Below are 57,223 nucleotides of genomic sequence, written 5' to 3' on the forward strand. Positions count from 1 at the left end.
ACAAAAGACGGATCGCCCTGCACGCGCTGACGCGCTACAAAATCGCGAGCGCATCCTGGCGGTTGCACTGGCGGAATTGACCGTTTCCGCACATGTGCCACTGAGCACGATCGCCAGGAAGGCGGGCGTCGGGCAAGGGACTTTTTATCGTCATTTCCCGACGCGGGAGACATTGGTGATGGAGGTTTATCGCTACGAGATGTGGCAGGTCGCAAACTTCGCAGAGCACCTGCTCCAGACGCGCCCGCCTGACCAGGCATTGCGGGAGTGGATGAAGCGCCTTGCCGAATATGCGATGACCAAGGCTGGCCTGGCCAACGCAATGCGAGAGGTGTCGTTCATGCGGGACTGTTCGGGAAAGGCGGGCTATGCCCCTGTAGTCGCTGCCGCCCAATTGCTGCTAGATGCAAATGAGAAAGCTGGAACCATCCGGGCTGGCGTCACCACTGACGACTTCTTCCTGGCAAGTGCTGGCATCTGGCAGATCGATTTCAATGACGAGTGGCAGCCGCGACTTGCCTGGCTCATAGACTTCGTGATGGCGGGACTACGCGCGGGCGCGCCGACACGGCCTGTTTCTCAGTAGCCGTTACCTGCGGAACGTTTGCGCCTCATCTCGGCCCACTCGATTAACGCTTGCATCGACGGCCCGAGCGCATATCCCATATCGCAAAGTTCATACTCTACCTTCGGCGGCACTTGTGGATACACCGTTCGCCGCAGGATGCCGTCTTTCTCCAGCTGCTTGAGCTGCTGAATCAGCATTTTCTGGTTGATGCCGTCAATCAGCTTCTCCAGATCGGAGAATCGCAGCGGGCCTTTTGCGGCAAACAGCTGGCAAATGATGACGATCTTCCACTTGCCCTCCAGAACCCGGAGGGCCTCTGTCGTCGCCTCGGCCCATTCAAGCCGCTTTTTGGGATCTTCGCAGTTCCATTCACGCTCTTGAGACACAAACACCTCGGTATGCTACTTACTTTTTAGTCGGTACTTACCATTACCACATAAGCCAGCTAAAGTGGGTGCTGGATGCGACATTGAGGATACAGCTATGAAAATCGGGATCGTCGGAACAGGAAACATTGGCGCTTCCCTGGCCCGGAAGTTAAGCGCGGCAGGCCATGAAGTCCGCGTCGCGAACTCTCGTGGCGTGGATGGTGTTCGAGAGTTCGCCGACGAGATCGGCGCGCAAGCCGTGGATGTTCGCGGCGCGGTCGATGGCGCGGAAGTCATCATCGTTTCGATTCCGCTGCCCGCCATACAGGCGCTTCCTGCAGATTTGTTTGGTTCTGTAGCGGCTGACGCGATCGTCGTCGACACTGGCAACTACTATCCGGACATGCGCGACCCGCACATTCCAGAAATCGACGAAGGAATGCCCGAAAGCGTCTGGGTATCCAGACAGATCGGGCGCCCTGTCATCAAGGCATTCAACAACGTGCTGGCCTACACGCTCGCAGAGTTGGGCCAGCCGGAGGAGACGCCTGGCCGCCTCGCCGTCGCTGTGGCGGGGGATGACCTGCGCTCCAAGGTAATCGTGATGGAGCTTGTGAATCAGATGGGCTTCGATCCGGTCGATGCCGGCTTGCTCGCGGAATCCTGGCGCCAGCAGCCATCAACCCCCACGTATTGCTGCGACTACGATGCGGATGCCACGCGCAAGGCGCTGGCTGCGGCGGCTCCTGGGATTGCGCCCAGGATACGCGACCGGTTGCCGGAGGTTTTCGCCAGCCTCGGCCCCAGTCCCACCCACGCCGATATTGTCGCTGCAAACCGTGCAACCAACATCGTTGTAGGCAAACAGGCGTCCTGAGCGGGCTAGTTGTCATAGAGCACAATATTGGCGAAGGGCCGCGGAAACACGGCGAGCAAAAAGATCGCCGGCGTGCATGTCGCGAATGGCCACGTTTGCAGCCCGTAGACGGCTTATGTGTTCGCTGCTGAACGCCCACGCATCCCTGAAATCGAGCATGGCGCGATCAAGACGATCGATAGGTGCAGCATTGTAGCCAGATGGATAAGTGCTTTGGTTTGCATGAATCGGCGTCACGCGACGAACGACGGGATCTCATCGTAACGATAACGCAAGGTACTTGGGCGCCCGAGCGGAATGGCCGCTTTCGGGAATATCGAGGGACCGTTACGGGTCGTTCACGGTCGGCCCGGAAACCGGTGACCGTCATGGAGCGCAGGGGAATGGTCATCAAAACGCAGATGCACTATGCCATTGGCGGAACCGCCCTCGCGCAGCACACGCATTGCTGTCTCGCGCCAGGATCCTGTCGCTTGTGAGACAGCCCTCGTTTTGGCGCCCTCTCCTGCGTTACTTGGTTCGTCATCTGTTTTCGGCGAAGGCGCGTCATTGCGGCCTGAGGTGCAGATCGTTGCTCACGGATCGCACCCCCGGCACGCCGCGCGTCACGGCAAGCGCTTTCTGGATCTGTACCTCCGAATCCACGTATCCCGACAACTGCACAACGCCCCGATACGTCGCGACGCTCATCGGCAACGCTCTCAACCCCGGTTCCGCGACGAGCGCCCGGTGCACCCTGATGGCAAGCGCAGCGTCGTCAGTGGCGATCTCCCGCGGCGCGGTCGCGGACGGCGTCGCCGTCGACTTACAGCCGATGGTGAAAACGAACGCGGGCAACGCGAGCGCCGCGACGATCAGCAACCGGCTTTTGATGTATGGCGCGTTTCGCATGTCGGTCATGACATTAAATTGGTGCATCAGGCAGGGACCGCGCCATGAAGGGGATCTAAACGCACAACGCATAGCGGGCACTTTCCGTCGATATACAACGTCAACGAAGTGGTTTTCATGGCCTCTTCCCTCTGCGGATGATTCCGTTGTTTCTGCCAGAAAGGAAAGTAGATCGGTGCGAATCCGCCGTCAAACGTTATTTCTCTCTAAAGCGTCAACCGCGGTGCAATCCGCGTAGCGGAGCACATCGACGCATAAATTGGGAGCGTGGTATACGAGCGCGCCAACGACGTCACTTTTCTAGCGGCAAGTCCATTCGACGCACTTCTGCTCGGAAGAATTGGCCAGGGTGGACGATATCAGCCCACACCGGCCATCCGAGACCAAAGAGAATGAACGGCCGAACGTCGCATTGTTCAAGTAGGCGATAGAGACGGGCAGATACTCTCTATCGCCGCGTGGTCACGCTGTCTTAGCCGGACAAACCAGATAAAAGAGCATCCCACACAGCAATAGGAAGGCTGAAAGGATATACATACCCACCTGAATGCCAGAATAACCGATGATCAATGACCCCAATACGCCGGACAAACTACCACAGGAATTGATCAGCGCAAGCCCCGCTGCGGCCGCCGAACCAGACAGGACTCGACCGGGCAACGTCCAGTAGATCGGCATCAAGGAAAGAATCCCAGATGCGGCCATCGTCAGCATCGCAAGTGAGAACCAGAACTGATCATGAAAGAGGGTTGCCAGAAAAAGACCGGTGGAAGCCAGTAAAACAGGAACCATTCCATGCACGCGCATCCGACCAGACCTTTCAGCTTTCTTGGCGTTGAAAAACATGCAGAATGCAGCGGCGCCGAAAGGAATGGCGGTGTAGAGCCCAACGTGAAAGCTGTTATCGATGCCGGAGTTCCTGAAAAGTGTCGGCATCCAGAAAGTCAAGCCGTAAAATCCGGTGTTGAATAAAACCATGACTACAATCAGCGCATAGACTTTGCCGGATTTAAACGCATCCGCAACGCGATGCGACTTGTGCGCGGCCTCGCGGGCAACGTTGGTCTCGATGATTCTCTTTTCACTGTCGGTGAGCCACTTGACTTCGCTCGGTTTATTCCTGAGCAGCAGTAGAATGACCACGCCGAGAACAACCGAAGGCAGACCTTCAAGGATAAACAGCCACTGCCATCCCTTGATTCCCACCACGCCGTTCATGGATTCAAGAATCGCCCCTGAGATCGGTGCACCAAGCACAACTGCGATCGGCAACGCCATCAGGAACAGTGAATACATCCCGCTTTGACGCTTCGAAGGCAGCCACGTATTCGTGTAATACATCACACCGGGAACAAATCCAGCCTCGCAGACGCCCAACAAGAAGCGAAGCGAATAAAAGACCGGTTCACTCCTGGAAAATATCATCAACATGGACACGATTCCCCACGTGATCATGATCCGTGCGATCCACGCTCGCGCGCCGACCTTTTGCAAAACGAGGTTGCTGGGGATTTCGAACAGCATGTACCCCCAGAAGAAAACGCTGGCGCCGACAGCAAAAGACGCATTGGTCAAACCAAAATCAGCCGCCATCTGAAGTTTGGCAAAACTGATATTTACTCTATCGAGGTACGACAGAATAAATCCGATAAAAAACAACGGTACAATCCGGAGGATGACCTTCTTATAAAGGGCATCCTCCTCTTCAATACTTATGCTCGAACTCATGTCGAGGGTGAGATCTGCTTTCATGGTTGTCTCCTCCGATGAAAACAACGGATATAGCGGCGCGGCAGTGGTCGAATTAATCAACTGGTATGGGCGTCAGGAGAAATGACCGCGGCGTACGACCAAAGAATCACCGCAGTATATTTGTGCGGGCCACGGGCCATCGGTATTCACGAGTCCGTGGACGTTCCTACCTTTGCCGCCGCCAGAGCCAACACCTCAGACCAAACGGTGTCATCCACGACGATTCCGTTTTCGCGTTGCTCGTTTCGCGTCCTGAGGGCGCTTTGTCCCGGGTAGAGCACCTCTCGGCTATCCTCAGCCAGTTCCGAGCTATTGACGTAGTCCGCAACGCTATCTGCGACCTGGTTCGTAAAAGCTTCGCCTCCAAGCTTTCGCGGATCGATCAGAATGAAAATCTGCGAGCAGCCTGTGCAGCTACCCTCTTGAATCTTGTCGATTTCGTTTGTTGCCAAACCCTCGGAGAGGACCGCAGCAAGCACATCGAGGATGATCGCGAAGCCGGAGCCCTTCCAATACCCCATCGGCAGGATTCGCATCGAAGCCTCGATCGGACCGGGTTTGACCGTGAGGTTGCCATGGCTGTCGAAACCCGCCGGGAAAGACATGTCTTTTCCCTTGAGTCGGGTGACTTGGAGCTTGCCGTAGGAGTACTGGGACATTGCCATGTCGAGGACAATATTTCCCTTAGCTCGCGGCACGGCCATCACGAAGGGGTTATTCCCAACCCGCGTATCCTTGCCTCCCCAGGCGGGCATGCAAGACTCGGTGTTCGTCCAGCTAATCGCGATGTAGCCGCGATCCGCCGCTCGCCAACCGTAGGCGCCACCCCGCATCCAATGCGTCGTGTTCCGCAGCGCGACGATTCCCACCCCCTGCTGCTCCGCAATCTCCATCGCACGGTCGGTGGCAAAAAGTGCGTTCAGAACCCCAGGCCCACGGTTGCCATCGTAGACCTCAATCGCGCTCAGACTTTTAACCAGCGAGGGCTTCCCTTCGAGATTGATCCACCCCTTGTTCACGTAGTCCACAAATCGAGCGACACGATTGACGCCATGAGAGTTGACTCCATCACAGGTCGACTCGGTATGGATGCGAGCACACGTCTGTGCGTCCTGCTCATTCATACCGGCGTTCAGAAACGCTGACGTGATCACCTTCTGCATCTCCGCCAAAGGAATGCGGCTCATATTGCTTGTCTCCAGTGTTGCTCGGTGCAACTTGCATTCGAACGTAGGTAGGCGCGCAACGACGCTAGACGTCCGCGGGAGCGGTCCAACGGGATCTCCGCACAAATGGCGCACCGCGTCCGGTCACCCGTTCGAGCTACCATACCAGAATGGTGAATCGCGGCAAGGGTTTTGTGTGGCCTGCGTACGGGGTCGTTCGACGGCGTCCCTCTGTCAGTCACAGAAGTTGCAGCCGCCCTACCGCCCCGCACTCCGCATGGCGCTTAGGGTTGCCGACCGGCGTCAGATCGAAAAACTGCGGCTGATCTCACGAAAAGTCCTCTCGCGGTTGTTCTCGAATTCGGGAAAGTCCTTACGTCGAGACAACGGCGGACAAGCTCAAAACCCCTTGCACAAACAGCTTTTACAGAGAGGAATCCCAGTTTCGATTATTGTCAGGCTTGTATGGTAAGGATGCGTATGATGGGCAGCCGGCTCGTACATTGCAGCGAAAGTCGAGATGACGAAGATGCGCGAACTCGTCGCTGCTATGCACTGGCTGATCGGTCTCGCTGCGGTCGCCATTGCGTATGCGGTCGTCGCCGAGCCTTCGGCGTTCGGGCTCGCGCCTCCGCGCGTCACGCAGACGGCCCGCTTGGGCAGTGCGGCAAATGAGCGGCGAGAATGAAATAGCTGCTGCGCGCAGGAAAGACGGCAACCGGCTTCGCCAAGACGCTGCAAATCACTTGCGTATGCAGCGGGTAAGCACGCTCAGGCGAATCGGCCTTGCTCACCAAGCTCCACGAGCGTATCAACGACGTGCCGTACTTTTGGTCGCAAATGCGCCACCTTCGGCCAGACAGCATGCACGTCGATGAGTTCGTTTGAGATGTCATCGAGCACGGAGCGAAGCGCCCCTGTCTCCAGGTGCGGCCTCAACAATGACATCGGCATTTGGCAGAGCCCTAAGCCAGCAAGAGCCGCCTCGACGATGGAGTCGCCATCACTTATCTGATGAGTTCCTGGAGGTGAGAAGCGCTTCGCTTCACCGCCGATGCGTACTCGCCACGACAAAGGCTGTCCACGTCTATAGCCGACGATACACGAATGTCTATCGACGTCTTCAAGCTGGCCAGGTGTGCCTCGCTGCTCGAGATATTCGGGCGACGCCGCAATCGCCATCCTTTGCCTGGTAAGGCGACGTGCGACGAGGCCGCTTGAGCTTTGAAGTTCTCCGAAGCGGACTACAAGGTCGACGCCTTCCTCAATTGGATCGATGAGATGGTCCGAAAACGTCATCGTGAGCTGCAGGTCGGGATGCTTCCGCGCGATGTCCAGCAAGATTGGAACGAGTATGCGGCGCCCAAACGCTGCTGGCATGTCGATGCGAAGCCGACCGACCGGACGATGGAGTTCCGGCCCGAGCGCGGTTTCTGCCGTGGAAATTTCGTCGAGGGCGGAGGCGCACGCGGCGAAGTAGGCTTCGCCATCGGCTGTGAGGGAAATGCTCCGGGTAGTGCGATGGAAGAGTTGAGCGCCCAGGCGCTCCTCCAGCTTCGCAATCGCCTTTCCAACAGCGGACTTTGTCAGACCGAGCTGCTCGGCGGCGTCCGTGAAACTGCGTGACCGTGCCGCCGTGACGAAGATAACAATGCCACTAAAGCTGTCGACCTGCGCCATATCCACCCCTATTGAAGAGTTTGACTCTTCATATAGGGCGGTGAGCTTTCCATTGTCAACCCGGCATGACCCATAGACCGCGCAATGCGGCGGGGATTGTTCAGATTCTCACCGCGCAGCCCGAATTCGCTGCCTCGATGGCAGCGTTCGCGATGCGCAGCGCGCGGATACCGTCCCTGGGCGTTGCCGGCATCGGACCGTTCTGTCCGAGAGCCATCAGGAAATGGTCGAGTTCGACCCTGTAAGAGTCCGCATGTCGCTCAAGGAAGAAATTGAGGAGCGGCTCGCGGGCCTCCGTCCTTTCGCTCGTCCAACGGCGCAGGCTGGATGGGCGATGGTTTTCATTCAAAACCATTCCCTTTGAACCGAAGACTTCAAGACGTTGGTCGAAGCCGTACACAGCCTGACGCGAACCGTTTATATGACACTGCTTGCCCGACCCCGTACGAAGTAACACCATCACGCTGTCATAGTCCGGGAGCTCTTCCAGGCCGGGGTCGACCAGTCGATTGCCCATCGCCATCACCTCGACCGGGTCCTCGCCGAGCAGCCAGCGAGCCGTGTCGAAATCGTGGATGGTCATGTCACGGAAAATGCCGCCGCTGTGCCGAAGATATTCGCGCGGTGCAAGCCCTGGATCGCGGCTGGTGATGATGACCTGGCGGACGTCACCGACTTCACCTTCATCGATAGCCTGCTTCAGGCGCATCGCGTCGGGGTCAAATCGACGATTGAATGCCAGCATCACGCGGCCATTGAGGCGCTCGATTTCCTCGACAGCCGCCAGAGCGCGGTCAATATCGAGGTCGATGGGCTTCTCGCAGAGCACGGGCTTACCCAGCCGGACCGCTTGCAATGTCAGGTCAATGTGGGTGTCGGTCGGTGTTCCGACAATAATGGCATCGACGTCCTCGCGGTCAACCACTGACTTGCAATCGAGCGACGCATCGCAGCCGAGGTCAGCGGCGAGCGCCTCGACGGCCTCTTTGTACGGGTCTGCAACGACGACGAGCTTCACCCGGCGGTCTGCTGCGACATTAGCAGCGTGGATTTTTCCGATGCGGCCAGCGCCGAGAACGGCAATTCGTAGCATTTGAGTCTCCAGTCATTCGTCGACGCATCGAGGTGCGCCGACTGTTCAATGTTGCTTACAGAAGCCTAGGACGTCCGTCGTCGGCCTGTACTTACTCTTGTCTCTACCGGCGCCTGTGCCTCAAACCAACGATCGTTCGGGCCAGCCCCAGCACCGTCGGAGAGCTGTCGGCTAAGACGCAGGATGTCATCGAGGCCAAAGTCCTGGACGTCGGGAAGCCGGTCGCCGCGCGCTGCGGCCACAGCTATCGCAATGCGTAATCCATTCAAGCGCTCGCGCATCAACAATTCCAGTGCTTCGACGAGAAACGCTCGCTCTCTTGGCGACACGTTAGAAGCGAGGAAGCGGTCATAAGCCGACATGCGCTGGTCCTCTGGACAATGTCTCTGTGAAATCCGTTCGCGACCCGGCCCGCTCAAATGAGGCTGCGGATACTGCCACCATCGACACCCCACACCGCCGACGTGACGAACGACGCGAGGTCTGAAGCCATGAATACGATCACATTGGCTACTTCATCAGGCTGCCCCAGTCGGTTGAGCGGCAGGTGGCGCAATGACAGTTCGTGCTCGACAGCGTCCTTGGGCGCCATACCATGGAACTTTCCCATCGTGTCAGCGAAGCCGCCTTCTTTCGTCCAGAACGGCGTCCAGACCGGTCCCGGTGCAACGGCGTTCACGCGGATCTTTGGCGCCTCGGCCCGGGCAAGGCCTTTCGTTAAGGCAAGCACCGCGGCCTTCGATGCGGAATAGTCAATCGGGACAGGCTCAGGCTGCCGCGCCAGGTCCGACGCGTTGTTGATGATGACCGCCTTCTCACGGTTTCGGAGCACGGGCAGCAGGTAGCGACATGTCCGCACGTAACTCATGAAGTTGAGATTCATCGTGAAATCCCAGTCCTCGTCCGAGAGCTCGTCGAACGTGCGGACCTTACCGGCGCCGACGTTGTTCACCAGCACGTCGACCTGGCCGTTGTATGACTTCAGGGCTGCATCGACACCGCTTTTCACCCCTTCGGCCGTGGACAGGTCCGCCTGTGCAATCGACACTTTCACGCCGAGCGCTCTGAGTTCCAACTCGGCTTCGTTCAACGCGCTAATGTCGATGTCGATGAGGCAAAGCCGCGCGCCTTCGCGTGCAAAACCCAGTGCTGTGGCCCGTCCGATGCCTTGCGCACCGCCCGTGATGAGCACGATCTTCCCGTCCAGTCCTGTCCGCATGATGTCTCCACTCAGATGTTATGTTCGGTGCGAACTCCAGAAATTGAGAGCTTCGCCATCCGGTTTGCCCTCTTCGAGGACGAACGCTTCCCGCTCCTGGCATACCGCGAGGAGCGCCTTGACCCAAAATAAAGCAATCGTGTTAGCGGTTGTCTACCCGCTTGATGAATGGCCTGATATCGACCGACGCCCAGATTCCTGCCTTGTTGAACGGGTCCGTATCGACAAACTTCCGGATCTCTTCGATGCCATCGGCTTCGTAGAGAAAGAAACTTCCAATCATCGTTTGCCCGTCCGATTTCGTCAGCGGACCGGAAATCAGTGTCTTCACCGGCGCGGTCTGCAGGTACGCTTTGTGGGCGTCATAGATTTCAAGGCGACGCTCGACCATGTTCGAATGGTCGAGGCAATAGACGGTGAAATGCATTGTTGTCTCCCTGCTTCGGTGCGTGGGTCAGGCCGAGGCCGCACGGGGTGCGACGCCGTCAAAAGCATTCTGCAAAAGCTTGAGAAGCGCGTCGTGCTGAATCGGACGCGGATTCCAATAGGGGTTTGAGCTGGCAATGTCCGCGGCCTTCGATACATCCTCAGGCGACATGCCGATGTCTTTGAGCGCCAGCGGTGCACCGCAGCGCTTCGCGAGTTCATAGACACCGATGGCGGCGTCCTCCGAACCCAGCGCACGTGCAATCCGTTCCATCGCTTCCGGTGCAGCATGCCGGTTGTAGGCGAGCGCGTGTGGCAGGACGATAGTGTGCGTCTGCGCGTGAGGAAGATTAAAGCTTCCGCCGAGCGTGTGACACAACTTGTGATGAAGGGCCATGCCAACGCTGCCTAACACCGTTCCGCAGAGCCAGGCGCCATATTGAGCGTCGGCACGAGCCTCAACGTCGTGCGGGTCGGCGACGATCGCGGGCAAGGCACGCGCGAAAGCGGCGATGCCTTCTTCCGCCATCAGACTGGTCACGGGGTTTGCATCGCGCGAATACAACGCTTCCGCCGCATGGGCGATCGCGTTGATCCCACTGGTGACCGATAGCGCGATCGGGAGTGACATGGTCAGGTCGGCATCGTAAATCACGATCTTCGGTAGAACCCGCGGGTCTGTACCGGTCTTCTTCAAGCCGGCGTCGGTGATGCCGTAGATGGGTGTCATCTCACTGCCGGCGTACGTTGTCGGCACGGCAATAATCGGAAGGCCCGACGCCAGCGCGATGGCCTTGCCCAGGCCAATCGTCGAGCCGCCACCAACAGCAATCGCACAGTCTGCGTCCAGTTCGCGAGCCAGCGCACGAGCTTCCTTCGCCAACTCGAGCGGCACATGCATGACCGCCCGGTCGAATACTCCTGCGGCACGTGCACCGAGGCGGGTCGCCACGGCTTCGCCCGTTTCCTTCTGTTCGGGGCTGCACAGAATGAGAGCCCGCTCCGACTTCAACTCGAGCATTTCCCGCTCAAGGTGCTGCAGGCTACCGGGGCCAAACACGACTCGCCCGGCCCGCGCCTGATATACAAACTCACGCTTTTGCATGAAGAAACTCCGCTTTAGGCTCGGCGCTCACACCAGCGTCTGCCAGGTAATCAACCTGGAATCGCGCGGTGCGCAGATCCCCGAGCTCGTTGCGCACGCGCAGGTGTTCCGGATGCGACGCGTACGCCTCCAAGGCTTCCTGCGAGTCGAATTCGGTGACAAGAACCGCGTCGCATGCGTAGTCGACCCGGCTATGGTCGAGTCCGACTTCAAGGTGACTCATTCCCGGAATCCGGCCCCGCAATCCTTCGAAGCCCGTTTTCACTCGGTTGGAAGCGGCCAGACGCTCGGCCGGCGTGTCGCCCCGAACACGCCACATGACGATATGCCGAATCATGCATGTACCTCCGACGGGTTGAGCACGAAGTCATATTCAAGCGAGTACCACGGGACAGAGATGTCTCGGCCATCGGGTGCGACGCCCGGTTCGTGTCGCTTCCACTCCGAGATGAGCGACGAGCGCACACCGAATACAACGTCCGAATCGAGGTACTGGTCGCCGTCCCGGAACACGTGAGTGATGAGTGTCTGGTAACCGGGCGCTTCAATCATGAAATGCAGATGCGCGGGACGCCACGGATGACGGCCGACCGCCGAGAGCATGCGGCCCACGGGCCCATCATGGGGAATGGGATACGCCTCAGCCAGAATAGAGCGGAAGTTGAAGAATCCTTCGGCGTCCGTTCTCAATCGGCCTCGCGCGCTATGGACCACGTTGCCAGCTTCATCCTGGTTCTGCACGTCATAGAAGCCGTCTTCGTCCGATTGCCAAACATCGAGCTGCGCGTTTCCGACGGCTTCGCCGCCTGCACCACGCACCTGGCCGCTTACATAGCAAGGCGCGCCTTTGGCTCCGTTCGAGATGTCGTCGCCGTTACTGTAGAACGGAGCGCCCTCGACGTAGAAAGGCCCGAAAACCGTCGCTTCCGTGCAGTTCGCGGGTTTGCGATTGTTCTGGGACGTGACCAGCATCGAGAGCCCCAGCGTATCGGACAGAAGGATGAACTCCTGTCGCTTGTCGTCAGTGATATGACCGACTTCCGTCAGAAACTTGACTGCCTTGAACCACTCGTCCTCGGTAAGGTGGACATCGCGGGCAAAGGCGTGGAGATGCTGAACCAGGCTCGTCATCACCGTCCTCAGTCTCGGGTTCCCGCAGTTCGCGAATGAGGCAATGACGGCTTGTGTGATGGTGTCTTCGTTGATGTTGCGCATCGTGCGTGTCTCCGTTGTGCGCTCAGGCGTCTCAGAACGAAAGGTAAAGGGTCGCTTGGGTAAATAAAATGCCCAGAAGTGAAATGACATTTCCTCCTGAAGGAAAAATACGTTCGCATGCGTGGGAGAGCGCGAACTACCGAACACCAGGCCCTCCCGTTTTGCGTCGAATTGTAGAATTTTCCTCTACAAATCGAGGACTTCCGGTCGGTTTATCAATCGCCTCGCCTCCGGCATATTTGGCCTCGCCGAATTGGAAGAATCGCACCTGATTCTTCCAGTAGAACTCGAAGAGGGTGACGATGGACCGCTGGTCGCAACTGCAGCTATTTGTGCTGACCGCTGACTTGGGTAGCCTGTCGAAGGCCGCCGAACAACTGGACATGTCAAATGCCGCAGCAAGTCGAACGCTCAGCTCTCTCGAAGAGCGTCTCGGTGCGAGGCTCATAGAACGAACTACGCGGCGCATGTGGCTTACTGACGCCGGCCGCGAGTACCACCGCCGATGCACGGCTGTGATTTCCGAGTTGGCCGAAGCTGACTCGATTGCTTCTGAGGAGGCGCTCAGTCCAAGAGGCGTGCTCCGGGTGACCAGTTCTGTTTCTTTCGCGATGATGCACATTGCGCCGGCGCTTCCTGAGTTTGTCACGTGCTACCCCAATCTCTCGGTTCAGATTGTCGCGGCGAATCAATACCAGAACTTCATCGAGGCTGGGATAGATATCGCCATACGTACGAAAGAGCATGAAGGAGATTCGGGCATCACGATTCGACGTCTGGCCGAGACGAGACGAGTGATGGCAGCATCGCCAGCCTATCTCGCGGCCCACGGACGTCCTGAGAATCCAGAGGAGCTCCAGCAGCACAACATGCTTGTCTACAATCTCGCCGTCGACCCCTATCTGCTTCATCTGCGTCGAGGAAAGGAAGAACGCAATATCCCGATTGAGAGCGCTCTGGACTCAAACGAAGGTCAGGTCATCGTCGCCGCAGGGCGAGCAGGTTTGGGCATCGTCGTTCAGCCTCTCTACATCATTCACGATGACATCGTGTCCGGGCGTCTTATCCCAGTGCTTGGGGACTGGCAGTTGCCACGGCTGACCATCAACCTGGCTTACCAAAGCCGGCGATATCAGCCCGCGAAAATTCGAGTGTTCACCGAGTTCCTGATTGAGCGCGTGAAGAGCCTCAAACTTGAGGAGCGCTGGATGACCTTTGCAACCTAGCTTCATCCGCGCTGTGGATTACGGTATGCCATCGGGACTCGCAGGTGGGACGTTCTTCCTTCAGGCAACAGTCAGTGCGGCCATGGTCTATCCGGGCTCAAGATGACGAAATACTGACGCGCTCTTCAGGAGCACGTCGGATTGCGCCAATGCGAGCAAAAGTCAGACGGGCGCGGATGCCTTTCTGCGAGCGAACCGTTCTAGCGGCGAGGCCAATACCGCACCCAGACGCCCGTCAAGCAAAACCACGATGAGCAGCAACAGCCCATTCACGAGAAGAATCTGTGTGGACGTGGCACTCAACAAACCCAGGCCGTTATTCAGGATGGTGAGAATGAGAACGCCCATCGCGACACCGAGTGGTGAACCGATACCGCCGCCCAGCGCAATACCGCCGACGATGGCCGCTGAGGCCGCCTGGAGCAGGATGTTGCTGCCCATCGTCGCGGAGGCGGTCGCGAGGCTAAGCGAGAGCAGACCCCCACCCAGCGCCGACAACCCACCGGAGATGACAAAACCAACCGTCAGTGCTTTGCCGACCCGTGCACCACTCTGAATCGCCGCCTTTCGATGGCCACCTGAAGCGTAGATGTCGCGACCGAGCGTAGTGAAGCGCAGGAACAACGAGATCACGACGAAACAGGCGATTGTAATGAAGCTTCGAGGCGAGAAAATGCCTGCCACGTTATGGTCGAGAAAGTCGCTGATGTCCAGATTGCCGTAGCTCAGGACGCGCCCCCCTGCGAGCCAGTACCCTACGCCGGTCAGAAACATCATCGACCCAACGGTGGTCACCAGCGAGGAAACGCCGAGCCGTGGCAACAAGGCTGCGTTTGCAACGCCCACCACCACCCCGAAGACAACCGCGTACAGAATGCCGAGCAAAGCACTATCGCCGCCGAATTTCACAGTGATGAGCCCGGCCACCGTCGAGATTGCCGCTACGCTCAGGTCGAATTCGCCAGCAACCATCGTGACCGAAAGCCCGAGTGCGATGATTCCAAGGAACGCAAACGCCTGGAAAATCGCGTAGAGGTTGGCCTGCGAAAAGTAGTGATTGACGCTGAGGCCGAAGATAACCGGCATGCCAACAAGCAGGACGATCCGAATCGCCAGATTGAGAAGTCGTTGAGATTGATGCATTTCCGAGTCTCCTGTTATTTCCGTCCCGGACCGAGCCGGGCGAGCAACGCGCCGAATACCACCGCTGCGAGAACCACGATGCCTTTCGCGACCAGCTGGTACTCGTAGCTCACGCCGCTGACCAGGAGGATGTTGCCGATGACCGCGAGGAAGATGGCACCGGTGACCGCATCCGAAATATGGCCACGCCCGCCGCGAATCGAAATGCCACCGACCAGCACGGCTGCGATCGCGTTGAAGTCGAGGTCGATGCCGTACGTCAGATTGCCTTGGGCCGACGATGAGGCGATCAGAGAGCCGGCCAGTGCCGCTGCTGCGCCAGCGAACGCGTAGCAGACGAGTGTCGCGGCCATCGTCCGGAGTCCGGCAATACGCGCAACCTCAGCCCGCATTCCGAGCAATCGGATTTCGCGTCCAATGCGCGACTTCTGGAGGATGAAACTCGCAATTGCAGCAAAAATGGCCAGCACCAGGATTTGAGTCGGCAGCCAGCCGAACAGCTTGCCCTGACCGAGCCACGTGGCATCGCCCTTGCCGATAACCGTCAGTCCGCCGGTGTAGATGACGCCTGCACCGATGATGATTGACGAGGTGGCAATCGTCGTGATGATGGGGTTCGCCTTCCCCAGAGCGATGATTCCGCCCTGCACAATGCCCATCAGCAGGCCGCTCAATACGACGAGCAGCAGCGTCGTACCCAAACCCAAATGAATGAGCGCTGCAAACATGACGGTGGAGACCGCGGCCGTCGCACCCATCGAAAGCATGAACAGATTCCCGCTGAGGGTGACGAGCGCCATACCGATAGCGCCAATGCCGACTGCTGCAACCGAGTACATTAGCGACTGAACGTTCCCGAACTCCGTGAAGTGCGGCACGATGGCTGCTGCGACGACGATGAGGACAAGCGTAGCGATTCGGATCGACGCCGCATGAATGCTCGTCGTTCCAAAAAATGCAGATGCCCACCGTCGCAACGCCGTTGGCGACACCTGTGCAATGGGTTCCAGAGCGGTCTTATGCATTACCCACCTCCGCAGGTTGATTTCGGAAAGAGACGTGGCCGTGAGATGCGTCGCTGTCGCCCGCGACGATGTCGTGGAGCAGCGTGTCACCATCGATTTCGAATCGAGGTTTATGGCGGACCATCCGCCCACGGAAAACAGTGAGAACGGTGTCCGCGAGTTCGAGAATTTCTTCGAGGTCTGTCGAGTAGAAGACAATCGCCAACCCGTCATCCGCCATTTTGCGAAGGGTCGAATAGATCTCCGCGCGAGCGCCAATGTCAACGCCTCGGGTAGGCTCGTTCAACAGCAACAGCCGAGGTGCGAGCGCGACGGCTTTAGCGAGCGACACCTTTTGCTGATTGCCACCGCTGAGCGTCGACACTTCATGAGGAAGGCGCTTCGGGTCGATAGCGAACATCGATGCGAGGCGTCGGGCCTCTTCCTGCTCGCCGGCGCGCCGCATAATGCCAGCCTTGCTGAACTTCGCCATTACAGAGGCCGTGATATTGATTGCTATCGGCGCATCCAGAAACACGCCCTTATCCGCACGGTCCTCGGCGACGTATGCGATCCCGGCCTTCAGGGAGCTGCGGATGCTGTCAAGCTTGATTGCCTGTCCGTCGACCTTGACTGAGTTGGAGATGTCGCCGCGAAGTCCGGCGAGCGCCTCGACAAGGACTTCGGCTCCCGAACCAAGCTGACCGACAACCGCGAGAATCTCGCCTGCCGCCACATCGACCGACAGGTCTTCGACCTTATCTGCAACCGTCAGGTTGGAAACCGACAGTCGAGGCGCGAGATCAGCGCGCCTCTCGGGTGGCTTGGCCCTGCTATGCACAAGTTCACGCCCGATCATTGCCTTGACCACTTCAGCAGTCGTCATGTCGGAGGTACGTTGCGTCAGAACGTGCTGGCCGTTGCGGAAAACCGTTACCCGGTCCGTCAGCGCAAAGACCTCATCGAGCCGGTGACTCACGAAAATCATTGCGGTGCCCTGGTCACGCAGCCTGCGCGCGACGTCGAAGACTCGCACGATCTCCGCATCCGACAAGGTCGCAGTCGGCTCGTCGAGGAGCAGCACCTTCGCCTGCCGCGACATGCCCCGCGCGATTTCCACGAGTTGGCATTCGGCAAGGCTGAGCCGGGACGCCGGCGCATCCAGCTTGACGTGTGGCAACCCCACCGAATCGAGATGCTCGCGGACAGAGTCGTGATACTGACTGCGTCGGTAGATTTGGCTCTGGTCGGCCCCACCGAGAAGAATGTTGTCGAGTACCGACAGCGTCGGAACGATTGCAAGCTCCTGGTGAACGATGGAGATCAGTCGGGGGTCAGTGCGATTCCCAAGCTTCAGATGGTGGCCGTCGACGGTGATTTCTCCGTCGTCAGGCTGAACGAGGCCACCGAGAATTTTGATGAACGTGCTCTTGCCCGCGCCGTTCTCTCCGCACAGCGCATGAATCTCGCCCGGCGCCAGTTCGAGGCTGACGCCTGTAAGCGCTTTGACGCCACCATAATGTTTTGTGAGATTGCGAGCACAGAGCAGACTCTGGGCAGCTACCGGCTCGGCGCCGGGATTCGCGTCTTGCAGCATTGTCTTCCTCCAAACGCGGAGACTCTTCGGTCATCCGCTGTCAAGGGCTGATGCCTGTCACAGTGGCCCACCTCCTGCGCGTAGCTGGTCGTGTGTGGGTGACGGCATACATCTCGATTACCGATGTCCTGCGTCGATGCTGGCATTTCGCTGTCCACGGCTCCGAACGAGCCAGGAGGCGCTGCGGCATCAGCGACGCTGCTGTTGGTGGTCTTTGAGGAGAGAAATTCGCAGGGAATCGCTGCGTGCGCAGGAACGCATGTCGTCTCCATCAGAAACTCGCGTCAGCGGCTTCGGTATTGTTGAGTAACAGGTTATTAGTTCGCCTGGAAAAGAAAAATGCGCTGCGGCGAAATGATATTTCCGGTGGAAGGAAATATCCGTCTCGCTCACATCGGCCACTGCCACCATCCGCGGCCTCGGCAAATTCGGAAAGGCGTTTGGGAGGGCACGATACGCCAGTGCGTGCGTCTTTCCAATGAAGCCAGTGCCAATCACAGCTACGCCAATCTCTCGTCTCATGGTTGTCTCCGTTCGTAAAACGAAAGCGACCCCGAAGGGTCGCGAAAAACGTTCCGCCGCCTGCGCGACGGTCAACCGTGCAGAACGGCGTTACTTCTTCTGCGAGTAGCAGACGTTCAGCGTCGTCTTCGTTGCAGCAGGATTCGGTAGATACTGAATGGCTTGCGGCGCCTTGCCCGACGCGAGATCTTTGGCGGCCCGTGCAGCGTACGCACCGTCGTCAAACGGGGACTGCTCGACCGTGGCGTATGCCTTTCCGGCGGAAATGGCTTCGACCGCACCAGAGTCGCAGCCGTGGCCAATGATGACGAGCTTCGACGGGTCGAGTCCGAGGCGCTGTGCAGCAGTCACGACACCGCGAAGTTGCGAGTCGTTCTCCGTGTAGACGCCTTTCACGTCCTTGAATTGAGTGAAGAGCGCCGACGCGGCTGCTTCTGCCTTCACAGCGTCCCAGTCGGCCGGTTGCGAACCGACGACTTCGATTCCAGGTGCGTTCTTCTTGAGGCCCTCCACAAAGCCTTGATAGCGCTGAACCTGCGGCGGCGTGCCCATCGGCCCGTTAATGACGATGACCTTGCCTTTATCGCCATAGCCCTTTTCCTTGAAGCCCTGAATCATCGTCTTCGCGGCTACTTCGCCATTGCTGATGTCGTTCGGGCCCGTGAAGACCTTCCAGTACCGGGAATACTTCTGGTCGGGCATCGAATTCGAGATGACCAGCGGAATTTTGGCCTGGTCAATCTTGCGAATCGACGGGACCATCGCGCTCGAGTCCACCGGGACAAGGACGATGACATCGGGCTTCTGGGCAAGTGTCTGGTCGACCAGAGTGGCTTGTTCGTTCGGGTCGTAGTTGCTTACCTTCACATCGAGCTTGAGGCCTTGGGCGGCGGCTTCCTTCACGAAGCCCTTCACATAGAGCGCCCAGTATTCAACGCTCTGCGTCGGCATGAGCAGCGCAACGCGAGGCTGGTCGGCCGCACGGGCGCTCGTACCAAATGCGCTTGCGATGGCCGCGAAAGCAAAACAAGAAACGATGGATTTGCGGAAGTTCATGCTGTGTCTCCAATAGGCCCATGTCGTGGAAGAGCCGGGTTTTGATGTTCTGGTGGAGGCACAGTAAGGCCTGGTATCGGAAAGAAAAATGCGACAGAACGAAAAGTTATTTCCTCTCACTGGAAAAATGACGACCGCTTCGGAGAGATTGTCACCGAACAGTTCAAGAATCGGGCGATAAGCCAGATGCGGCGGTCCCCGCAGCGGCAAGCAACGCTCGGCTTCGCCCGATTGTGTACTTTTATTCTACGGAAAGACGATCCGGGGGCTCTTTATCTGCTGTGACTTCTCCGTGATAGTCCAGGGCATCGATTCCCCCGCGACGCGCCGCATCGCTCGTCGTCACTTTCAAGAGGTCTCACATGTCCAGGTCCAAAGTCGAACTTGTCGCCGCTTATTTCACGCTCTCGGGCGATGTCTATCCCTTCGGTCCGACCGAAATCAGCCCTTTCAGCTTCAAGGACCGAGTGGAAGCGGCAGCGAAGGCTGGTTGGGACGGCATCGGCCTGATTCACTCGGACATCTACGCCACCGCCGACAAGATTGGCTTCCCGGAAATGCGCCGCATCCTCGAAGCCAACGGCATCAAGCACGTCGAGTTCGAATTTCTGGTCGATTGGTATCAAACCGGCGAGCGTCGCCGCACCTCCGACAGCATGCGGTACTACTACCTCAAGGCTGCCGAAGAGCTGCGCGCGCGCATCGTGAAGGTCGGCCCAGGTATCGGCGAGGACACCGCAGATGTCCCGCTCATGGTCGAAGAGTTTGGCAAACTGGCGGAGGACGCTGAGAAGCGCGGAACGCAAGTCATGCTCGAAATCATGCCTTTCAGCAACGTCGGCACGATTGAAACCGGCAAGGCCATTGTCGAAGGCGCGAACAAGGCGAACGCCGGTCTGCTGCTCGACATATGGCATCTGAGCCGCGGCAATGTCGATTTCAAGGAAATCGCCACGATCAAGCCCGAGTTCATCAAGGGCATCGAACTGGACGACGCAGACCGTTACGCAATCGAGCCGCTGTGGATGGACACCTGTCATAAGCGTCGCCTGCCGGGCGAAGGTGTCCTCGACGTAAACGGGTTTATCAAAGCAGTGCAAGCAACGGGCTTCGATGGTCCGTGGGGCGTTGAGATTCTCTCGGAAGTCGAGCGCAAGCTCCCGTTGGAAGAAATGGCTATGCGCGCATACGACGCGACGATTCGCCACTTCGAAGACCAGGCAGGATAGCAAAGAGTCTCCCGACGGCTGCAACCACAGGTTAGCGGCCGTCTTGCTACTTTCAATTCCACCGCCGACTGTTCGACGAAATGCTCTTCATAGGCCTCGCAACGCGCCTGGTCGCGATCTTCAAAGCGAACACTGACAACCACGCAAAATGCTGGCTCTCTACGTCCGATTCAAACTCGTTGTCTCGGCCAAGTCCCAGTTCTTGCCGCATCCCGACGAGCTGATTCAAGCGATGGCGGAGTCCAGGCTCGGCTAGGCAGTTTGTCCGTCGGCTTCTGAGCTATTGCCGACGTTCGAATGGCAGCAGTATCCGATGGCCAGATGACTGCTTGTGGCCGCGTGCTCCGATGCAGTCGGCATACGTGACCGCAATATTCTTTGTTCGCCTGAGTGCGGCCGGCGCAGCGCAACGAACGGGCGCCTGGCGCCCCGCTGCTGCGTCCGGCGGCGGTACAGTGCCGCCTGCACTGCACGGGGCCAGACATGGATGACCATGGTCTTTTATCGAGAGTGATACATCTCAGTTAGAAATTTAAAGTTCATGCAAACAGCGCCGATAAATAGCTTGCCTGTGTCTGAATTTGCCGTGAGGGTGACCTCCATTCGAAGACACTGGCCAATGGCGTCGCACTCTCAATCCACAAATAAAAGGTCATGGATAACAAAACGCTTTCAACTTCTGCAGTCGCGGGTTTTGTCGTTGCAACAACACTACTCACGGGCTGTGCTTCACTTCCGAAAACCGATCTCGCCGCCAGCAATCGTGAAAAGCTCCATTCGATCGCTCTGCTGGATGTCACGGAACCGCGCGGAGAGAGCGTTGTCAACTTCGGTGGTGCTGCCGGAGCATTTGGATTGATTGGTGGACTGGTGCAAGGCGGGATCAACGCCAATCATACGAGTACATACACGCAGCGCGTGGCAAGCGAAAAGATTGCCTTCGCTCCCGTCGTTAACGATGGCCTGACAACGCGACTGTCCAGTAATGGCTATGAAATTGTTCCGTTGCACGACCAGCACGCCAAGCTCTCAAGCGACGGCAAGTCCGACGACTTTTCCGATGTCAAGACCAACGCCGACGCGATCCTGAGCGTATGGATCACCTCGTTTGGTTACGTATCCCCGCCGGAATCGAGCGATTTCATTCCGTGGGTCGTCGTCCGCGCTCGTCTGCTCGACTCGAAGTCCAAGCAAGACATGTACTTCAAGACATTCGCCTGTGGCTGGGATATCAAGGCCAACTCTGTCCACGTCGAAGCGGACGCAAAATATCACTATGGCAGTTTCGGCACCTTGATCGACCAGTTCGATCAGTCGGTCGCAGGTCTCAAGGATTGCGAGCAGGCGGTTGTCGTCGCAATTGGGCAGGATCTGACGAAGCCGCAGTAAGGGTCCCGGTCATGTTTGGGCGGACATTTGAAAGTTTGCTTCTGGCCGCCCACTATCGAACGCAATCGGCATGCGCAATGTGAACCGCGCGATTAGTGGCATCGGCAGCAGCCGACCGGAACCCGACGGTTATACCGCCGAGTGTACAGCGGCAGATGTCCGATGCGGAGCAGCCTTCCGGTTGCACTTACTTGCCTAGACCGCCCGCCCAGGGAAAGGCAGATGTGGAAATTCATCTGGATCGCTACACCGGCAAGCTCAATGAGCCGGACAAGTAATAACGCGCTTCCAAGCGGGACGGCCGATGAGCCGCCGCCGCATGGCCTCTCCTACTACGAAAAGCAAGCTTACGAGCAGTTGAGCAGAATCGTCGCAACGCACATCGTCACTGCCATGACTAAAACATATCCGCAGCCGCTTGGCGCCCGGCGCCCTTCCCTTGGGTTTCTCGCTCAGAGCGCGACGGAATGAACGGCCCGGTAATCATATTCGAGTAGCTTTGCCCAGGCCCCACCATCGGAAACACATCCGCGTTCTCGTCGACCATGATCTCGAGGAAAGCCGGTCCGTCGAATGCCACGAAGGCCTTGAGTTGCTTATCGAGTTCGCTCATTGCATCAACGCGACGGGCAAACTCGAACCCATCGGCCCGAGCTGCCATGACAAAATTCTTGCGATGGAGCGACTTGTCGCTCACGCACAACCGGCCGTCATAAAAGAGACGCTGCCACTGCCGGATCATTCCGTCACCGAGATTGTTGAGCAGCAGTACTTTGACGGGCACTCCATAAGTGCTCGCCGTCTCCAGTTCGCCGACATTCATGCGGATGCTGCCGTCACCGTCGATGTCGATCACAAGGGCATCCGGTCGCGCCAGTTGGGCGCCAATAGCGGCGGGCAGCCCGAAACCCATCGTTCCCATGCTGCCCGAAGTCAGAAAGCTTCGAGGCTCGACAAAGTCGAAAAACTGCGCGGCCCACATCTGATGCTGGCCGACGCCCGTGCAGATGATCGCTCGCCCGCCTGTAATTTCACTGAGTTTTTCAACGACGAACTGCGGCTGAATCGCCGGATTGTTCCGGTCGTAGTTCATCCCGTAGGTTCTCTTCAGTGCCTTGATATGGTCGAGCCAAACCGAGGGCGGTTGCGCTGGCGGCTCCTGTTTCATCAACGACAGCAATGTGTTCCTTGCGTCGCCTACGTGTGTCCAATGCGCCCGTTTGACCTTGTTGATTTCCGCCTCATCGATGTCGATATGCGCGACATACCGCGCTCGTGGCGCAAATGCATCGGGGCGGCCACCGGCGACACGATCATCGAACCGGGCACCCACGGCGATCAGGAAGTCGCAGTCTTCCACCGCGTAGTTCGCGTGGGCCATGCCGTGCATGCCGAGCATGCCGAGATACAGTTCGTCTTTCGCGGACATTGCGCCGAGGCCCATCAGCGTGGTCACCACGGGAATCCCATAGCGCTCCGAAAACTGCCGCAACTCAGCCGTCGCGCCAGCCGCGATGACGCCGCCGCCGGCATACAGCAACGGTCGTTCGCTTTGCGCCAGCAAGTCGAAGAACTCAGTGCGCTTGTGTTCTTCCAGACGAGCGCCTTTCGCCACCATTCGAAGGCGGTCCGAGTAGCCTCGAAACTCCAACGTACCTTGCCCGTGATAGATTCCGGTCCAGTTCTGGATGTCCTTCGGCACGTCCACGACAACCGGGCCGGGACGGCCGCTGCGAGCGACTTCGAATGCGGTCCGCAGTGTCCGTTCCAGCTTTGCCGGGTCGGTCACCAGAAACACCTGCTTTGCGCATGCCGACATGATGTTGAAGACGGGCGCCTCCTGAAAAGCATCCGTGCCGATCATCGCACGCGGTACCTGTCCGCATATGAGAACCACGGGGACCGAATCGCCGTTGCAGTCGGCGATCGGGGTCACCGCGTTGGTCGCCCCCGGACCTGAGGTCACCATGAACACGCCGACTCTTCCGCTCGCGCGCGCATACCCGGCGGCCATGAAGCCGGCCGCCTGTTCATTGGCGGGCACAACGAGATTGATCTGGCGCTCAGGGCTCTCGTGGTGCATCTCGTTGAATCGAAAGACAGCGTCGTAAGTCGGCAAAATCGCACCGCCGCTATAGCCGAATACGGTATCGACGCCCTGTTCGCTGAGTACCCGCAGGATGATATCGGCTCCCGACATCAATTCGCCGGCAACGGGTGGTGGCGGCAAGACTTCCAAGGCAGGGTTCGGATTTCGGGTCATGGCTGGCTCGCATGGAAACGGGCGCCGACGAATGTCAGCGGCCAAAATCAAAAGGCGGTTTCCCTTCCAACTCGAGAACAGCGTATGTTCTTTACCAGCTTACGGACGATTGCTCAGACGGGTTCTCCGTACAAGGCAGCGTCCATCCAGCACTTTTTTGATGTGCTTCTGGAAGAATCGTGAGGAATGGTTCTGGCCATTCTGACAACGATTGAAACAGCATGTGCGTCCACGAAGGCTGTATATGGGCCAAGATGCACCACATTCGAGCCATGACGATCTCCGGGTCGCGGGCCGCCTAAGCGCCGGTCTGCGGGGCAACAATCCGGCGGACATTTGCCCGATACGGCATAGCCGGCATACGGCCATCGCGGTAAGCTGATATTCTGCCCTTCAAATTGCTGTCATCGCGCTTACTCCGCTCGTCTTGGCGAAGGGTCGCCTGGCGGCACCCGCAAGCGCTCACAATCAAAGAAGGTCACAGCATGAAAGTCGCCATTGTCGTATTCGATGGTGTACAGGCGTTGGATGTTGCAGGTCCCCTGGACGTATTCGCAGAAGCAAACACGTATCTGTCTGAACATCAGAGGTATCAGGTCTCTGTCGTGGCATGCGACGCCGGCACGGTGTCCTGCTCGAACGGCATGCAGCTTTCGGTTCCCTTTGGCTTCGCGGACTTCGACACGCCGTTCGATCTGCTGCTGATCGCGGGAGGACCGCAGTTGCCCAATACGCAACCGCGAAGCGAATTCCTGCAGTGGTTGCGAGACCAGTCGCGCGGCGCCGCACGGTTCGGCTCGGTTTGCAACGGAGCATTCCTGCTCGCGCACGCTGGGCTCCTCGATGGCAAGGATGTGACGACTCACTGGGCAGATGCCGGGCGCCTGGCCGACGAATTTCCGCAGGCGTGCGTGCAGCCCGACAGCATTTTCATCCGTGATGGGCGCCTGTTTACTTCCGCCGGCGTGACGGCGGGTATCGACCTGTGTCTATCGCTCGTGGCAGAAGACTGGGGACACGAACTCGCCGTGCGGGTTGCGAAGCGTCTGGTGGTCTACATTCAGCGGGAAGGCGGTCAATCTCAGTACAGTCCTTACCTCGGAATGCGCAAGGACCAGGATCCGATCGTCGGCAAGGTGCTCCAGTATGTGACCGAGCACATCACCGATACGCTGTCGATCGAGCAGCTTGCCAGCGCAGTTTCGGTCAGCCGGCGCACCTTCTCCCGGCTGTTCGCGAAGTATGCGAAGGCGACACCGTCCGCGTTTGTCGAACAGGTTCGCGTCGACACGGCAAGGAGGCTGCTCGAAGAAACCGATGCGCCTCTCAAGACGGTGGCGTACAAATGCGGCTTTCACAGCGCCACGCATATGCGAACGACTTTCTCGCGGCGGCTCAATGTCACGCCCAAACAATATCGCCAACGGTTTCGCGGCGTGACAGGCACACAGCAGGTGTCGTATAGCGGTGGCAGCGGGCAAGTCGCGTCAGCAGGGATCGAAAGCGTAAGGTAGTCGCGCCTCGTCAGAACCGGCACGGTTCGCCATCCCTCGCCGCCCTCGCATCGAAAACGGATGGCGTCTTTTAGTGGTGGCCGGAATCACGCTACATCTGACCTAAAATCGGCGCTCTTTCCGCTTGTCCCTGTTCATGGGGCAGCCCAAAGTGGTGGCTCGTCAATCGCACACAGCGGCTCGAATGAACCCCATAGAAAGACCTGCCCCATCCACGATCCGCTCGGATTCGCTCGAATCTCTTCCGGACATCGCCGAAATGGGTCTGTCAGTCATATTTTGCGGAATAAATCCGGGAGCCCTGGCAGCATCGAGCGGCCGCCACTTTTCGGGCAGAGGCAACCGGTTCTGGCGGGCCATTCATCTCGCCGGCTTTACCCCTGAACAGATCCGTCCTGAAGACGACCGCACTCTGCTGCGGTATGGCTGCGGGCTGACAACTGTCGTTTCGCGTCCGACCGCACGAGCGGACGAACTAACGTCATGGGAGTTCATTGCCGCCGCATCCGGTTTCGAGCGGAAGATTGAACGGTACGCACCGCAATGCGTTGCGTTCCTTGGGAAAATGGCCATCTCCGCAATGTCCGGCGTGCGCGACATCGAGTGGGGTCCGCAACCCCTCGCATTCGGCGGCGCCCGCGCATGGGTCTTGCCCAATCCCAGCGGACTGAACCGGACATTCAGCCTCGATGCATTAGTGATTGCATACCGCGAACTTCGTCTTGCGGTGGCGTCGACTGATGTGGTTTCGACGACCGAAGACTAGCCCGCTCCGATCCCGCTTGCCTGCAACATACCAATCGCGGTGAGCCTGGCAAAATTCCGGTACGGAATGGCCTAATAGGCTGCCTACCTGTACTTCAAGAACCTCGGTCCTTCTTCCACAATAAGCTGACGCATCGCGCGACGGCGACATCGCAACGATCCGGTTGATCCAGATCGGACGATCACGCTTGCCGCGATCCTCTGCCGTTGCCGCGTTACCGGCAATCTCAACCAGACGAAGGAATCCATGTTCTCTGCAATGCTCGAAGTCAACCCGATCCACGACCAGTTCGATGCCTACCTCGGCATGGCGAAGATGCTGCGCCCGGAGCTCGAACAGATCGAAGGCTTCGCCGACAACACACGCTACGCAAGCCTGACACGCCAGGGGTGGCTCCTCTCGCTATCGAGCTGGCGCGATGAGAAGTCGCTGGTGCGCTGGCGTGTCACGACGAATCACCACAAGGTGCAGCAGGCGGCGCGCGATCGTGTGTTTGCCGATTACCGCTTGCGCATTGGGCAGACCGTCGCCGATACGCACGTACCCGCCGGGCAAGAACTGATGGAGCAACGCCTCGATGCGACGGAGACAGGCGTCGGCAAGGCCGTCACTCTGCTCGACACAAGGTGCGCGCCGGACTGGGTCAAGCAGGCGAGTGCGCACGCAGTCGCGAAGTCGCTTGGCCTCGACATGGAGGCGTCCGGCCTCGTCGCATGGGACGCGTTCGACGCACTGATGACGCCCGGCGACGTTATAGCGGTCGCGACGTGGAGCGATCTCGCCGCCGCCCAAACGTTCGAGCGCACCGCGACGTTGCCGGAGGGCGTTCGCCTGCGGCACATCCGCGTGGTCCGGGAATATGGCATGTTCGATCGCCGCGAAGCGCCACAGTACTTTGCAGAAGTGCAGCGCAAGGCTTGAAACGCACGCGGCAGGAAAATCACCGCTGCCCCGTCTTCCCGTCGATGAATGATGACGACGTTGACCATCGCGTCGACGTCGACGCTCTTCATTGCATTCTCTCGGGCCAGGCGTTGACCGAATGGAAAAACACTTTTTCCAGCCTGCCGCGTTATCGCCATAGCCGCGACGGCATTGGCCCGATTTGCGAACGGAATGGCCTGATAGGCAAGCTCTGTTGACTTCAAGAAAGCCAAGCCGTCTCCTAGAATGATTCGACCCATTGCGCGGCTGCGACGCAGCCGCCGAACTGATTGAAGTTACCGCGAGAAAAGACCTAATGTCTTGTTCGCCGAGCATCCGGGTTCCTTCGAACATCGGGCGTGATAGCGCAATCTCCCGATGTAATGCCCCCAACAGCACCAGCCTAGCGGACCCATATGAACACCGCCAACCCAAGGACATCTGGAACGGCAGAACCCGAGCTCGCACAATCGTCGGCGCCGGTTCATGCGTCGGAAGCCGCGGCGCCTCCCGTACAGCAGGCGCCCAAGGAAGCCGAGCTGCCGCTTCGCCTCGCCATCGGTTTGATTGGAATGCTGCTGGCGTCGTTACTGGCGATATTGAACGAACAGGTCACCGCGGTGGCGCTGGCCGATATCCGCGGCGCGTTCTCGATTGGACGCGACGATGGAACATGGCTGACCGCTCTCTTCGAAGCGACGAATGTCGCCACGATGATATTCGCTCCGTGGTTCGGGGTGACGCTCACGCTGAAGCGATTCACGATCGGCGCCGTGCTGGCCGTGATGTTCGTCGGATTCCTTTGTCCCTTCGCGCCGAACCTGCCTACGCTCTATGTATTGCGTGCGCTGCAAGGCGTGGCTAGCGGATGTCTGCCCCCGATGCTGATCATCGTGGCGCTGCGTTATCTCCCGCCGAAAATCAAGTTATACGGACTCGCGGGATACGCACTCACCGCGACCTTCGGACCGGCGCTCGGCACGCCTCTCGCCGCGTTATGGACGGAGTATGTCAGCTGGCGAATGGCCTTCTGGCAGATCGTGCCGCTCGGCATCGTGAGCTGCGTGGCCGTCCACCAGGGGCTGCCGTCGGATCCCCTCAGGCTCGAACGCTTCCGTTCATTTAACTGGAGCGGATTCGTACTGGGATTCCCCGCGATAGCCATGCTCGTCATTGGTCTGCTGCAAGGCGATCGTCTCGACTGGCTGAATTCAACGTTCATCAGCACGATGTTCTATGGCGGCGCGCTGTTGTTCGCGGCGTTCCTCGTCAACGAGTGGTTTCATCCGCTGCCATTCTTCAAACTCCAACTGCTTGCCCGCAGGAACCTCGCGCACGGACTTCTCACACTGGTTGGCGCCGTTGTGCTGCTGGTTGGCGTTGCGGTCATACCCGGCCAATATCTCGCGCAAGTCCACGGTTACCGGCCGCTGCAAACCGCGCCGCTGTCGTTGCTGCTTGCAATTCCCCTGTTGATTGCGCTTCCCGTCACCGCCGCCGTGCTGAATCTCCGCCAGGTCGACCATCGCTGGGTCATGGCCATCGGACTGTGCCTGATAGCCACCACGTGCTTCCTGGGGAGTTTCATGACCTCCGCGTGGGTTCGCGAGAACTTCTATTGGCTTCAGTCGTTGGAAATTGCCGCACAGCCCATGGTGATCATGGGAATCCTGATGGGCGTCACGACCGGCCTGCCCCCAACGGAAGGCCCGTTTGCCTCGGCCATGTTCAACACGCTCAAAGCGTTTACCGGCGCCGCCGCAACCGGTCTCATCGAGGGTGTGGGAACCGCGCGCGAGCATTTTCATTCGAGCATGCTCGTCGATCGGCTGGGCAACAACACCCTGGTCACGGGACAAGGCATCGACGCGGCTCACGGGCTCGGCGAACTTGCGCATCGGATCCACGAGCAAGCCGTCGTGCTGACGTCAGCGGATCTCTATCGCCTGATGGCAGGTGTCGCCCTCGCATTTCTTTTCGTTATTCCGGTGTTACCCGTGCGTGTTTATCCGCCATGGAGCACGACGCCGCCCTCTTCCCGCTAAGCGACGATACCTATGTCATCCATCACCCGATTTCCGCCTAAGGCAATTTATCTCCCCGCGTATGTGGTCATACTCGGTGTTGCAATCTGGGCTTGCATAAGGCTGTTCGCCGACTCGAATAGCGAGACCACCAACGATGCCTACGTGACCGCCGATTTCACACTGGTCGCGCCGCGCGTCGCCGGCCAACTTTCAGAGGTGCTCGTAGAGGACAACCAGCAGGTGAAAGCCGGGCAGCTACTGGCGCGTATCGACGACCGCGATTTCCGCGCGGCTCTGATGAGTGCGCAAGCTGACGTGGCCGCGGCAAAGGCAGCGGTTGCGAACTATGACGCCGAGATCGCGCGGCATCCCGCGCTTGTCGACCAGGCACGCGCCACGCTCCGCGCAGACGATGCGACACTCCAGTTCGCGCGGGCAAACGCCGCGCGTTACCGGAATCTCTCGGACGCCGGCGCGGGAACGACGCAGGAGCAGCAGCATGCCTCGAGCGCACTGGCCGAGGGACTCGCGCAGCAGGCGCGCAACCGCGCCGCGCTCGTCGCCACCGAGCAGAACCTCGACGTTCTGCGCAGCCAGCGCGATAAGGCGGCCGGCGCATTGGCTCACGCCGAAGCGGCTCTCGAGCAGGCGAAACTCAACTTTTCCTATACGCAGATTCACGCGCCCGTCGACGGCAAGGTTGGACGACGGTCGGCGCGAGTCGGCGCATTCGTCACAACCGGCGCGCCATTGCTCGCGATCGTTCCGCTGTCGGACGCCTATATCGTCGCCAACTTTCAGGAAAACCAGCTGACCCATATGCGACCCGGCAATGCCGTGCGTATCAAGGTGGATACGTTCCCGGACGTCGTGATTCGAGGGCATGTCGATAGCCTCGCTCCCGCCACGGGCGTGAGCTTCGCGCCGATCGCGCCCGACAACGCAACGGGCAACTTCACCAAGGTCGTCCAGCGCGTGCCGGTCAAGATCACGATCGACCGCGGACAGCAGGCCGCGTCGGCATTGAGCGTGGGGCTGTCGGTCGAAGCGGATGTCGCCGTGAGCAGGCGCGCGGATGCGCCGGGTGCGGAGGCAGACAAGCAATGACTGCCAGTGAATTTTCGATCCGCACGCCGGCGCTGGCGGCGTTGCTGTGCTTCGCGCTCGTGGGCTGTGCCGTTGGCCCTGACTTCGAACGTCCGCAAACAACCACGCCTGCCGTGTTCGACCGCACCCAGTCCGCGCAGGCATCCAGTAGGGCAATCGAGTCCGAATTCAGCGCGCAGTGGTGGATGCTGTTCAACGATCCCATCCTGGACTCGCTGGAAAAACAGCTCTCCGATGCCAACCTCGACGTGGCGGCGGCCTCGGCGCGCCTGCGGCAAAGCCGGGCCGGGCAACGCATTGCCGGCGCCGAAGAATACCCGCGGTTGAGCAGTGCCGCCTCGTATAACCGCGAGCGCGGAAGTCCGAACGGCATCCTGTCATTGCTTGGCGTTAGCCCAGCGGGAAGTCAGCCGCAATCGGCGTCGGGCAGCGCGCCGGCCGGCGTCGCGGCACTGCCGGGCCCCTCGGGCTCGCCGGCCTACGACCTTTACCAGGCCGGCGTCGATGCATCGTGGGAGCTCGACATCTGGGGCCGGGCGCGACGTGGTGTCGAGGCCGCGACAGCGCTGACGGATGCCTCATACGAGGATCGCAACGCGATCCTATTGTCTGCGCGCGCGGAAATCGCGCGAGACTACGTTCAGTTGCGCGACGCACAGGCGCTGCTTCAGATCGCGAGACAGAACCTCGTCATCGCCCGCGACGCCACCAGGCTCACGCAAACGCGGGTACGCGAAGGCGTCACTACCGACCTGGACGTGGCCAACGCTTCCGCGCAGGCAGAGTTGATCGAAAGCCTCATTCCGACGCTCGAATCGCGTTCCGAGACCACGATCAACGCCATCGGCGTGTTGCTGGCCGAGGAGCCGGGCGCGCTACGCGAGACGCTCGGCGAACCGCATGATGTTCCCGCACTCCCTGAACAGGTGCCCATCGGTATCCGCTCGGAACTGGTGCAGCGCAGACCCGACATCAGGAGAGCAGAGGCGCAATTACACGCGGCCACGGCGGGGATCGGAATGGCGAAGGCCGACTTCTATCCACGCATATCGCTGAATGGCAGCGCGGGGTTCCAAAGCCTTCAGCTCTCGAATCTCGCCAGTTGGGCGTCCGGTCAGTTCGTCGTGGGACCGTCGATCACGCTGCCGATCTTCGAAGGGGGACGCCTCAAGGGAACACTCCATTTGCGCGAGGCGCAACAGCAGGAAGCTGCGATCGTCTACAGGCGGACCGTACTTCAGGCATGGCGGGAGGTGGACGATGCGCTCGTCGTCTATGACGCTGAACAGCGGCGGCGCGATCGGCTGAAAGCGGTCGTTGGCTTGAACCAGCGCGCGCTCTCGATTGCGCGGCAGCGATACAAGGCGGGCGCGGTCGATTTTCTCGACGTGCTCAACGTGCAGAAACAGTTGCTCGACGCACAGAGCAATCTTGAGCAAAGCAAGGCTCACGCCGCGGCTAACCTCATCGCGCTATGCAAGGCACTCGGCGGCGGATGGGAGTCGACGTATGCCAGATAGCCGTGAACGCGTACTCAACTATCGGCAAGCTCTGTTGCCTCCTGGACGTTCACATATCTCTGGTATTCCGCTCGAGGCAAGCCTATAAATAATTTTCTGTTAGACAACGCGTAACCCGCGTTCTCTGCCAAGCCCGTTCAGAACCTGTTCACGAAATAAAGGTATTTCCATGAAAGCCAAACATCTTGTAGCGAGCGGCGCCGTGCTGCTCTGTAGCATGACCGGCATTGCGCATTCCCAGCCGACTCAGGCCGTCGCCCCGCCAACCCCGTCTTCTGCACAGCAGCCCATCGTGAACACTGCGCCGCAAACGGTTGACCAGTCGGTAGGCGGCGCATCCATGTACGGGACGCACGACAGCGGGCGCGGCAGGAATGGCAGCCTGTGCATCGTCGGGTTGTCCTGCGATATCTACAAAGGAAATTGACGGCACGTTGTATGCATGGCGACGATGCGCCCCCGCGTACCCGCCGCAGGGGCAGCGCCCACTATTTCTTGCCGTGCTGCATTCAGGCAATGAGCGTCGCCTGTTCGACGAGTTGCGATATGGGTGCGATATGGGCGCTTCGATTTCTTCCCACGAGAACAATGATGGCAAAAGCTTATTGGATGGTGTCGTATCGCAAGGTGACGGACCCGCAGCGCGTTGCCGAGTACTCGAAATTGGCCGCGCCGGCAATCGCCAATGGCGGTGGACGCATTCTGGCTCGCGGCGCGGCGGCGTTCGCGCATGAAGCGGGCCTGATTGAACGCACCGTGCTAACGGAATTCGACAGTCTCCAGCAAGCCGTTTCCACCTTCGAGAGCGTTGGCTATCAGGCCGCCTTGAAGATTCTCGGCACGGCTGCGGAGCGAGATTTCAGAATCGTCGAAGGCGTGGAATAACACAGGGAAGATCCGCAGCGGCTCACCCAAAAACCCCGTCCCTCGCCTCCAGATCGACCTATGCTGAAAATCCTGGCAGAGGTTGACCGATTACCCAAGCTTTGCCTTTGCCGAAAATTCGGCGACTTTCGAGGAGCAGACAATGAAAATCCTGATGGTGATGACCTCGCATGATCAGTTGGGAAACACTGGCAAGAAAACAGGCTTCTGGCTGGAGGAGTTCGCCGCTCCCTATTACACGTTTCTCGATGCGGGAGCCGCTGTTACGGTCGCCTCCCCCAAGGGCGGACAACCCCCGCTTGACCCCAAGAGCGACACCCCCGAAGGCGAGACGGACATGACGAGGCGATTCAAGGCGGATCCCCTCGCTCAAAAAGTCCTCGCCAACACAGTCAAACTCTCGGACATGGCGGCTAGCGACTATGACGCGGTCTTTTACCCAGGCGGTCACGGCCCCCTGTGGGATCTGGCCGAGGACAACGACTCGATTGCCTTGATCGAAACCTTCTATTGTTCCCACAAACCCGTGGCCGCGGTCTGCCACGCTCCATGCGTTTTCCGCCACGTCGTGATCGACGGTGAACCGATCGTGAAAGGCCGGCGCGTCACGGGCTTTACGAACACAGAAGAAGAAGCTGTCCAACTGACCGAAGTGGTTCCATTTCTCGTAGAAGACGAACTGAAGCGATTGGGCGGCAAGTTCGAGAAAGCGGCCGATTGGCAAAGCTTCGCGATCACCGACGGCCTTCTCGTTACAGGTCAGAACCCTGCTTCTTCAACGGCCGGCGCCAAACATCTGTTGGGACTTCTCGCCTGAATGCCGGCAATTATTTACCGGGCTATCGCGGCCGCACGAGCCGACTTCGCAGCCACGAAAGAAGAGCGGCGCGGTTCGCTCACGCTATGAATCGCTGGCTGCGCCGGGTAGCCGCGCAGGAGAACCGCGATGAGCAACGAGTCAACGCCGCGAGACGGATCGCCCGTCGATCACCGCGACGTAACCGAAGACGTGAGCGTACGTGATCATCCCCGATACCAGCAGATGTTTCCGGTTCTCACGGCGGCGGAAGTCGACAGGGTGCGTCGCTTCGGCAGCCTGTGTCACTACGCCAAGGGTGAATCGCTCTATCGCGCGGGAAGTCTCTGCCCCGGCGTCTTTGTTCTTCTCTCGGGCAAAGTCCGAATAGTCGGTCGCGACGGCCTCGGCCATGAACGGGTCATTCATACGTATGCGCAGCGCGGCGAATTCACCTCCGACGTCACTCAACTGTCGAGCAAGCCCGCGGTAGTGGATGCGCATGTCATCGAAGATGTCGAAGTACTGTTGGTGCGGCCCGATGAACTCAGCGCCGTGATGATCAGCGAAGCGGATCTTGGCGAAAAGATCATGCGTGCGCTGATTCTCAGGCGAGTCCTCGTGATCGAGCGCGGACAGGGCGTCGTTCTGGTGGGCTCCTCCAGTGACGGGCAACTCGTTGCGTTGCAGGATTTCCTGCGCCGCAACGCTTTTCCCAATATGACGCTCGACGCCGAACAGGATGCCGAAGCCATCGCGCTACTCGAACGCCTGACGCCGCAGACCAACGACTTCCCGATCGTCGTTTGTCCAAACGGCACCGTGCTGCGAAATCCCGATCAGGGGCAACTGGCGTCCTGTCTCGGGCTGATTCCCGAATTCGACCCGACGCACGTCTACGATGTGGTGATAATCGGCGCGGGGCCCGCGGGACTTGCGGCGGCCGTCTACGCGGCGTCGGAAGGAATGTCGGTTGCAGTTCTCGACTGCCGCGCACCCGGCGGCCAGGCGGGTACGAGCGCGCGCATCGAAAACTATCTGGGTTTCCCTACCGGCATCACAGGCCAGGCTCTCGCGGGCCGCGCGTTCGTTCAGGCGCAGAAGTTCGGCGCGCATATCGCCATTCCGTGCGAGGTCAATGCGTTGTATTGCGACAGACAACCACCTGTCGTGGAACTCGCCAACGGCCGCCGCATTACCGCGCGCGCCGTCGTTATCGCGAGCGGCGCGGAGTATCGGCGTCCAGAGGTCCAGAACCTCGCGCGCTTCGAGCGCTGCGGGGTCTATTACTGGGCAACGCCAATCGAGGCGCGGCTGTGCCGCAAGGAACCGGTTCTGCTGGTGGGCGGCGGCAATTCGGCGGGGCAAGCGGTGGTGTTTCTGGCAGCACATGCCGAACATGTGCATATGTTCATTCGAGGCGCGAATCTCGAGCGCGGTATGTCACGTTACCTGATCGAACGCGTTGCATCGCTACCGAACGTAACCCTCCACACGCGTGTCGAACTGACCGCGCTCGAGGGAGGTGCACGCCTTGAGCGCGTGCACTACCGCGGCGCGGGCGGCATTGAAGGAAGCATGACCGCACATCATCTGTTCGTATTCGTCGGCGCCGAGCCGAATACCGGCTGGCTCAAGACATGCGACGTGTCGCTCGACAACAAGGGGTTTGTGTTGACGGGCACCGACATTCCCGGCGCGAGTGCGCGCTCGCTGCCGTTGCAGACAAGCGTCCGGGGGATTTTCGCAATCGGTGACGTGCGTTCGGGATCGACCAAGCGTGTCGCGTCGGCGGTCGGCGAAGGCGCGGCTGTGGTGGCGCAGATTCATCGATTGCTGGCCGGGGTGTCGTAATGACGAGATCTGGAAATGGTTTCTCTGTCCAACTCGGCGGCGACGCATGCATTTCATTGCCGGTCACGGAAACCTGAACGAATTAGCCGGAATCAGCCAACCGCCCTTCTCGATCAGCCATGAATCACGTTGCATCACTATCCCGTCGATCAGCGCTTCTTTCCCGCAGCGCCTATCCCAAGGTATGACCAAAGCGAACGATGAAATGAATCGGCCATCCACTCGAACGACTAGTGAGGAACCGCGGGTTTGTATATGTTACGCATAGCACCGCGAGAGCCAGCCGCCATCGCACAAGCAACGGTGCATCCATCGATGCGGGCCCCAGGATGTTTGCGCCCGCCATGAGTTGGCGCAGCGAAAGCGCGGCGTCACTTTTCGTGAGGAGCAGGACAATGCTTGCCAGCGAAACCGATCCGTGGGTTCAGACCATACGACTTCTGTCATCCGGGTCACAAGCATCGGGGCTCAGCGATCGAATGCCTTTCGTGGCAAGTCCCTTTCCACTTTTTAACCAGGACGCGGCGCTGCGTAACGGTCCCTCATTGCATCTGGCGATCAGCCTGATCGAGCGGACAAGCACCACCAGCGTCACGATTGCCTGGCGAGACGCGACGAGCTGCTTTTACGGCGCCCAGGTTTGGAGCGCGGCAAAGGCAAGGCTTTCCGGCGTCTGCGCGATAAGCGGGGCACGGATAAAAAGAGGCGATCGAATCTTTCATCCGCGAAGATCGAAACCTGCACCGGTCAACGCGAAGGCCATGATTCTTGCATCGACGATAGACGCTGTGGAGCCGGCCGGGACGCATCAGTGATCTCGCGATTCATGGAGACGGCGGTCCCGTTCCTGCATGTAGTATCCCGTTGCCATGTAAGGGTGTACCTTAAAGCGCATCGGGCAACGCGGAAAACGCTGCGCATTGGTAGCCATGAATTCGCGCATTGCCTAGTATGGAGAAGTACCGGCGGCGGATTCCCGCAACGGAACTTCTCGAAGGCAAAGCAATGAAAAGCGAGATCACTGGAACGGGAAGTGAAACCTTGCCCGACGCGCTCGTTTATGTGGTTGACGATGATGAATCTATCCGCGGGGCGCTGACATCCTTACTCACGTCGGTGGGAATTCCTGTGCGGGCGTTCGCATCGGCTGATGACTTTCTAGCCGCGCAGATGCCGGACGTGCCGAGTTGCCTGGTTCTCGACGTTCGCCTGCGAGGGGCGAGCGGCTTGATCCTGCAACAGGAGCCATTCAAGGAAACCGTTCGATTGCCGGTCATATTTCTGACCGCATACGGCGACATTGAAATGTCCGTCAAGGCCATGAAAGCGGGCGCATTCGATTTCATGACCAAGCCGTTCAGGGATCAGGATCTGATCGACACCATTGCAGCGGCCCTGAAAATGAATCGCGAGTCCAGGCGCCAGGACAAGATCGTTGCGGGTATCCTCCAGACATACGACTCGCTGACCGCTCGCGAGCGGGAAGTCATCGGGCTGGTGGCAGAGGGGTTGTTGAACAAGCAGATCGCCGACCGCCTGTGTCTTAGCGAGGTAACGGTCAAGATTCATCGGGCTCAAGCGATGCACAAGCTCGACGCACGTTCGGTGCCCGATGTCGTTAGAAAATTGCAGCAGGTTCGCCCTGCTCGTGAAGACGCCAGATAGCGCATTCACGCCAACCCGTCATTCGGCTGTACCGGCTCATACGAACTGTCGCTAAAACCATTCGAAGGTCTTATTGCCGCTTTGGCCTTGGGCTTGTAATTTGTCTAAAGGATTAAGCCTTTTTTGCATCCATTGGATCGCCTTGGGGCTCGACATGAGATCAAAGCACTCTTCCGCGCTCATCGGGGTGGTGGAAGACGACGAATCGGTCCGGTTAGCGACGGCCAGTCTGCTGCGTTCGGCAAACTGGCGGGTTATCGCCTATCCGTCGGCCAATCATCTTCTGAGCGATACGCGTCGGTCCGAACTCGGCCTCGTCGTCACGGATATTCACATGCCAGGCATGGACGGATTTGGATTGCTTGAAGCGATCGGTTCGTGGATGCAGCCAGTTCCCGTCATCTTCATTACCGCATACGTCACGCAAGAGCTTCGCGACAGGTCCAGCACCGCGGGAGCGACAGGCTTCTTTTCAAAGCCACTGGACGACACGCGACTGCTCGCGTTGATAGACAGGATAATCGGGAAGCAGCCGAAGACTCGCTCCTCAGTTTGATCGTTACCGCGGACGAAGGACACGATCAGGCAAAAACCTGCCAGAAGGCATCCGAACGTATTACCCGAGCATGCGACTGCACAACGCCTAGCAGCACATCGGACGATGGAATCGCACGGCATTCGCGCTTAGCCTTTAGTCGGTGCACGCGCAGACGATCGCCAGCGTTTCGGCATCTTCGACAATTCTTCGCGGCTCGATGTGAACCTACCAGTGAGGTGCGAAATGGATCAGCTTTACATGTTGCGGGCATTCGTGGCAGCCGCGCGGTATCAAAGTTTCAGCAGGGCTGCCGATTCGTTGGATGTCACCACCGGATCGATATCGAAAGCGATCGCCAAGCTCGAAGCGTGTATTCAGACGAGGGTCTTGCTTAGAACAACGAGGTCCGTTTCCCTGACCGAAGCGGCGCAGCCGTACTATCTGATTTGCTGCCGTTTGCTCGAAGAACTCGACGAAGCAAACCGCCGCATTTCGCGGGAGCGCGAGGTCGAAGGCGGAAGGCTGCGGCTCGTCGTGCATCCGATGCTCGTGAGTGAGACATTCTCCCGACTGGTGCGGGACTATCGCGTCATGGCTCCCAATGTAAGTCTCGTCGTTGCTGTCCAGGACGACGCCGTGAATCTGTATGACGGACGTTTCGATATCGCCATTCTGCCGCCTCATCTCGTGGAGCAGTCCGCCGTGATTCGCCGAACGCTGTCCAGAACGCCGCGCATTCTCGTTGCTTCACCCGGTTATCTGGAGCATCACGGCACGCCCGGAACGGCCGCGCATCTCGCCGGTCATTTTTTGCTGGTGGACCGCGAGTCGAGGAAGACGAGCGTGAATTCCATCGATCTGCTCGAGGGAGATCGACGGGTGAGCGTGTCTCCCATGTCGTCGATGAACGGCAACGAAGTATTGTTGCGGGCAGCGGCGCTAACGGGAATCGGCATTGCCACATTACCTGAAACCATGGTTCGCGAAGATATCGACATGGGACATCTCGTGCACATCTTGCCGGAGTGCACGGCATCCGATGGCAACATCGAACTATGCCTCTTCTACTCGCACCGCGAGTTGCTTCCGGCGCGGCTCAGGACGTTCGTCGATTTCTGTGCCGACTTCTTCAGAGCGCCGGTCCCACCCACTGTCCGCGACGCGAAGACGGTTTCACAGGCAACGAATCGTCGCGAAGACTATGCGGTGACGTCATGACGGTTTCGCTGGCGCGCGTCGCGATCGCCTGGCCTTACCCGGATGCACTGCGTCAGCTTGCATGGGCACCGTGAACTGAAAGGTGGTGCCGCTCGGCGAGTTCGACGCCACCCACAATTTTCCTCCATGACTTTCGACGATCGAGCGGCAGATCGGCAAACCCAGCCCCAGGCCGTTCGGTTTGGTCGTGAAAAACGCGTCGAAGACGCATTCAAGACGTTCGGCGGCAAGGCCCGGCCCCGAGTCTTGCACGCTCACGCAGAGTTCGTTGACCTCAAGCCTGCTGGTTCGGATCAAAAGCGTTCGCGTGGCCGTGTTCGCGGCGCTCATCGCTTCGATCGCGTTGATCATCAGATTGAGCATCACCTGCTGAAGTTGCACCCGATCACCGTGTATTTGCGGCAGTCCGTCAACCAGTTGCACAGCCAGTTTGACGCCGCACTTGTCAGCCTCGCCTCCCATGAACGCGATCAGCTCGAGAATCGTTTCATTGATGTCGAGACCATCTTTTCGCTGCGGCTCTTTTTTAAAGAAGGCGCGGGTTCGGTCGACTATGTCATTGGCGCGGCTGCTATCCGCGACAATCCGATTGAGCGCCTGACGAACTTCGACGAGGTTGGGCGGTCGCGCCGCGAGCCAGCGCAGGGCCGCGCTCGCATAGGCGGCTGTCGCGGTGATTGGCTGCTTTACTTCGTGTGCGATGGAAGCCGATAGCTGGCCCATTGTTGCCACGCGGTTTGAATGCGCCAGCACCATCTGGAGTTCAAGGTATCTTCGCTCGCTGTCGCGTATTTCCTGTTGCGCCCGCCTTTGTTCGGTCAAGTCCACGATGAAAGCCACGCCGCCTTGGTCCTCGCGCTCGCCAAACGCCGCCGCGCCGACCAGAACCGGCACTCGTCGCCCGTCTTTCCGGAAGTATTCTTTCTCGAAGGGTCTTGCGCTTCCGGTGGTTTTCAGTTCGGCTATCGCCAGTTCATCGCGACCATGCCACTCAGGCGGAGTCAGATCGGGCCACCTGATAAGACCGGAGAGGAGATCGTGCTGGCTGTAGTCCACCATGCGCAGAAAAGCATCGTTGGCGTCGATGACCTGGCCTTTGAAGTCCCAGATGAAAATGCCGATGATGTTGGACTCGACCAGCCGCCGGACCTTCGACTCGCGCTCCTGAAGATCGGCATAAAGACGCGTGTTTTCGAGCGAAATGGCCGCCTGTGACGCCAGCAAATCGAGTAGCGCGGAGCGGCGCGGCGTGAATACATGCGATGTGGCCGTATTCTCGAGATAGAGCAAGCCGCCTAGCTTGCCCTGCCTGACAAGAGGCAAACAAAACATCGACCGTGTCGCTCCGTGCGACACGTAGTTGTCTTCGGAGAACGGATTGGGTGTCAGCGCATCGTCAATGATGACGCTCTTTTGTGTATGGATCACATAGCGCACGAGCGCTGCGGGAACGGCGGAATCGGCAACCGCCTCGCGGTTCAACTCGATCCGCTCGCCGTTGATGCGCGCTTCCGCTTCAATGCGGTAGCCGCCCTGCCGCTGCGGCACGATCAACACGCCCCGATCGGCGCCGGCGGTCTGTAATGCTATCGTCATCAAGCGCTCGATCAGGCCGGTCAATTCGATCTCGCTGGAAAGGGCTTGAGACGCCTTGAGCAGCGTTGCTGCGTCGAGAAGCCGCCAATCATCGCCCAGGGCCGGCGCTAGCTTGTGCCCTCTCTGATCGGCGAGGTGGGAATATTGCCTGTCGAGTTGCGCGACTTTGCCGTCGGCGCCCCAAAGAGCAAAGCAGTGACGCGCGTTGCGCAAATACGCATCGGCGCTCGTTCTGAGACCACAGCCCAGATAAAAGCGGCCGGCAAGCTCGCTGGCGATGCCTTCATGGTGAAGAAAGCCGTTTTCGCGAGCCGAATCGGTCGCCTGTTCGTAGAGACGCATGGCGTCGAGATCGCGGTGCTCGAGGCGCGCCAGCTCCGCGCAGACAAGCGCGTGGCGATTCTGATAGTTCTCTGGACAGTGCTCGGCCCACAGCGCGAATTTCTGGAGTTTCGCGGCGAGAATGCGCCGGTAGGCCAGTTGCTGTTGGGCCGATGCTTCCGGAAAGAGCGCCGTCAACGCTAGCGCATGGAAGAAGTGAAACGTCGCTTCGATCGGCAGCGCCATCGCGGCGCGCAGCATCGCCTCCGCCTCGTGCGCGGCGTTCAGTGCGTCGGTGTACCGGCCATCGAGAAAAGCGAGCATCGTCTTGATGATGTGATAGAAGGCGATACCGCAGCCGAAGTTCGCCTGGGTGATCGCCCCGAAACATGCGGCTTCGTCGAATGCACCGCCGTTCAGCTTTAGCGTTTCGGCCGACTTGCCCCGCAGGCTGGCGACGAATTGCTGCTCGATCCGGATGGTCTCGTGAACGGGCCCGTTATGGCTCTGAATAGCGAATGCGGCGAATCTTTCCGATTGCGACTGCACCTCTTCGAGGATTGCGCCTTTCTCGATCGCCTGCCAGAGCGTCGTGAATGCGAGGTTGCCCGCAAAGACGAAATCGCCCACTTCCATGCAGGCAACGATCGCCTGTTCCAGAATCGGCAAATTGCTCGCAATATGGCGCCGCCAGAAATTGATGTGGCTGCCGTGCAGATGAAGCAGCTTTCCATGGAGGCGCCGGTTGCCGAACTTTTCATTCAACCGCAGCGACATCTCCGAAAATTGCACCGCGCCGGGTATGTCGCCGACGATGGAGAGCAGCATCAACGCGTAATTGCCGTAAGCGAAGCTCGAGTTGTCGGTATTGCCGTGCCGCAAGGAGAGGTTGACCGCCTTCAGGGTAATGAGCGGGTAGTACTCGGGCCGCGCCGCGAAGGCACAGGGCATTGCTCCGACCAGAAGGTCGATGATCGCCCGTGTGGCAGGGTCGGCCGCCACCGGCGCCTCGACCAGTTCGCCGATCGGGCGCCCCGCCAGATTGAGCGGAATTTCCCGAAACGCCGCATCGACCGCTGCCTGGATGTCTTCAGCGGACTCCGGGAGAACGATGTCGAAATCGCGCAGCGCATTCCGCGCGACGGCGAAGCTCTCGTCATATTTGCCGGCGACCTGGTACAACTCCATGCGCAGGCTGAAAACTTTTGCGCGGTCAAGATTGGCGCGCGCGCTGCCCAGCATCATGTCGAACAGCGCGTCGGCCTCGGCAAAATCGCCAGCCAGATATTGGCATTCCGAAAACACAAGGTAGAGATCGAAGGTGTTTTCATAGCATCGTGCCCAGGCGTCGATCGGCAGCAGCGCGACAGCTTGCGCCAGATACGTGCGGGCCGAAATATACGCGGTCGAATTCATCGCGCGCTTGCCCGCGATGAGATTCAGCGCGACGGTCCGCTCACGCTCTGCATGGTCGGTGATCAGCGCCGCGCCGCGATTGAGGTGGTTGACGATGTCGAAGATCGTCTCTTCGAGCGCTTCCGGCGCGCTCCGTAACGCGAGTGCCCGGCCGATCCGCAGATGCGCCGCGGCAAGATCTTCCGCGGGGATGAGCGCATAGGCGGCCTCCTGCACGCGATCATGGGCGAACGCATAGGCGCCCTCCGCACGAAAGACAAGACCGGCGCGCACGGCTTCCCACAGCTTCGCGTGTAGCGTCTGCGCCGGCTCGTTCTGAACGAGGGTCAGCGAGGCGATCTCGGCGACGTTGCCGAGGCACGCGAGTTGACCCAGCGCGTCGCGCGTCGTGACAGGCAGGCGGCTCAGCTTCGCGGCCATCAGATCCGCTACGTTCTCGGTGAAGCCCTTGGCACGAATGCGCGGCAGATCCCAGGTCCATGTCGCCGTGCGGTGCTCGAAGGTAAGCAGTCTCTCGTCGTTCAGCGCCGTCAGAAACTGAATCGCGAAGAACGGATTACCGCCGGTCTTCTCATGTACGAGTTGCGCGAGCGGCCTGGCTATCGCGCTGTCGCAGTGAATCGAATCGGCGACGAGCTGCGCGACGCTGTCGGGTTTGAGCGGCGCGAGCACTATCTGCCGCACCTTCCCTCCGGCGGTGCCGATAGCGCCGAGCATATGCGTAAGCGGGTGCGAGCCATCCACCTCGTTGTCCCGATACGCGCCGACCAGCAGAACGTGCCTGACCTCCGGATGCGTGACGAGATGTTCGAGCAGATCGAGTGTCGCCCTGTCGAGCCATTGCAGATCGTCGATGAACAGTGCGAGCGGATGCTCCGGCCGCGCGAACACGCCGAGGAAACGGCGGAATACGATCTGGAAGCGGTTCTGCGCGTCCTGCGGCGGCAGGCTCGGCACGGGCGGCTGCTCGCCGACGATGAGCGCAAGCTCCGGAATCAGATTCACGATCACCTGGCCGTTCGGGCCGAGCGCTTCAACAAGCGCGCGCCGCCACGGCTCGACGTCGGCGTCGCTTTTGCTCAGCAGGTTGCGCACCAGAGACTGGAACGCCTGCGCAAACGGAACATAGGGAATGTCGCGTTTGTACTGATCGAACTTGCCGGCGGCGAACAGGCCGCGCGGCGGCACTAGCACCGTGTGCAGTTCGTTGACGACCGACGACTTGCCGATGCCCGCATAGCCGGCGATCAGCACGAGTTCAGGCGCGGCGCCGGCCACGATCCGATCGAACGCCGCGACAAGTGCTTCGATCTGAACCTCACGCCCGTACAGTTTCTCCGGGATCAGTAGCCGGCTCGACACGTCGTGCGCGCCGAGCGGAAACGGAGTGATCTCGCGGTGCGCCTGCCATGCGGCAAGGCACGCCCGAAGGTCGGCTTCGACACCCATGGCGGTCTGATAACGGTTCTCAGCGGCCTTGGCGAGCAGTTTCAGAACGATGCCTCCGACCGCTTGCGGAATACCGTCGACGCGCTCGCCGGGCGGTGTCGGTCTGCGTGCAATGTGACAATGAATCCATTCCATCGCATCCGACGCCGCGAACGGCAGCGACCCGGTGAGCATTTCGTACAGGGTGACGCCAAGCGAGTAGAGATCGCTGCGTGCGTCGATCGAACGGTTCATACGGCCTGTCTGCTCGGGCGCCATGTATGCGAAGGTGCCCGCCACGATCTCCGGTGGCGCGGGCGGCTGACGTTCCTGCGGCAACTGCGACGCGATACCGAAGCCGGTGAGCCGCACGTTGCCCTCCGTGTCGACGAGAACGTTCGCCGGCTTGATGTCCTTGTGAACGAGGCCGCAACGATGAACCTGGCCGATCGCTCTCGCGAGATTGACCGCGATACTCAAACAACGCCCCATTTCCAACGGCCCGCCGAGCATGCAATCCAGCGGCTCGCCGCCGTTGTCGGCCAGCACGAGCATCGGCGGTACGCGGCGCTGATCCAGCGCGAGAGGCTGCGCCGCCCAACTGGCGTCGAGCAGCGGGGCTAATCCGTATTCGTGTTCGAGACGTGTGATGCTTTGGGATGCGGCGCGCGTGGCGAACAGCGCAAGCACCGAGACGGGATGGCTGGCTCCGCGGGCGCGATATAGCGCGAAGTCGCCGTCGGCGCGCAGCGGCTCCAACTCATATCCCGTCAGATCCACGATGAACTCCCTTGTCGCGCCGTCGACCCCCGTTTCACTGCCGTTTGCTTTGCGGAATGAAGCCCGGGCTGCCGGTCTTCACGACTTCGTTGAATCTTTGCCTGGTCTGAATGCGGTTGACTTCGTCGAATGCGTCGGCCGGAAGCGCGGAGATGTCGAAGTTCTCTCTCGCGCGGGCCCCGGTCTTTGGCGTGGTAAGCAAAGCCCCGCCACGTTGCAGCGCCCACGCAAGCAGTACCTGCGCCGGCGTTTTTCCGGTTCGCGCGGCAATCGCGGCGATGACCAGGTCGTCGAGCGGCCCAGGCTTTATTCCGTGACCCAATGGCGCAAAAGCCAGGAACACCATGCCCTTCTCCTGGCAGAATTCCAGAAGTTCTGTTTCCGGAAGATACGGATGTGCCTCGACCTGTACCACCGCCGGCTTGATCCGTGCCGATTCGTAGAGCGGCCGCAATTCGTCCAGGCCGATGTCGGACAGTCCAATGGCGCGGCAGTTACCACGGTCGACGAGATTTTCCATTGCCCGCCACGTATCGAGCAAGGTCACGCCTCGATCGTAGATGACAGCGCCGTTTTCATCGCGAGGGTCCTGCTCATCCCCCGGCTGAAACGCGAACGGAGTGTGAATCAGATAGAGATCCAGATAGTCGAGTCCAATCCTGGCAAGACTCGCATCGAAAGCCGCTTCAACGCGCTCGGGCCGATGATTGGTGTTCCACAATTTCGTGGTCACGAAAATCTCCTCGCGCGCAATGGCCCCCGCAGCGAGCCCTGCCCGCAGAGCCTCGCCCACCTCACGTTCGTTCCGATAGCGCTCGGCACAGTCGAAGTGCCGATATCCGACTTCCAGCGCGTCTCTGGTCGCACTGATCGTGGTCGCGGGATCGGCAATCAGCGTGCCGAACCCGAGTGCGGGCATACGGCCGCCCCCGTGACCAAGCGCTATCGTGCTGCTTCGAAAATCGGATGACTCAATCATGGCAACACCTCCGCACTATTTCGTGTGCCCGGCGACGAAGGAACAACGCTCGGCAAAGCGATTGCGGCGCCAGGTTCATTAACAGAAGAAACATCAAACACGTGAGCTGCGTACGTTGAGTCGCGTTGCTTGACGGAATGTGCCGCGCCCGCTTCATCGGAAGGGCGCGATTTCGGATCGTTGGGCAAAGAGGGAAAGTTGCATTCGATAGCCCAATGCGAGCATCACAGTGGTCGCGAAGTCCCTCTTTGTTAAGCTGAATGCGTTGATGAATGCCCGAGACTTGACGGCATGAGTTGGAGCGGCGTTGACTCGCGAGTCAGCCGCCTTCGGATCGACCGGGTACTGAATAGATCGCCTCCCGATTCAGTGTAGCAGACGAATTACAGGGCAACAGAGGAAGCTTTCAGCGCGAGTGCCGCCAGCATTCGCTCTTCCCGATACGTCACCAAGCCGTTGCGGATCTTCTCGAAAGCAAACTGTCAGAAAGCGTTTTGACGTGCTCCTGATCGAACGCAAAAGTCGCTTCGCGAGCGAGGCGCTAAATGGCTAGACCGTGCCACGCGCTAAGTCACTTCAGTTCTCGCGCCAAGAAGGCTGACACTTTTTTAGCAGCGCGTTCTGCAAAAACGCCCCATTTCGCGTCACACAGGACATGCGCTACGTGGCTCGTACGCCCTGCAACCCCTCACCCCTTCCGCCCTGCCCGCTGTTTCTTGGCGTAAATCAGCGCTCCCGTCTCAACCGGCACGAAGGGTGCCTGAAAATGATCGATCAGAAAATCAATGAACGCTCTGGCGCGTGCGGTCTGATTTCGCTGACTCGGGTAGTACACGAACAAGTCGGCTGAAGGCAGTGGGGTATCCGGCAACACCAGTCTCAACCGGCCGCTCTGGACGTACTTCGCCAGGTCCCATTCGGATCGAATCAGGATTCCGTGACCGTCGAGTGCCCAACGCAATACGATGTCGCCGTCATTGCTCGAGAGCGCTCCTTTGACTTTGAGCGCCTCGAGGTGATCATCCTGTATGTATCTCCAAACGCCGTAAGCATCGTCATTCTGGCGATGAATGATGCACCGGTGGTGAACCAGATCTTCGACGCGCTCCGGCGTCCCAAAACGCTCGAGGTACCTGGAAGAGGCGCAAAGAAAACGCCGGTTGCTCATGATGCGCCGCGCGCTTAGGCGGCTATCGGGGAGTTCGCCAAAACGGATCGCCATATCGAACCCATCGGCAACCAGATCGATGGGGCGATCGGTCACTTCAAACTGGATCTCGACCTTGGGAAATCGCTTCGCGAAATCAGACACCAGCGGCGCGATGGTTGTACGTCCGAATCCCAGCGTCGCATTGATACGCAGAAGACCGTGAGGATCGGTACGAGTCCCTGATATCTCCTCCTCCATCTGCCGGACCTGTTCGACGATGTGCGTTGCGTAGCGCAGGTAAGTCTCGCCTTCGGGCGTCAGGCTGACATTCCGGGTTGTTCTGTTGACCAGCCTGACCCCTAGTCTCTGCTCGATCAACCCCAGGCGCTTAGTGGCTGCCGGCGGCGTGAGATCGAGCGCGCGGGCCGCACCGGACAGGCTCTTGAGCCTCGCGAGGAGGATAAAAAAATCGAAGTCGGAAGCGATGTCGGTTGCCATTGCCGTTATTCACCCACGGTAAAAAATGAAATGAATTGAGGCGAAGTATAGCCCCTGCTTTCGCGGATAAGCTACGTTCCATTGCAGCCCCATGCAATGCAATACATGCTCAGAACTCAGGAGACACCGTCATGAGAATCGTTGAAATCCGCGAAAAGACCGTTCCGATCAGTTCTCCGATCCGCAATGCCTACATTGACTTCAGCAAGATGACGCTGAGTCTCGTCGCCGTGGTGACGGATGTCATTCGGGACGGAAAGCCGGTGGTGGGTTACGGTTTCAATTCCAACGGCCGCTATGGCCAGGGCAAGCTCATGCGCGAGCGCTTCATGCCGCGCATTCTGGAAGCCGATTCCGCCAGCCTCGTCAATGACGCAGGTGACAACCTCGATCCCCATAAGATCTGGGCAACCATGTTCACCAACGAAAAGCCCGGCGGCCACGGCGAGCGCTCGGTGGCGATCGGCACGATCGACATGGCGATCTGGGACGCGGTAGCGAAGATCGAAGGCAAACCGCTGTTCCAACTGCTGGCCGACCGTTACGGCAATGGTCAGCCCAATCGCAAGATCTTCGTGTATGCGGCCGGCGGTTACTACTATCCGGGCCAGGACCACGAAAAGCTCAAGGACGAAATGCGCAGCTACATCGACCGGGGCTATACGGTCGTGAAGAAGAAGATTGGTGGCGCTTCGCTCGACGAAGATCTGCGCCGCATCGACTCGATTCTGAGCGTGCTGCAGGACGGCCAGAAACTCGCCGTCGACGCCAACGGGCGCTTCGACCTCGACACCGCGATTCAGTACGCGAAGGCGCTGTCGCAGTACGACCTGTTCTGGTACGAAGAACCGGGCGATCCGCTCGACTTCGAACTGCAGGCGACGCTGCGTAACTACTACGACAAGCCGATGGCAACGGGCGAGGATCTGTTCTCGATGCAGGATGCGCGCAATCTGATCCGTTATGGCGGCATGCGTCCCGACCGTGACTGGCTGCAGTTCGATTGCGCGCTGAGCTATGGCCTCGTCGAGTACCTGCGCACGCTCGACATGCTGCATCAGCACGGCTGGTCGCCGAGCCGATGCATTCCACACGGTGGTCACCAGATGTCGCTGAACATCGCGGCGGGCCTTGGTCTGGGCGGCAATGAATCATATCCCGACCTGTTCCAGCCGTATGGCGGCTTCCCCGATGGCGTGAAGGTGGACGGCGGCTACATCACGATGCCCGATCTGCCAGGCATCGGTTTTGAAGGCAAGGCGGATCTTTACGCCGAGATGCAAAAGCTCTCTGCATAAGCCGTCAAGCGGCGAACGCCGACAAAAGCGTCGGTGGAGCGTTCAGAAAAATACATCAACGGAACGCAGGCGAAATAAGGTCGTGGTTGCCGCAGCGGTAGATCCCGCCGCGCTGCTCGGCCTGACTTCATCAAAAGATGCCACGCATAGATAGGAGACAGTCATGCGGGTTTCAAAGATCGGAAAGTCCCTTTCCAGGCTCTATGTACAGGTTCTGATTGGCATTGTCGCTGGCGTGCTGGTCGGCCACTTCTACCCTGACATCGGTTCTCAACTCAAACCACTCGGCGATCTGTTCATCAAACTGATCCGGATGCTGCTCGCTCCGATCATTTTCGCCTCCGTCGTGGTCGGTATTGCCCGCATGAACGATCTTCACGAGGCTGGGCGGGTCGGCGTCAAGGCAGTCGTGTACTTCGAAATTGCCTCGACCATTGCGCTTGTAGTCGGCCTCATCGTCGTGAATGTCATCAAGCCAGGCAGCGGTATGAACATCGACCCGGCTCATATCGACAGTTCCGCCATCGCCACCTATAGTCACGCGGCACAGCAGCACGGCATGCTTGAATTCTTCATGAACATCGTTCCCAACAGTATCGTTGGGGCGTTCGCGAATGGAGAGATCCTGCCGATTATCTTCTTCTCGCTGCTGCTCGCAGTATCCCTCGCGAAGCTCGGTCCCCGCACCGCGCCGTTCGTCGACATGCTCGACATGTTTCTTCAGGGCATGTTCGGGGTCGTGCGAATCGTGATGTACGTCGCGCCTATCGGTGCGTTTGGCGGCATGGCATTCACCATTGCGAAGTACGGGATCGGCACGCTGGCATCGTTTGGTCAGTTGATGCTGTGTCTTTACCTGACCTCGATCTTCTTCGTGGTCGTCGTGCTCGGCCTCGTCATGCGCCTGAGTGGACTGTCGTTGTGGAAGTATCTCCGCTACATCAAGGACGAGATTTTCATTACGCTCGGTACGGCTTCGACCGAAGCGGTTCTCCCGCAGATGCTCATCAAGATGGAGAAGCTTGGCTGCTCACGCCCCGTCGTCGGCATGGTGTTGCCGACGGGCTACACGTTTAACGCCGATGGCACGGCGATCTATCTGACGATGGCTTCGATGTTCATCGCACAAGCGATGAACATCCATCTAACGATCTGGGACCAGTTGCTGTTGCTTGGCGTGTTGCTGCTGACCTCGAAAGGATCGGCTGGCGTGGCCGGAGCGGGATTCGTGGCACTGGCAGCCACGCTCGCGACGATGCACAAGATTCCAGTGTCCGGGCTGGTGCTGCTGCTGGGCGTGGACCGTTTTCTCAATGAGGCGCGTGCGGTCACCAATCTGATCGGCAACGGAGTAGCGACCATTGTGGTTGCTCGTTGGGAGGGTGCGCTCGATATTAATCAAGCCCGTGCGATGCTCGACCGCTCTGACACGAGCCTCGAGGCCTTGGAGTCCATCGACGACGCATCGGCGGGCCTCACGCACCCGAACGAGACCATTATCCGGCCTAACACTCGCTGAGTTGCCCCGAAGCTCGCAGGTGTACAAAGGCTGGCTTGATTGATGACTCCGACGAAGCGCGAGAAAGGTCGTGTACTTTCTCACTGGCTTATCCCAAATTGTCATACTATATGAGGCGCCAGCATCGGTTCGACCGCGGAGTTGCGAACGAGCGCTGGTGCGACAGGATTCCAGTCTTTCCACTCGGGCGAATATCCAGGTCGGGCATCCATCGACACGGAATTTCGCCCTTTGTTACGGGAGCCAAGAAAATGCAAACCCTTATGAAAGCATTCGTTCGTGACGAACGTGGCGTGAGCGCCATGGAATACGCCGTTCTGGCCGGCATCGTGGTGCTGGCGCTGGGCGCCATGGCGGTCGCCTTCAATGACAACGCCAGTGCGATGTTCGCCAACCTTTTCACGCAAGCCACGACCGCCCAGGGCAAGGCGTAATGCACGCGAGCGCGAACGCCCGAACTTCATCGAAAGCGCATAATGTCAGATCCGAGCGACCTTGCCGCCCATGTCGTTCTCGCTGACGGTGGTCGCGACCTGGCCGTCGTAAAGCTGCTTGCCGAGCGCGTCGAGATCGACGCTCCCAGACTCGCCGATCAGCGCGTAGCCGAGTTGCCCTCGGCGCCATGAAACCACGGCCATGCCGTCGATCTTGCCATTGGACGGCGCCGCGTCGGCTTTCGCTTCCTTCAGCACGCACAGCGCGACCGGCTTGCCCTTCTCCGGCAGATAGACGATCTGTACGAGCGGCTTGTCATGGAAGCGCGGTCGCTGCACCCGCTTGAACGTCAGCCCCTGGCTGCGCGGCATCCGCGGGGCCAACCGCCTCCGCGCACGCACCCGCGAGGTGCTGACGGATCAGTGCCTCGACATTCCGGCGCACCAGTAAATCAGAATCGATGTCTGAGGCCCACGTTGACACGCGTTTGCGACGCCTTGCCGGCATCGATGTCGGTTGCGCCGATCACCGCCTGAGCGTCCCCTGCGCCATTTTGTCCCGACGCGTGCGCGTAGCTGACGATCGTATAGATATCGGTCCGTTTGCTGAGCAGATAATCGGCACCGACGCTCACCTGGTGATAGCGCGCCCCCGAATCGCCAGATGACTTCAGGAAGTTATACGCCGCCTCTGCCAGCCACGACGGGGTCACCTTCCACACGGCAAACGCCGAAGTATTCCGGTAAATTTCGGTGCGCGAGAAACTCGACGCCCCGTCAGCCGAATAACGCGAGTCGCTGTAGTACGCGCCCACCGTGAACGCAGAGAACGCGTATTGCGTCGCGACACGCCACACGTCGATTGCCTTCGCGGAGGCGTAGGCCGCGTTGACCGAACTGTTGAACAGCGTATCCGATGACGCGGTCCCGCGCGTCGACAACGTCGCATTGCCCCGATCCATGTGCAGATAGCCGCCCGCAAGCGTAAAGCCGCCCTGCCCGTAATTGAGCGCCGCGCTGTATGTCTGGCCCGACACGACGCTGCCCGCGACGCCGCCGAATCCGTACATCATTTCGCCGCTCAAACCGAACCACCTGGGACTCGCCCACTTCAACGCGTTGTTAAAGCGCGCGCTACTGTCGGCGTTGTCGACGTCGCCTGGCGACGTGAAGGTCTGTCCGAGATAGTTGTCGCCCTGCGCCGGCTGAACGAGGTCCGTCAGCGGATCGTAGATGCGGCCCATCGTGAGCGTGCCGGCCGTCGCGCTCTTCAGGCCGACATAACTCTGGCGGCCGAACAGCCGGCCACCCTGGTTCATCTTGCCGGTATTGAGGTTGACCCCGTTCTCAAGTTGGAAAATCGCGGACAGTCCGCCACCTAGCGGCTCGACGCCCTTGAGCCCCCAGCGCGACCCCGACAGACTGCCGCTGATGAGACCGACCTGTGTCGACTTGCCGCCGCTGTTGTGCGTATAGACAAAGCCGTTATCGACGATGCCATACAACGTCACCGAACTTTGTGCCGATGCCGGAATGGCAAACCCGAGGGTCGCGACGATCAACGCCCCGTTGATAGCGGTGCTTGCAGCGCGCGTTCTGTTCATCATGAACGTCCAGTGAAGAAAAGTGATGATGCGGTCTGCGCACGAGACGCGCAGACCGGCCTGCCACGCGATGTGGCGAGTCGAGCGGAAGATGTCTGTGAGATTTGGGGCAACGCTAGCCGCGTTGAACACGCAGCCGGCACTTCATCCCCAACGGATGCTCAGAGGTATTTCAGCCACCAGATGTCCTTGCGACGCTGCTTGAGTTTCGCAAACCAGCGCACGGGCGGATACAGCGCGACCGCGAGGATCGCCCACCACAGCCAGATGCCCGCGAGGCTGTCGAAGCCGTAGTACTGCCCCTGGTTCGCCCCCCACACATGCACCGCAATCAGGTAGAGCGCCTTCAATACGTACAGGTGAAGCAGATAGAAAAACATCGGTGCGCCACCGAGTACAGCCAGCATGCTCGCGATGCGCAGGTCCTGAATCTTCTCGAAGCAGGCCAGCAAGATCAGGCCGAGGCCCAGCGTGGGCAGCAGAAACATCAACGACGGCGGGTACTTCTTCGCGCTCATGAAGCTCATGAACGTGTGCAGCCCGTCGCCCGCCTGCACCCACGGCTTTTCGCCGTAGAAGTTCAGATAGCGAATCACGACGAAAGCGACCAGCACGCCAGCGCCCACCTTCAGCAGTCGCGACATGCGTTCGGCCGGGTCGACCTGTTTGGCGAACCACGGTCCGATCGCATAGCCGAGAAGGATCACGCCGATCCACGGCAAAATCGGATACGTGGTGCGTGCCCGCGTGATGCCGCCCAGGTCGATGAACACGCGCTGATGCAGGATCGACCACGGCACGAACAGCGGCGAATCGGGCCCGAGCGTGATTCCGTCGAGCAGGTTGTGTCCCGCGATGATCGCCACACCGAGCGCGATCTGCCACTTGCGCGGCAAGTGCAGCAAAACCGACAGCGCGATCATGCACAGACCGATGCACCAGATCACCTGCAGCCACAGCGTCTTGGGCGGAAATTCCGCGGTCCACGCGAAGCACACGAAGGTCAGTTCGAGAAACACGAGGAATATGCCGCGCTTGAACAGGAACGTGGAGGTTTCCTTCGGCGTATGCGACTGCCCATACAGGTACGCCGACAGACCGGTCAGAAAGATAAACACCGGCGCGCAAATCTCGCTCACCATCCGCGTGAAAAACAACTCCGGCGCTAGCGTGAAGGCATCCATCGGATCCGTTACCTGACGATGCAGACAAAATGTCTCGCGTACATGATCGACGAGCATGCACAACATCACGAAACCGCGCAGTGCGTCGATGGCGATCATCCGCGTGCGTGACTGCACTGCCGGCGTCGCGACGGACCGTGCGGCGGTAGCCGCGGGGCTGGATAAACCCGAAGAGATAGTCATTTGATCACCCTTGTCAAAGAGAGGGCATAGCGTTCAGGAAAGTGGCGGGCGCTTGCGGCCCGCCACCCGTTCAATGCCCGTCGGGGCGAAAGAGCTTTTCGTAGAAACCGCTGGTCTTCACCTTGATCGTCACGGTCTGATCTCCGCGATTGCGCCAGTACCAGCCATGCGTGCCGTCGAACGGCGCGGTGAACGAGCCTTGCGCCGAGCTCTGATCGACATCTTTCCAGTAGCTGGTGAAGGCCTTGCCGGCATGCGGCCGTTCACCGTGCATATCGACGTTGACCGGCCCGCCCGTCGCGGCCCACTGGAAGATGTAGTGGTCACCTTTCTTCATCTGCGCCTTGATCTCGGCGCCCGCGTTCGGCGGCAGGACCAGTTCCATTTCATCGCTGCGATACGCCGTCGCCTGCGAAATCGACTGGCGGTTCGGCACCGGCAGATCGCCTGCTGTTTGCGCCGGTGCAAGCGCCGGCATCGAATCGAGCGATGGATTTTTCGCGCCCATCTTCGTCAAGCCGAGCGCACCGCCGATGCCGGTAATGTCGATACCGCGTTCAGCAGGCAGGACAAACAGCGCGAGGATCACGAGCGCCGCGCCCGCGGCGCCGGATGTCGCCTTCATCAAGCTTTGATTCGATACTTCGTATGTGCTCATGTCATGCCACCGTGGGAAAGAAATAGCCGGAGAGCTGAAAGCCGACGAGTACGAAGCCCGCGCTCATCAACACCGCGTTGGCGAGCAACGCGTGGCGGTGAAATCCCGGCGAACGGCGCCAGTACGTCATCGCGATCAGGATCATGCTGAGCGCGATCAATTGACCGATCTCGACACCGACGTTGAACGCGATGATGTTCGGCACCATGCCGTCGCGCGAAATCGCCATTTCCTGAAGTTTCGTCGCGAGCCCGAAGCCGTGAAAGAAGCCGAAGATCAGCACGGCGAGGCGCGGATTCGGTTCAAAGCCCAGCACCTTTCTGAACGCGCCGAGGTTATCGAGCGCCTTGTAGACCACCGACAACCCGATCACCGCGTCGATCAGATACGGGTTCGCATGCACGTTGGCGATGACGCCGAACAGCAGGGTCGTGCTGTGTCCGACAGCGAACAGCGTCACATAGCGTCCAACGTCCTTGAGCCGGTACAGAAAGAAAATCACGCCGAACAGAAACAGCAGATGGTCGTAGCCCGTGACCATATGTTTCGCGCCGAGGTAGATATACGGAATCAGATTGATGCCCGCGCTTCCCTCGATGAACGACTTGTCGTCGTCCGAGACGCCGTGTGCGTAGGCGAGCGCTGTCGTGCCGGCAAGCAGCAGCAACATCAGCGGGCTGCCGTATGCGAGCCGCGCCAACCACGCGCGGCAGAGCTTGCAGATGCGATTCATCCGCTGTTCCTTTGTGAACGGAGTTGAAGAAAGACGAGCATCGCCGAGCGCCGATCGATCGCCCGCGGAACGCGCCCGGCTTCACTGCACCTTGAACCGCGCGCTTACCTTGGTCGTACCGTCGGCCATCGTCAGCAACGCGGTGACGCGCGACCCAGGCGGCACCTCGACATCCTGCGAGCGAAGCTGATTGCCGGAGACAGCGGCAATCGGTGTTTCCTTCTTCGCGCCGCTGGCGGATGTGACGGTCAGCACGCCCTTGATGTTGCGGGCGTCGACCGGGGCGTCATCGTCGGTGACGAACAGTTCGACGGTGCGGTTCTTCGCGACCATTTCGACGGCGACGAGGCCGGCGTCGTCCATGATTCCGCCGTGCTGCGGCAAAGGAACGCCGTGCGCGACGGCCTGATTGATCGTGAACGCAGCGGTGGTGGCGGCCAGGATGCGGGCGAGGTAGTTCATCGATGCTCCTTGTCGGATATCGGTTGGATTGGGCGTTGCGGTGTTTGCGCGGCTGAAAGCGCCGCGAGCGATGCGGAGGCTGCGCGCCGAACGCTATTTCTTCGCGTTCAGTCGGGCGATCTCCGACGCGGGAAGCGTCGACGGCGCGCGCTTCATCGGCTCGGCGCCGGTCGGCTGATAGAAAGAGAGCGTCGAGCTGAAGCCGCGGACCGCGTATTTTTCGGTGACGCCTTCGGTGTTGACTCGCTCGCCAGGTGTACGGTCGCGGTACTCGATGCCGAGTACGTACGTGCCTTTCCACGGCAACGCGAACGACACCTTGCCTTCCCCGTCCGTGGTGCCGAGATAGTCCCAGCCACCCCATGACGACAGCGTGACCGGCTTGTTCGTCAGCGGCTCCTTCTGATAGAAGACCTGGAACTGCGCGACATTGCCCTTGACCACGCCCGTCGGCACGATATCGAGTTCGAGTTCCGGCTGGCGCGCGCTGAAATCGCCCACCCAGCGCGTAGCCGGAGTCCAGTAGCTATCGACCGTCGCGCCGTCGTCGTGAACCTTGAAGATCGGATACTTATGGTCCACCGCGACGAAGGAGTCTCCTTTAGCCGGCTTCTGCGCTACCGAAAAGCTCGCGCGTTGCAGTTTCATATCCAGCGGCTTCGCGCCGGAATCCGAGATCGACTGGCCGGCGAGCGCCTTGAAGCGGTCCATGCCTCCGGGCGTGACTTCCAGCATGTTCCTGTCGAACTCGCCGTAGTAGAACGTCATTGTCCTGTTAGGCGACTGCTCGAACCAGATCTGATGGGCGCTTGCACTCGTGGTGCACAGCATCGACGCAGTAACGAAAGCAAGAGTAGAGACGGCCAGCTTCATTGAAGATTCTCCGTTGTTGGATGGCGTGAAGAACGCTCGAACCATCCGGGCGACCTTCGTTACGCCAGTCTGCAATTACGCCATGCAACCGATGGCGCGATCCGTTTGATGAGGTGCGTCGTTCCTTTCAACTAACCGCCATTAAAACGACAGATGAATTACAGCACCTGCATTTTTCGGATGATTTCGAAACGCCCCGCATCGATGCGTGGATATGTTGTTTTGGACGTCCTGATTAGCGCAATATGCTGTTGCACACGTTTTGCGCGTGTCTTTCCCTGATATGGAACAGCAGTGCTCGGCACGTGTGCACAGAGCGCACGTGGAAGATGAATAAAAGACCTTGGCGGGTGCTGCGTCGCGGTTGCCGGCGTTGCCGCACAGCGGATGGAGAAAACGAAAGGATCGTCCTAGCGGGAGCTAATACGTGATGCGAGAGTAACGGGAAGTACGTCCGCTCGCGGGCTAGATGAACTGGATCGTTACGGCGGCGAGCAGCATATACCGGCCCGCTTTCGCGATCAGCACCAGCAGAAGGAAACGTAGGAACGGCTCACGCATCACGCCGGCGAGCACCGTCAGAGGATCACCAATAACCGGTGCCCAACTGAGTAGCAACGACCAATGCCCAAAGCGCTGGTACGCACGCTGCGCGCGCCTGAGTTTGTCGTCGGAGAGAGGGAACCAACGTTTGTGACGCCACCGCTCGATGTATCGACCGAGCAGCCAGTTGACCGCCGAGCCGAGCACGTTTCCAGTGGTGGCCACCAGCAGCAGCGCCCAGACCGGATACTTCGCGCTCAGGAGCAGCGCAACCAGCACCGCCTCCGATTGCAGAGGCAATAACGTTGCCGCGCCGAAGGCAGCCAGAAAGAGGCCGCTGTATGCGGATATCGCCCACATGCCGATGCCGAGCATCGGCTTAACCGGGCGCGGCGAGCGCGCCGGGCACTACCATCCTCGAGTGCCCAGCTTCGAAGCCATGCAGCGCCGCAGGAAGAATCGCGCCACGAATAAACAGCCACGTTCTCGACGCGCCTTGTCGTACAAAGGAAGAAAAATCAGTCATTGATTGTTTTACAGGTACCTGGTAATGGCTTTGAGTTCGTTGATCGCATTGGCCGGTGACTGTTTTCCCTTACCGGTCGCCTGCTCAGCTTCTCCAACTTATCAATCCAACCTATCAATTGTGGTAGGTGACACCGCTGGTCGAACGAGTAAAGATCCACGATAGACCGCGCTCCTATCCGATGCCGCAGTCGTGCCGCCTCAGTCCAACAATGATGCAATGGTGGAGATTCCTCGTGACCAAAATCGTCAACCCAAAGATGACCGCGGCAAATGAGCCCGAGCCGCAAGAGCCAAGCGACGCCCCTCCTCCTGACTCGTTGGACCGGATACCGCCCTGGTCTACCAATACCGAACTTCCCGCCGTCGAGAACGCGGCCGATTCCGCGAATCCCGTTCAGCCAGGCGACGCCGCGATCGACGATCCTCCCGAATA

Annotated in this window: 52 protein-coding genes and 2 pseudogenes (2 of these 54 running past the window's edge); 25 read left to right on the forward strand and 29 right to left on the reverse strand. The window is 59.5% G+C overall.

Going from position 1 to position 57,223, the window contains the following annotated elements; genetic code table 11:
• Window positions 1-586 carry the 3' portion of a TetR/AcrR family transcriptional regulator gene (locus CUJ90_RS31450; RefSeq protein ID WP_073430269.1) on the forward strand. 11 nt of this gene lie to the left of the window's left edge, so only the last 586 of its 597 coding nucleotides appear in the window; the start codon falls outside the window, past its left edge; its stop codon occupies window positions 584-586.
• Here the strand turns inward: CUJ90_RS31450 and CUJ90_RS31455 are convergent.
• Entirely contained in the window at window positions 580-954 is a 375-nt protein-coding gene (locus CUJ90_RS31455) for a winged helix-turn-helix transcriptional regulator (protein WP_073430268.1), read from the reverse strand. The genes CUJ90_RS31450 and CUJ90_RS31455 overlap by 7 nt on opposite strands.
• A gap of 97 nt (window positions 955-1,051) precedes the next feature.
• On the opposite strand from CUJ90_RS31455, the gene CUJ90_RS31460 reads away from it, so the two are divergent.
• On the forward strand, window positions 1,052-1,813 hold the full coding sequence (locus tag CUJ90_RS31460; protein ID WP_073430267.1) for an NADPH-dependent F420 reductase: 762 nt from the start codon (window positions 1,052-1,054) through the stop codon (window positions 1,811-1,813).
• Between the two features lie 546 nt (window positions 1,814-2,359).
• Here the strand turns inward: CUJ90_RS31460 and CUJ90_RS31465 are convergent.
• The 3 genes from CUJ90_RS31465 to yiaK form a co-directional block, all read right to left on the reverse strand.
• Window positions 2,360-2,704, reverse strand: coding sequence for a BON domain-containing protein (locus CUJ90_RS31465; RefSeq protein WP_073430308.1), 345 nt, complete (start codon window positions 2,702-2,704; stop codon window positions 2,360-2,362).
• A 462-nt stretch (window positions 2,705-3,166) separates the two neighbouring features.
• Window positions 3,167-4,456 carry an MFS transporter gene (locus CUJ90_RS31470; protein ID WP_114164574.1) on the reverse strand — a complete coding sequence of 430 codons (1,290 nt, stop codon included), beginning with the start codon at window positions 4,454-4,456 and terminating at the stop codon, window positions 3,167-3,169.
• A 146-nt stretch (window positions 4,457-4,602) separates the two neighbouring features.
• Window positions 4,603-5,643 (reverse strand): 3-dehydro-L-gulonate 2-dehydrogenase, encoded by a 1,041-nt coding sequence (gene yiaK, locus CUJ90_RS31475; protein ID WP_114164575.1) that lies wholly within the window; start codon window positions 5,641-5,643, stop codon window positions 4,603-4,605.
• A 466-nt stretch (window positions 5,644-6,109) separates the two neighbouring features.
• Between yiaK and CUJ90_RS31480 the strand changes: the two are divergent.
• Window positions 6,110-6,256: pseudogene (locus tag CUJ90_RS31480) on the forward strand (NAD(P)(+) transhydrogenase (Re/Si-specific) subunit beta); the annotation flags it as partial.
• A 137-nt stretch (window positions 6,257-6,393) separates the two neighbouring features.
• Here CUJ90_RS31480 and CUJ90_RS31485 read toward each other — a convergent pair.
• From CUJ90_RS31485 to CUJ90_RS31515, 7 genes are all read right to left on the reverse strand, one after another.
• A complete protein-coding gene (locus CUJ90_RS31485; protein WP_114164576.1) occupies window positions 6,394-7,302 on the reverse strand; it encodes a LysR family transcriptional regulator in 909 nt (302 codons plus the stop codon).
• A gap of 100 nt (window positions 7,303-7,402) precedes the next feature.
• Complete coding sequence (gene iolG, locus CUJ90_RS31490) at window positions 7,403-8,395, reverse strand: inositol 2-dehydrogenase (RefSeq protein WP_114164577.1); 993 nt, start codon at window positions 8,393-8,395, stop codon at window positions 7,403-7,405.
• 415 nt (window positions 8,396-8,810) lie between these two features.
• Window positions 8,811-9,614 carry an SDR family NAD(P)-dependent oxidoreductase gene (locus CUJ90_RS31495; protein ID WP_114164578.1) on the reverse strand — a complete coding sequence of 268 codons (804 nt, stop codon included), beginning with the start codon at window positions 9,612-9,614 and terminating at the stop codon, window positions 8,811-8,813.
• 142 nt (window positions 9,615-9,756) lie between these two features.
• A complete protein-coding gene (locus tag CUJ90_RS31500; protein ID WP_114164579.1) occupies window positions 9,757-10,041 on the reverse strand; it encodes a YciI family protein in 285 nt (94 codons plus the stop codon).
• Window positions 10,042-10,068: 27 nt separating this feature from the next.
• Complete coding sequence (locus CUJ90_RS31505; protein ID WP_114164580.1) at window positions 10,069-11,145, reverse strand: maleylacetate reductase; 1,077 nt, start codon at window positions 11,143-11,145, stop codon at window positions 10,069-10,071.
• Window positions 11,132-11,482: a Dabb family protein gene (locus CUJ90_RS31510; RefSeq protein ID WP_073430258.1), complete on the reverse strand. Its 351-nt coding sequence runs from the start codon at window positions 11,480-11,482 to the stop codon at window positions 11,132-11,134. The genes CUJ90_RS31505 and CUJ90_RS31510 overlap by 14 nt, the downstream gene beginning before the upstream one ends.
• Window positions 11,479-12,360: an intradiol ring-cleavage dioxygenase gene (locus CUJ90_RS31515; RefSeq protein ID WP_114164581.1), complete on the reverse strand. Its 882-nt coding sequence runs from the start codon at window positions 12,358-12,360 to the stop codon at window positions 11,479-11,481. The genes CUJ90_RS31510 and CUJ90_RS31515 overlap by 4 nt, the downstream gene beginning before the upstream one ends.
• A 302-nt stretch (window positions 12,361-12,662) precedes the next feature.
• On the opposite strand from CUJ90_RS31515, the gene CUJ90_RS31520 reads away from it, so the two are divergent.
• A complete protein-coding gene (locus tag CUJ90_RS31520) occupies window positions 12,663-13,586 on the forward strand; it encodes a LysR family transcriptional regulator (protein WP_114164582.1) in 924 nt (307 codons plus the stop codon).
• A 162-nt stretch (window positions 13,587-13,748) separates the two neighbouring features.
• On the opposite strand, the gene CUJ90_RS31525 is transcribed toward CUJ90_RS31520, so the two are convergent.
• The 5 genes from CUJ90_RS31525 to CUJ90_RS31545 form a co-directional block, all read right to left on the reverse strand.
• Window positions 13,749-14,729: an ABC transporter permease gene (locus CUJ90_RS31525; RefSeq protein WP_114164583.1), complete on the reverse strand. Its 981-nt coding sequence runs from the start codon at window positions 14,727-14,729 to the stop codon at window positions 13,749-13,751.
• A 14-nt stretch (window positions 14,730-14,743) separates the two neighbouring features.
• On the reverse strand, window positions 14,744-15,754 hold the full coding sequence (locus CUJ90_RS31530) for an ABC transporter permease (protein ID WP_114164584.1): 1,011 nt from the start codon (window positions 15,752-15,754) through the stop codon (window positions 14,744-14,746).
• Entirely contained in the window at window positions 15,747-17,330 is a 1,584-nt protein-coding gene (locus CUJ90_RS31535; RefSeq protein WP_114164585.1) for a sugar ABC transporter ATP-binding protein, read from the reverse strand. The genes CUJ90_RS31530 and CUJ90_RS31535 overlap by 8 nt, the downstream gene beginning before the upstream one ends.
• Window positions 17,331-17,519: 189 nt before the next feature.
• Window positions 17,520-17,852, reverse strand: a complete 333-nt coding sequence (locus CUJ90_RS33540) for a hypothetical protein (RefSeq protein WP_244220083.1) — start codon at window positions 17,850-17,852, stop codon at window positions 17,520-17,522.
• Window positions 17,853-17,942: 90 nt separating this feature from the next.
• Window positions 17,943-18,908: a sugar ABC transporter substrate-binding protein gene (locus tag CUJ90_RS31545; protein WP_114164586.1), complete on the reverse strand. Its 966-nt coding sequence runs from the start codon at window positions 18,906-18,908 to the stop codon at window positions 17,943-17,945.
• Window positions 18,909-19,375: 467 nt separating this feature from the next.
• On the opposite strand from CUJ90_RS31545, the gene CUJ90_RS31550 reads away from it, so the two are divergent.
• On the forward strand, window positions 19,376-20,137 hold the full coding sequence (locus CUJ90_RS31550) for a sugar phosphate isomerase/epimerase family protein (RefSeq protein ID WP_244220084.1): 762 nt from the start codon (window positions 19,376-19,378) through the stop codon (window positions 20,135-20,137).
• Between the two features lie 654 nt (window positions 20,138-20,791).
• On the forward strand, window positions 20,792-21,526 hold the full coding sequence (locus CUJ90_RS31555) for a hypothetical protein (RefSeq protein WP_244220085.1): 735 nt from the start codon (window positions 20,792-20,794) through the stop codon (window positions 21,524-21,526).
• Window positions 21,527-21,923: 397 nt separating this feature from the next.
• Here the strand turns inward: CUJ90_RS31555 and ilvB are convergent, their stop codons facing one another.
• On the reverse strand, window positions 21,924-23,789 hold the full coding sequence (ilvB, locus tag CUJ90_RS31560; protein ID WP_114164588.1) for a biosynthetic-type acetolactate synthase large subunit: 1,866 nt from the start codon (window positions 23,787-23,789) through the stop codon (window positions 21,924-21,926).
• A gap of 485 nt (window positions 23,790-24,274) precedes the next feature.
• Between ilvB and CUJ90_RS31565 the strand changes: the two genes are divergently transcribed.
• The 15 genes from CUJ90_RS31565 (at window position 24,275) to CUJ90_RS31630 (ending at window position 38,603) form a co-directional block, all read left to right on the forward strand.
• On the forward strand, window positions 24,275-25,303 hold the full coding sequence (locus tag CUJ90_RS31565; protein WP_114164589.1) for a GlxA family transcriptional regulator: 1,029 nt from the start codon (window positions 24,275-24,277) through the stop codon (window positions 25,301-25,303).
• A 184-nt stretch (window positions 25,304-25,487) separates the two neighbouring features.
• Window positions 25,488-26,069, forward strand: a complete 582-nt coding sequence (gene mug / locus CUJ90_RS31570) for a G/U mismatch-specific DNA glycosylase (RefSeq protein WP_114164590.1) — start codon at window positions 25,488-25,490, stop codon at window positions 26,067-26,069.
• A gap of 246 nt (window positions 26,070-26,315) precedes the next feature.
• Window positions 26,316-26,990 (forward strand): antibiotic biosynthesis monooxygenase family protein, encoded by a 675-nt coding sequence (locus CUJ90_RS31575; protein ID WP_114164591.1) that lies wholly within the window; start codon window positions 26,316-26,318, stop codon window positions 26,988-26,990.
• The gene (locus CUJ90_RS32570) at window positions 26,987-27,211 is read left to right on the forward strand and encodes a hypothetical protein (protein WP_152035397.1); all 225 of its coding nucleotides are present in this window, start codon (window positions 26,987-26,989) and stop codon (window positions 27,209-27,211) included. Before CUJ90_RS31575 ends, CUJ90_RS32570 begins: the two co-directional genes overlap by 4 nt.
• 198 nt (window positions 27,212-27,409) lie before the next feature.
• Entirely contained in the window at window positions 27,410-29,038 is a 1,629-nt protein-coding gene (locus CUJ90_RS31580) for an MFS transporter (RefSeq protein ID WP_114164592.1), read from the forward strand.
• Window positions 29,039-29,050: 12 nt separating this feature from the next.
• Complete coding sequence (locus CUJ90_RS31585; RefSeq protein WP_114164593.1) at window positions 29,051-30,127, forward strand: HlyD family secretion protein; 1,077 nt, start codon at window positions 29,051-29,053, stop codon at window positions 30,125-30,127.
• On the forward strand, window positions 30,124-31,647 hold the full coding sequence (locus CUJ90_RS31590) for an efflux transporter outer membrane subunit (RefSeq protein WP_114164594.1): 1,524 nt from the start codon (window positions 30,124-30,126) through the stop codon (window positions 31,645-31,647). The genes CUJ90_RS31585 and CUJ90_RS31590 overlap by 4 nt, the downstream gene beginning before the upstream one ends.
• Before the next feature lie 169 nt (window positions 31,648-31,816).
• Window positions 31,817-32,074, forward strand: coding sequence for a hypothetical protein (locus CUJ90_RS31595; protein WP_114164595.1), 258 nt, complete (start codon window positions 31,817-31,819; stop codon window positions 32,072-32,074).
• Window positions 32,075-32,238: 164 nt separating this feature from the next.
• A complete protein-coding gene (locus tag CUJ90_RS31600) occupies window positions 32,239-32,532 on the forward strand; it encodes a DUF1330 domain-containing protein (protein ID WP_114164596.1) in 294 nt (97 codons plus the stop codon).
• Window positions 32,533-32,674: 142 nt separating this feature from the next.
• Entirely contained in the window at window positions 32,675-33,349 is a 675-nt protein-coding gene (locus tag CUJ90_RS31605; protein WP_114164597.1) for a type 1 glutamine amidotransferase domain-containing protein, read from the forward strand.
• A 129-nt stretch (window positions 33,350-33,478) separates the two neighbouring features.
• Window positions 33,479-35,182 carry an FAD-dependent oxidoreductase gene (locus CUJ90_RS31610; protein WP_114164598.1) on the forward strand — a complete coding sequence of 568 codons (1,704 nt, stop codon included), beginning with the start codon at window positions 33,479-33,481 and terminating at the stop codon, window positions 35,180-35,182.
• A 395-nt stretch (window positions 35,183-35,577) separates the two neighbouring features.
• Window positions 35,578-35,997, forward strand: a complete 420-nt coding sequence (locus CUJ90_RS31615) for a DUF3331 domain-containing protein (protein WP_083085654.1) — start codon at window positions 35,578-35,580, stop codon at window positions 35,995-35,997.
• A gap of 190 nt (window positions 35,998-36,187) precedes the next feature.
• Window positions 36,188-36,847 (forward strand): response regulator transcription factor, encoded by a 660-nt coding sequence (locus tag CUJ90_RS31620; RefSeq protein ID WP_114164599.1) that lies wholly within the window; start codon window positions 36,188-36,190, stop codon window positions 36,845-36,847.
• A gap of 154 nt (window positions 36,848-37,001) precedes the next feature.
• The gene (locus tag CUJ90_RS31625; RefSeq protein ID WP_161553744.1) at window positions 37,002-37,403 is read left to right on the forward strand and encodes a response regulator; all 402 of its coding nucleotides are present in this window, start codon (window positions 37,002-37,004) and stop codon (window positions 37,401-37,403) included.
• A 225-nt stretch (window positions 37,404-37,628) separates the two neighbouring features.
• Window positions 37,629-38,603 carry a LysR family transcriptional regulator gene (locus tag CUJ90_RS31630; protein ID WP_114164601.1) on the forward strand — a complete coding sequence of 325 codons (975 nt, stop codon included), beginning with the start codon at window positions 37,629-37,631 and terminating at the stop codon, window positions 38,601-38,603.
• On the opposite strand, the gene CUJ90_RS31635 is transcribed toward CUJ90_RS31630, so the two are convergent.
• The 4 genes and pseudogenes from CUJ90_RS31635 to CUJ90_RS31645 form a co-directional block, all read right to left on the reverse strand.
• Window positions 38,598-42,356: a trifunctional serine/threonine-protein kinase/ATP-binding protein/sensor histidine kinase gene (locus tag CUJ90_RS31635; protein ID WP_244220136.1), complete on the reverse strand. Its 3,759-nt coding sequence runs from the start codon at window positions 42,354-42,356 to the stop codon at window positions 38,598-38,600. The two genes, CUJ90_RS31630 and CUJ90_RS31635, sit on opposite strands and share 6 nt — an antisense overlap.
• Before the next feature lie 405 nt (window positions 42,357-42,761).
• Window positions 42,762-43,919, reverse strand: a pseudogene (locus CUJ90_RS33545) (serine/threonine protein kinase); the annotation flags it as partial.
• A gap of 259 nt (window positions 43,920-44,178) precedes the next feature.
• Window positions 44,179-45,123, reverse strand: a complete 945-nt coding sequence (locus CUJ90_RS31640) for an aldo/keto reductase (protein ID WP_114164603.1) — start codon at window positions 45,121-45,123, stop codon at window positions 44,179-44,181.
• 688 nt (window positions 45,124-45,811) lie between these two features.
• Window positions 45,812-46,771: a LysR family transcriptional regulator gene (locus tag CUJ90_RS31645; protein ID WP_114164604.1), complete on the reverse strand. Its 960-nt coding sequence runs from the start codon at window positions 46,769-46,771 to the stop codon at window positions 45,812-45,814.
• A gap of 131 nt (window positions 46,772-46,902) precedes the next feature.
• Here CUJ90_RS31645 and CUJ90_RS31650 point away from each other — a divergent pair, with 131 nt between their 5' ends.
• From CUJ90_RS31650 to CUJ90_RS31660, 3 genes are all read left to right on the forward strand, one after another.
• Complete coding sequence (locus CUJ90_RS31650; protein ID WP_114164605.1) at window positions 46,903-48,069, forward strand: mandelate racemase/muconate lactonizing enzyme family protein; 1,167 nt, start codon at window positions 46,903-46,905, stop codon at window positions 48,067-48,069.
• A gap of 163 nt (window positions 48,070-48,232) precedes the next feature.
• The gene (gene dctA, locus CUJ90_RS31655) at window positions 48,233-49,588 is read left to right on the forward strand and encodes a C4-dicarboxylate transporter DctA (protein ID WP_114164606.1); all 1,356 of its coding nucleotides are present in this window, start codon (window positions 48,233-48,235) and stop codon (window positions 49,586-49,588) included.
• A gap of 263 nt (window positions 49,589-49,851) precedes the next feature.
• On the forward strand, window positions 49,852-50,022 hold the full coding sequence (locus CUJ90_RS31660) for a Flp family type IVb pilin (protein WP_422879717.1): 171 nt from the start codon (window positions 49,852-49,854) through the stop codon (window positions 50,020-50,022).
• Between the two features lie 45 nt (window positions 50,023-50,067).
• Here the strand turns inward: CUJ90_RS31660 and CUJ90_RS31665 are convergent, their stop codons facing one another.
• From CUJ90_RS31665 to CUJ90_RS31700, 8 genes are all read right to left on the reverse strand, one after another.
• Window positions 50,068-50,394 (reverse strand): anti-sigma factor, encoded by a 327-nt coding sequence (locus CUJ90_RS31665; protein ID WP_244220086.1) that lies wholly within the window; start codon window positions 50,392-50,394, stop codon window positions 50,068-50,070.
• Between the two features lie 80 nt (window positions 50,395-50,474).
• Window positions 50,475-51,626 (reverse strand): porin, encoded by a 1,152-nt coding sequence (locus CUJ90_RS31670; protein WP_114164743.1) that lies wholly within the window; start codon window positions 51,624-51,626, stop codon window positions 50,475-50,477.
• A gap of 161 nt (window positions 51,627-51,787) precedes the next feature.
• A complete protein-coding gene (locus CUJ90_RS31675; RefSeq protein ID WP_114164608.1) occupies window positions 51,788-52,993 on the reverse strand; it encodes an acetyltransferase domain-containing protein in 1,206 nt (401 codons plus the stop codon).
• 70 nt (window positions 52,994-53,063) lie between these two features.
• A complete protein-coding gene (locus tag CUJ90_RS31680; RefSeq protein ID WP_114164609.1) occupies window positions 53,064-53,651 on the reverse strand; it encodes a hypothetical protein in 588 nt (195 codons plus the stop codon).
• Between the two features lies 1 nt (window position 53,652).
• Entirely contained in the window at window positions 53,653-54,384 is a 732-nt protein-coding gene (locus CUJ90_RS31685; protein ID WP_114164610.1) for a HupE/UreJ family protein, read from the reverse strand.
• Between the two features lie 81 nt (window positions 54,385-54,465).
• A complete protein-coding gene (locus tag CUJ90_RS31690) occupies window positions 54,466-54,846 on the reverse strand; it encodes a hypothetical protein (protein ID WP_114164611.1) in 381 nt (126 codons plus the stop codon).
• A 93-nt stretch (window positions 54,847-54,939) separates the two neighbouring features.
• A complete protein-coding gene (locus tag CUJ90_RS31695) occupies window positions 54,940-55,719 on the reverse strand; it encodes a DUF4198 domain-containing protein (RefSeq protein WP_073430229.1) in 780 nt (259 codons plus the stop codon).
• Between the two features lie 465 nt (window positions 55,720-56,184).
• The gene (locus tag CUJ90_RS31700) at window positions 56,185-56,622 is read right to left on the reverse strand and encodes a YqaA family protein (protein ID WP_114164744.1); all 438 of its coding nucleotides are present in this window, start codon (window positions 56,620-56,622) and stop codon (window positions 56,185-56,187) included.
• Window positions 56,623-57,023: 401 nt separating this feature from the next.
• Between CUJ90_RS31700 and CUJ90_RS31705 the strand changes: the two genes are divergently transcribed.
• Window positions 57,024-57,223, forward strand: partial view of a hypothetical protein gene (locus CUJ90_RS31705; protein ID WP_152035398.1) — the 5' portion only. It continues 94 nt past the right edge of the window; 200 of the gene's 294 nt are visible here — the first part of the coding sequence; it begins with the start codon at window positions 57,024-57,026; its stop codon lies off the right edge, out of view.

The organism is Paraburkholderia terricola, from assembly GCF_003330825.1.
Classification (GTDB): domain Bacteria; phylum Pseudomonadota; class Gammaproteobacteria; order Burkholderiales; family Burkholderiaceae; genus Paraburkholderia; species Paraburkholderia terricola.

Excerpts from the sequence above, each read along its gene's own strand:
- CUJ90_RS31575 (WP_114164591.1), top strand. The coding sequence starts at position 26,316 with ATGTTCTCTGCAATGCTCGAAGTCAACCCGATCCACGACCAGTTCGAT.
- CUJ90_RS31555 (WP_244220085.1), top strand. The coding sequence starts at position 20,792 with ATGGATAACAAAACGCTTTCAACTTCTGCAGTCGCGGGTTTTGTCGTT.
- CUJ90_RS31670 (WP_114164743.1), bottom strand. The coding sequence starts at position 51,626 with ATGAACAGAACGCGCGCTGCAAGCACCGCTATCAACGGGGCGTTGATC.
- CUJ90_RS31530 (WP_114164584.1), bottom strand. The coding sequence starts at position 15,754 with ATGCATAAGACCGCTCTGGAACCCATTGCACAGGTGTCGCCAACGGCG.
- CUJ90_RS33540 (WP_244220083.1), bottom strand. The coding sequence starts at position 17,852 with ATGAGACGAGAGATTGGCGTAGCTGTGATTGGCACTGGCTTCATTGGA.
- CUJ90_RS31470 (WP_114164574.1), bottom strand. The coding sequence starts at position 4,456 with ATGAAAGCAGATCTCACCCTCGACATGAGTTCGAGCATAAGTATTGAA.
- CUJ90_RS31525 (WP_114164583.1), bottom strand. The coding sequence starts at position 14,729 with ATGCATCAATCTCAACGACTTCTCAATCTGGCGATTCGGATCGTCCTG.
- CUJ90_RS31605 (WP_114164597.1), top strand. The coding sequence starts at position 32,675 with ATGAAAATCCTGATGGTGATGACCTCGCATGATCAGTTGGGAAACACT.
- CUJ90_RS31620 (WP_114164599.1), top strand. The coding sequence starts at position 36,188 with ATGAAAAGCGAGATCACTGGAACGGGAAGTGAAACCTTGCCCGACGCG.
- CUJ90_RS31630 (WP_114164601.1), top strand. The coding sequence starts at position 37,629 with ATGGATCAGCTTTACATGTTGCGGGCATTCGTGGCAGCCGCGCGGTAT.
- CUJ90_RS31505 (WP_114164580.1), bottom strand. The coding sequence starts at position 11,145 with ATGCAAAAGCGTGAGTTTGTATATCAGGCGCGGGCCGGGCGAGTCGTG.
- CUJ90_RS31680 (WP_114164609.1), bottom strand. The coding sequence starts at position 53,651 with ATGAGCACATACGAAGTATCGAATCAAAGCTTGATGAAGGCGACATCC.
- CUJ90_RS31660 (WP_422879717.1), top strand. The coding sequence starts at position 49,852 with ATGAAAGCATTCGTTCGTGACGAACGTGGCGTGAGCGCCATGGAATAC.
- CUJ90_RS31650 (WP_114164605.1), top strand. The coding sequence starts at position 46,903 with ATGAGAATCGTTGAAATCCGCGAAAAGACCGTTCCGATCAGTTCTCCG.
- ilvB (WP_114164588.1), bottom strand. The coding sequence starts at position 23,789 with ATGACCCGAAATCCGAACCCTGCCTTGGAAGTCTTGCCGCCACCACCC.
- CUJ90_RS31580 (WP_114164592.1), top strand. The coding sequence starts at position 27,410 with ATGAACACCGCCAACCCAAGGACATCTGGAACGGCAGAACCCGAGCTC.
- CUJ90_RS31675 (WP_114164608.1), bottom strand. The coding sequence starts at position 52,993 with ATGACTATCTCTTCGGGTTTATCCAGCCCCGCGGCTACCGCCGCACGG.
- CUJ90_RS31625 (WP_161553744.1), top strand. The coding sequence starts at position 37,002 with ATGAGATCAAAGCACTCTTCCGCGCTCATCGGGGTGGTGGAAGACGAC.
- CUJ90_RS31665 (WP_244220086.1), bottom strand. The coding sequence starts at position 50,394 with ATGCCGCGCAGCCAGGGGCTGACGTTCAAGCGGGTGCAGCGACCGCGC.
- CUJ90_RS31585 (WP_114164593.1), top strand. The coding sequence starts at position 29,051 with ATGTCATCCATCACCCGATTTCCGCCTAAGGCAATTTATCTCCCCGCG.
- CUJ90_RS31615 (WP_083085654.1), top strand. The coding sequence starts at position 35,578 with ATGCTTGCCAGCGAAACCGATCCGTGGGTTCAGACCATACGACTTCTG.
- CUJ90_RS31495 (WP_114164578.1), bottom strand. The coding sequence starts at position 9,614 with ATGCGGACAGGACTGGACGGGAAGATCGTGCTCATCACGGGCGGTGCG.
- CUJ90_RS31500 (WP_114164579.1), bottom strand. The coding sequence starts at position 10,041 with ATGCATTTCACCGTCTATTGCCTCGACCATTCGAACATGGTCGAGCGT.
- yiaK (WP_114164575.1), bottom strand. The coding sequence starts at position 5,643 with ATGAGCCGCATTCCTTTGGCGGAGATGCAGAAGGTGATCACGTCAGCG.
- CUJ90_RS31645 (WP_114164604.1), bottom strand. The coding sequence starts at position 46,771 with ATGGCAACCGACATCGCTTCCGACTTCGATTTTTTTATCCTCCTCGCG.
- CUJ90_RS31515 (WP_114164581.1), bottom strand. The coding sequence starts at position 12,360 with ATGCGCAACATCAACGAAGACACCATCACACAAGCCGTCATTGCCTCA.
- CUJ90_RS31695 (WP_073430229.1), bottom strand. The coding sequence starts at position 55,719 with ATGAAGCTGGCCGTCTCTACTCTTGCTTTCGTTACTGCGTCGATGCTG.
- CUJ90_RS31535 (WP_114164585.1), bottom strand. The coding sequence starts at position 17,330 with ATGCTGCAAGACGCGAATCCCGGCGCCGAGCCGGTAGCTGCCCAGAGT.
- CUJ90_RS31700 (WP_114164744.1), bottom strand. The coding sequence starts at position 56,622 with ATGTGGGCGATATCCGCATACAGCGGCCTCTTTCTGGCTGCCTTCGGC.
- CUJ90_RS31690 (WP_114164611.1), bottom strand. The coding sequence starts at position 54,846 with ATGAACTACCTCGCCCGCATCCTGGCCGCCACCACCGCTGCGTTCACG.
- CUJ90_RS31610 (WP_114164598.1), top strand. The coding sequence starts at position 33,479 with ATGAGCAACGAGTCAACGCCGCGAGACGGATCGCCCGTCGATCACCGC.
- mug (WP_114164590.1), top strand. The coding sequence starts at position 25,488 with ATGAACCCCATAGAAAGACCTGCCCCATCCACGATCCGCTCGGATTCG.
- CUJ90_RS31510 (WP_073430258.1), bottom strand. The coding sequence starts at position 11,482 with ATGATTCGGCATATCGTCATGTGGCGTGTTCGGGGCGACACGCCGGCC.
- CUJ90_RS31565 (WP_114164589.1), top strand. The coding sequence starts at position 24,275 with ATGAAAGTCGCCATTGTCGTATTCGATGGTGTACAGGCGTTGGATGTT.
- CUJ90_RS31590 (WP_114164594.1), top strand. The coding sequence starts at position 30,124 with ATGACTGCCAGTGAATTTTCGATCCGCACGCCGGCGCTGGCGGCGTTG.
- dctA (WP_114164606.1), top strand. The coding sequence starts at position 48,233 with ATGCGGGTTTCAAAGATCGGAAAGTCCCTTTCCAGGCTCTATGTACAG.
- CUJ90_RS31685 (WP_114164610.1), bottom strand. The coding sequence starts at position 54,384 with ATGAATCGCATCTGCAAGCTCTGCCGCGCGTGGTTGGCGCGGCTCGCA.
- CUJ90_RS31545 (WP_114164586.1), bottom strand. The coding sequence starts at position 18,908 with ATGAACTTCCGCAAATCCATCGTTTCTTGTTTTGCTTTCGCGGCCATC.
- CUJ90_RS31520 (WP_114164582.1), top strand. The coding sequence starts at position 12,663 with ATGGACCGCTGGTCGCAACTGCAGCTATTTGTGCTGACCGCTGACTTG.
- CUJ90_RS31460 (WP_073430267.1), top strand. The coding sequence starts at position 1,052 with ATGAAAATCGGGATCGTCGGAACAGGAAACATTGGCGCTTCCCTGGCC.
- CUJ90_RS31635 (WP_244220136.1), bottom strand. The coding sequence starts at position 42,356 with ATGGCCGCGAAGCTGAGCCGCCTGCCTGTCACGACGCGCGACGCGCTG.
- CUJ90_RS31485 (WP_114164576.1), bottom strand. The coding sequence starts at position 7,302 with ATGGCGCAGGTCGACAGCTTTAGTGGCATTGTTATCTTCGTCACGGCG.
- CUJ90_RS31595 (WP_114164595.1), top strand. The coding sequence starts at position 31,817 with ATGAAAGCCAAACATCTTGTAGCGAGCGGCGCCGTGCTGCTCTGTAGC.
- CUJ90_RS31465 (WP_073430308.1), bottom strand. The coding sequence starts at position 2,704 with ATGCGAAACGCGCCATACATCAAAAGCCGGTTGCTGATCGTCGCGGCG.
- CUJ90_RS31600 (WP_114164596.1), top strand. The coding sequence starts at position 32,239 with ATGGCAAAAGCTTATTGGATGGTGTCGTATCGCAAGGTGACGGACCCG.
- iolG (WP_114164577.1), bottom strand. The coding sequence starts at position 8,395 with ATGCTACGAATTGCCGTTCTCGGCGCTGGCCGCATCGGAAAAATCCAC.
- CUJ90_RS31640 (WP_114164603.1), bottom strand. The coding sequence starts at position 45,123 with ATGATTGAGTCATCCGATTTTCGAAGCAGCACGATAGCGCTTGGTCAC.